At 70.1% G+C, this 57,041-nt stretch carries 50 protein-coding genes and 2 pseudogenes (1 of these 52 running past the window's edge); 31 read left to right on the forward strand and 21 right to left on the reverse strand.

Features of this window, described 5'->3' with window-relative positions; all coding sequences use genetic code 11:
• Positions 1-146: 146 nt before the first annotated feature.
• Complete coding sequence (locus ACFY1E_RS46270; protein ID WP_389088202.1) at positions 147-947, reverse strand: TauD/TfdA family dioxygenase; 801 nt, start codon at positions 945-947, stop codon at positions 147-149.
• 168 nt (positions 948-1,115) lie between these two features.
• On the opposite strand from ACFY1E_RS46270, the gene ACFY1E_RS46275 reads away from it, so the two are divergent.
• From ACFY1E_RS46275 to ACFY1E_RS46285, 3 genes are all read left to right on the forward strand, one after another.
• Positions 1,116-1,535 (forward strand): NUDIX domain-containing protein, encoded by a 420-nt coding sequence (locus ACFY1E_RS46275; protein WP_389088205.1) that lies wholly within the window; start codon positions 1,116-1,118, stop codon positions 1,533-1,535.
• A gap of 6 nt (positions 1,536-1,541) precedes the next feature.
• The gene (locus ACFY1E_RS46280) at positions 1,542-2,705 is read left to right on the forward strand and encodes a helix-turn-helix domain-containing protein (RefSeq protein ID WP_389088207.1); all 1,164 of its coding nucleotides are present in this window, start codon (positions 1,542-1,544) and stop codon (positions 2,703-2,705) included.
• A 206-nt stretch (positions 2,706-2,911) separates the two neighbouring features.
• Complete coding sequence (locus ACFY1E_RS46285) at positions 2,912-4,153, forward strand: helix-turn-helix transcriptional regulator (RefSeq protein ID WP_389088210.1); 1,242 nt, start codon at positions 2,912-2,914, stop codon at positions 4,151-4,153.
• A 67-nt stretch (positions 4,154-4,220) separates the two neighbouring features.
• Here ACFY1E_RS46285 and cutA read toward each other — a convergent pair whose 3' ends face one another.
• Positions 4,221-4,547, reverse strand: coding sequence for a divalent-cation tolerance protein CutA (gene cutA, locus ACFY1E_RS46290; RefSeq protein ID WP_389088212.1), 327 nt, complete (start codon positions 4,545-4,547; stop codon positions 4,221-4,223).
• Between the two features lie 227 nt (positions 4,548-4,774).
• On the opposite strand from cutA, the gene ACFY1E_RS46295 reads away from it, so the two are divergent.
• The 3 genes from ACFY1E_RS46295 (at position 4,775) to ACFY1E_RS46305 (ending at position 7,317) form a co-directional block, all read left to right on the forward strand.
• A complete protein-coding gene (locus ACFY1E_RS46295) occupies positions 4,775-5,314 on the forward strand; it encodes a winged helix-turn-helix domain-containing protein (protein ID WP_389088215.1) in 540 nt (179 codons plus the stop codon).
• Positions 5,230-5,796 (forward strand): transposase, encoded by a 567-nt coding sequence (locus tag ACFY1E_RS46300; RefSeq protein ID WP_389088347.1) that lies wholly within the window; start codon positions 5,230-5,232, stop codon positions 5,794-5,796. Before ACFY1E_RS46295 ends, ACFY1E_RS46300 begins: the two co-directional genes overlap by 85 nt.
• 273 nt (positions 5,797-6,069) lie before the next feature.
• Positions 6,070-7,317, forward strand: a complete 1,248-nt coding sequence (locus ACFY1E_RS46305) for an ISL3 family transposase (protein WP_389088217.1) — start codon at positions 6,070-6,072, stop codon at positions 7,315-7,317.
• On the opposite strand, the pseudogene ACFY1E_RS46310 reads toward ACFY1E_RS46305, so the two are convergent.
• Positions 7,265-7,756, reverse strand: a pseudogene (locus tag ACFY1E_RS46310) (TetR/AcrR family transcriptional regulator); the annotation flags it as partial. The gene ACFY1E_RS46305 and the pseudogene ACFY1E_RS46310 sit on opposite strands and share 53 nt — an antisense overlap.
• A gap of 99 nt (positions 7,757-7,855) precedes the next feature.
• Between ACFY1E_RS46310 and ACFY1E_RS46315 the strand changes: the two are divergent.
• The 5 genes from ACFY1E_RS46315 (at position 7,856) to ACFY1E_RS46335 (ending at position 10,498) form a co-directional block, all read left to right on the forward strand.
• Positions 7,856-8,404 carry a hypothetical protein gene (locus ACFY1E_RS46315; protein WP_389088219.1) on the forward strand — a complete coding sequence of 183 codons (549 nt, stop codon included), beginning with the start codon at positions 7,856-7,858 and terminating at the stop codon, positions 8,402-8,404.
• The gene (locus ACFY1E_RS46320; RefSeq protein ID WP_389088221.1) at positions 8,374-8,847 is read left to right on the forward strand and encodes a hypothetical protein; all 474 of its coding nucleotides are present in this window, start codon (positions 8,374-8,376) and stop codon (positions 8,845-8,847) included. Before ACFY1E_RS46315 ends, ACFY1E_RS46320 begins: the two co-directional genes overlap by 31 nt.
• Before the next feature lie 180 nt (positions 8,848-9,027).
• Complete coding sequence (locus ACFY1E_RS46325) at positions 9,028-9,276, forward strand: XapX domain-containing protein (RefSeq protein WP_389088223.1); 249 nt, start codon at positions 9,028-9,030, stop codon at positions 9,274-9,276.
• A gap of 72 nt (positions 9,277-9,348) precedes the next feature.
• Positions 9,349-9,804, forward strand: coding sequence for a hypothetical protein (locus ACFY1E_RS46330; protein ID WP_389088226.1), 456 nt, complete (start codon positions 9,349-9,351; stop codon positions 9,802-9,804).
• The gene (locus ACFY1E_RS46335; protein ID WP_389088228.1) at positions 9,794-10,498 is read left to right on the forward strand and encodes a TIGR02391 family protein; all 705 of its coding nucleotides are present in this window, start codon (positions 9,794-9,796) and stop codon (positions 10,496-10,498) included. Before ACFY1E_RS46330 ends, ACFY1E_RS46335 begins: the two co-directional genes overlap by 11 nt.
• A 2-nt stretch (positions 10,499-10,500) precedes the next feature.
• Here the strand turns inward: ACFY1E_RS46335 and ACFY1E_RS46340 are convergent.
• Positions 10,501-10,801, reverse strand: a pseudogene (locus ACFY1E_RS46340) (Tn3 family transposase); the annotation flags it as partial.
• A gap of 702 nt (positions 10,802-11,503) precedes the next feature.
• Here ACFY1E_RS46340 and ACFY1E_RS46345 point away from each other — a divergent pair.
• Positions 11,504-11,770 (forward strand): helix-turn-helix transcriptional regulator, encoded by a 267-nt coding sequence (locus tag ACFY1E_RS46345; protein WP_389088230.1) that lies wholly within the window; start codon positions 11,504-11,506, stop codon positions 11,768-11,770.
• A gap of 114 nt (positions 11,771-11,884) precedes the next feature.
• Complete coding sequence (locus tag ACFY1E_RS46350; RefSeq protein WP_389088233.1) at positions 11,885-13,321, forward strand: tyrosine-type recombinase/integrase; 1,437 nt, start codon at positions 11,885-11,887, stop codon at positions 13,319-13,321.
• A gap of 212 nt (positions 13,322-13,533) precedes the next feature.
• On the opposite strand, the gene ACFY1E_RS46355 is transcribed toward ACFY1E_RS46350, so the two are convergent.
• The 7 genes from ACFY1E_RS46355 to ACFY1E_RS46385 all read right to left on the reverse strand — a co-directional run bounded on the left by ACFY1E_RS46355 (position 13,534) and on the right by ACFY1E_RS46385 (position 20,806).
• Positions 13,534-14,538, reverse strand: coding sequence for an aldo/keto reductase (locus ACFY1E_RS46355; protein ID WP_389088235.1), 1,005 nt, complete (start codon positions 14,536-14,538; stop codon positions 13,534-13,536).
• Complete coding sequence (locus ACFY1E_RS46360) at positions 14,535-15,317, reverse strand: SDR family NAD(P)-dependent oxidoreductase (RefSeq protein ID WP_389088238.1); 783 nt, start codon at positions 15,315-15,317, stop codon at positions 14,535-14,537. Before ACFY1E_RS46360 ends, ACFY1E_RS46355 begins: the two co-directional genes overlap by 4 nt.
• Positions 15,318-15,328: 11 nt before the next feature.
• Positions 15,329-16,180, reverse strand: a complete 852-nt coding sequence (locus tag ACFY1E_RS46365; protein WP_389088240.1) for a fumarylacetoacetate hydrolase family protein — start codon at positions 16,178-16,180, stop codon at positions 15,329-15,331.
• Positions 16,181-16,285: 105 nt separating this feature from the next.
• Entirely contained in the window at positions 16,286-17,170 is an 885-nt protein-coding gene (locus ACFY1E_RS46370) for a carbohydrate ABC transporter permease (RefSeq protein WP_389088350.1), read from the reverse strand.
• Between the two features lie 77 nt (positions 17,171-17,247).
• A complete protein-coding gene (locus tag ACFY1E_RS46375; RefSeq protein WP_389088243.1) occupies positions 17,248-18,168 on the reverse strand; it encodes a carbohydrate ABC transporter permease in 921 nt (306 codons plus the stop codon).
• A gap of 12 nt (positions 18,169-18,180) precedes the next feature.
• Entirely contained in the window at positions 18,181-19,548 is a 1,368-nt protein-coding gene (locus ACFY1E_RS46380; RefSeq protein ID WP_389088246.1) for an ABC transporter substrate-binding protein, read from the reverse strand.
• A gap of 142 nt (positions 19,549-19,690) precedes the next feature.
• Positions 19,691-20,806: an enolase C-terminal domain-like protein gene (locus ACFY1E_RS46385; RefSeq protein ID WP_389088248.1), complete on the reverse strand. Its 1,116-nt coding sequence runs from the start codon at positions 20,804-20,806 to the stop codon at positions 19,691-19,693.
• A 124-nt stretch (positions 20,807-20,930) separates the two neighbouring features.
• On the opposite strand from ACFY1E_RS46385, the gene ACFY1E_RS46390 reads away from it, so the two are divergent.
• The 8 genes from ACFY1E_RS46390 (at position 20,931) to ACFY1E_RS46425 (ending at position 32,779) form a co-directional block, all read left to right on the forward strand.
• Positions 20,931-21,704 (forward strand): FadR/GntR family transcriptional regulator, encoded by a 774-nt coding sequence (locus ACFY1E_RS46390; protein ID WP_389088251.1) that lies wholly within the window; start codon positions 20,931-20,933, stop codon positions 21,702-21,704.
• Between the two features lie 223 nt (positions 21,705-21,927).
• Complete coding sequence (locus ACFY1E_RS46395) at positions 21,928-25,086, forward strand: DUF1349 domain-containing protein (RefSeq protein ID WP_389088253.1); 3,159 nt, start codon at positions 21,928-21,930, stop codon at positions 25,084-25,086.
• A gap of 156 nt (positions 25,087-25,242) precedes the next feature.
• Positions 25,243-26,457 (forward strand): 4-hydroxybenzoate 3-monooxygenase, encoded by a 1,215-nt coding sequence (locus ACFY1E_RS46400; protein WP_389088256.1) that lies wholly within the window; start codon positions 25,243-25,245, stop codon positions 26,455-26,457.
• Positions 26,458-26,526: 69 nt separating this feature from the next.
• Positions 26,527-27,069, forward strand: a complete 543-nt coding sequence (locus tag ACFY1E_RS46405; RefSeq protein ID WP_389088258.1) for a hypothetical protein — start codon at positions 26,527-26,529, stop codon at positions 27,067-27,069.
• A 52-nt stretch (positions 27,070-27,121) separates the two neighbouring features.
• The gene (locus ACFY1E_RS46410) at positions 27,122-27,640 is read left to right on the forward strand and encodes a GNAT family N-acetyltransferase (protein WP_389088261.1); all 519 of its coding nucleotides are present in this window, start codon (positions 27,122-27,124) and stop codon (positions 27,638-27,640) included.
• 188 nt (positions 27,641-27,828) lie between these two features.
• Positions 27,829-30,018, forward strand: a complete 2,190-nt coding sequence (helR, locus tag ACFY1E_RS46415) for an RNA polymerase recycling motor ATPase HelR (protein WP_389088263.1) — start codon at positions 27,829-27,831, stop codon at positions 30,016-30,018.
• A 250-nt stretch (positions 30,019-30,268) separates the two neighbouring features.
• Positions 30,269-31,147 (forward strand): potassium channel family protein, encoded by an 879-nt coding sequence (locus ACFY1E_RS46420; RefSeq protein ID WP_389088266.1) that lies wholly within the window; start codon positions 30,269-30,271, stop codon positions 31,145-31,147.
• Positions 31,148-31,261: 114 nt separating this feature from the next.
• Entirely contained in the window at positions 31,262-32,779 is a 1,518-nt protein-coding gene (locus ACFY1E_RS46425) for an alpha-N-arabinofuranosidase (RefSeq protein ID WP_389088268.1), read from the forward strand.
• A 189-nt stretch (positions 32,780-32,968) separates the two neighbouring features.
• Here ACFY1E_RS46425 and ACFY1E_RS46430 read toward each other — a convergent pair whose 3' ends face one another.
• Both ACFY1E_RS46430 and ACFY1E_RS46435 read right to left on the reverse strand, forming a co-directional pair.
• Complete coding sequence (locus tag ACFY1E_RS46430) at positions 32,969-33,421, reverse strand: hypothetical protein (RefSeq protein ID WP_389088352.1); 453 nt, start codon at positions 33,419-33,421, stop codon at positions 32,969-32,971.
• A gap of 122 nt (positions 33,422-33,543) precedes the next feature.
• Positions 33,544-34,419 (reverse strand): ArsR/SmtB family transcription factor, encoded by an 876-nt coding sequence (locus ACFY1E_RS46435; protein WP_389088271.1) that lies wholly within the window; start codon positions 34,417-34,419, stop codon positions 33,544-33,546.
• A gap of 409 nt (positions 34,420-34,828) precedes the next feature.
• Between ACFY1E_RS46435 and ACFY1E_RS46440 the strand changes: the two genes are divergently transcribed.
• Genes ACFY1E_RS46440 through ACFY1E_RS46450 form a run of 3 tightly spaced genes read left to right on the forward strand, consistent with a single transcriptional unit; the run spans position 34,829 to position 40,662 of the window.
• Positions 34,829-35,809 carry a hypothetical protein gene (locus tag ACFY1E_RS46440; RefSeq protein WP_389088273.1) on the forward strand — a complete coding sequence of 327 codons (981 nt, stop codon included), beginning with the start codon at positions 34,829-34,831 and terminating at the stop codon, positions 35,807-35,809.
• A gap of 48 nt (positions 35,810-35,857) precedes the next feature.
• On the forward strand, positions 35,858-37,705 hold the full coding sequence (locus tag ACFY1E_RS46445; protein ID WP_389088276.1) for an HSP90 family protein: 1,848 nt from the start codon (positions 35,858-35,860) through the stop codon (positions 37,703-37,705).
• 2 nt (positions 37,706-37,707) lie between these two features.
• Positions 37,708-40,662: a hypothetical protein gene (locus ACFY1E_RS46450; RefSeq protein WP_389088278.1), complete on the forward strand. Its 2,955-nt coding sequence runs from the start codon at positions 37,708-37,710 to the stop codon at positions 40,660-40,662.
• On the opposite strand, the gene ACFY1E_RS46455 is transcribed toward ACFY1E_RS46450, so the two are convergent.
• Both ACFY1E_RS46455 and ACFY1E_RS46460 read right to left on the reverse strand, forming a co-directional pair.
• Positions 40,649-40,969 carry a hypothetical protein gene (locus ACFY1E_RS46455; protein WP_389088281.1) on the reverse strand — a complete coding sequence of 107 codons (321 nt, stop codon included), beginning with the start codon at positions 40,967-40,969 and terminating at the stop codon, positions 40,649-40,651. The genes ACFY1E_RS46450 and ACFY1E_RS46455 overlap by 14 nt on opposite strands.
• Before the next feature lie 236 nt (positions 40,970-41,205).
• Entirely contained in the window at positions 41,206-42,273 is a 1,068-nt protein-coding gene (locus ACFY1E_RS46460; protein WP_389088283.1) for an oxygenase MpaB family protein, read from the reverse strand.
• 92 nt (positions 42,274-42,365) lie between these two features.
• Between ACFY1E_RS46460 and ACFY1E_RS46465 the strand changes: the two genes are divergently transcribed.
• On the forward strand, positions 42,366-43,016 hold the full coding sequence (locus tag ACFY1E_RS46465; RefSeq protein WP_389088286.1) for a TetR/AcrR family transcriptional regulator: 651 nt from the start codon (positions 42,366-42,368) through the stop codon (positions 43,014-43,016).
• 16 nt (positions 43,017-43,032) lie between these two features.
• Here the strand turns inward: ACFY1E_RS46465 and ACFY1E_RS46470 are convergent, their stop codons facing one another.
• From ACFY1E_RS46470 to dhaM, 3 genes are all read right to left on the reverse strand, one after another.
• Positions 43,033-43,485, reverse strand: a complete 453-nt coding sequence (locus ACFY1E_RS46470; protein ID WP_389088288.1) for an ATP-binding protein — start codon at positions 43,483-43,485, stop codon at positions 43,033-43,035.
• 75 nt (positions 43,486-43,560) lie between these two features.
• Complete coding sequence (locus tag ACFY1E_RS46475; protein ID WP_389088291.1) at positions 43,561-43,860, reverse strand: HPr family phosphocarrier protein; 300 nt, start codon at positions 43,858-43,860, stop codon at positions 43,561-43,563.
• Positions 43,844-44,236, reverse strand: a complete 393-nt coding sequence (gene dhaM, locus ACFY1E_RS46480) for a dihydroxyacetone kinase phosphoryl donor subunit DhaM (protein WP_389088293.1) — start codon at positions 44,234-44,236, stop codon at positions 43,844-43,846. The genes ACFY1E_RS46475 and dhaM overlap by 17 nt, the downstream gene beginning before the upstream one ends.
• Before the next feature lie 61 nt (positions 44,237-44,297).
• Between dhaM and ACFY1E_RS46485 the strand changes: the two genes are divergently transcribed.
• The 6 genes from ACFY1E_RS46485 (at position 44,298) to ACFY1E_RS46510 (ending at position 53,104) form a co-directional block, all read left to right on the forward strand.
• Positions 44,298-45,077, forward strand: coding sequence for an IclR family transcriptional regulator (locus ACFY1E_RS46485; RefSeq protein ID WP_389088295.1), 780 nt, complete (start codon positions 44,298-44,300; stop codon positions 45,075-45,077).
• Positions 45,078-45,333: 256 nt separating this feature from the next.
• Complete coding sequence (locus ACFY1E_RS46490) at positions 45,334-46,104, forward strand: MIP/aquaporin family protein (RefSeq protein ID WP_389088298.1); 771 nt, start codon at positions 45,334-45,336, stop codon at positions 46,102-46,104.
• Positions 46,101-47,099: a dihydroxyacetone kinase subunit DhaK gene (gene dhaK, locus ACFY1E_RS46495; protein ID WP_389088300.1), complete on the forward strand. Its 999-nt coding sequence runs from the start codon at positions 46,101-46,103 to the stop codon at positions 47,097-47,099. Before ACFY1E_RS46490 ends, dhaK begins: the two co-directional genes overlap by 4 nt.
• A 152-nt stretch (positions 47,100-47,251) precedes the next feature.
• On the forward strand, positions 47,252-47,878 hold the full coding sequence (dhaL, locus tag ACFY1E_RS46500) for a dihydroxyacetone kinase subunit DhaL (protein WP_389088303.1): 627 nt from the start codon (positions 47,252-47,254) through the stop codon (positions 47,876-47,878).
• Complete coding sequence (locus ACFY1E_RS46505; RefSeq protein ID WP_389088305.1) at positions 47,875-49,578, forward strand: phosphoenolpyruvate--protein phosphotransferase; 1,704 nt, start codon at positions 47,875-47,877, stop codon at positions 49,576-49,578. Before dhaL ends, ACFY1E_RS46505 begins: the two co-directional genes overlap by 4 nt.
• 70 nt (positions 49,579-49,648) lie before the next feature.
• Positions 49,649-53,104 carry a BTAD domain-containing putative transcriptional regulator gene (locus tag ACFY1E_RS46510; RefSeq protein ID WP_389088308.1) on the forward strand — a complete coding sequence of 1,152 codons (3,456 nt, stop codon included), beginning with the start codon at positions 49,649-49,651 and terminating at the stop codon, positions 53,102-53,104.
• Here the strand turns inward: ACFY1E_RS46510 and ACFY1E_RS46515 are convergent.
• The 3 genes from ACFY1E_RS46515 to ACFY1E_RS46525 all read right to left on the reverse strand — a co-directional run.
• A complete protein-coding gene (locus ACFY1E_RS46515) occupies positions 52,985-53,653 on the reverse strand; it encodes a hypothetical protein (RefSeq protein WP_389088311.1) in 669 nt (222 codons plus the stop codon). The genes ACFY1E_RS46510 and ACFY1E_RS46515 overlap by 120 nt on opposite strands.
• Complete coding sequence (locus ACFY1E_RS46520; protein ID WP_389088313.1) at positions 53,650-55,434, reverse strand: serine/threonine-protein kinase; 1,785 nt, start codon at positions 55,432-55,434, stop codon at positions 53,650-53,652. Before ACFY1E_RS46520 ends, ACFY1E_RS46515 begins: the two co-directional genes overlap by 4 nt.
• Positions 55,435-55,615: 181 nt before the next feature.
• Positions 55,616-57,041: the 3' end of a BTAD domain-containing putative transcriptional regulator gene (locus tag ACFY1E_RS46525; RefSeq protein WP_389088354.1), read on the reverse strand. The gene runs 1,829 nt beyond the window's last position; 1,426 of the gene's 3,255 nt are visible here — the last part of the coding sequence; its start codon lies beyond the right edge, outside the window — the gene reads right to left on this strand; its stop codon occupies positions 55,616-55,618.

Raw genomic sequence — 57,041 nt, forward strand, 5'->3', positions numbered from 1 at the left:
GGCTCCGGCAGATTCAGTACCGCAGCAACCTCATCGACGGCTGCCTCAAGGAAACCGGCCTCACCCCCACGACATCACGGCAACAACGTCAGTAGCTGTGATGGTCGTCAATGACGTGACGGGGACCGTCACGGTTCGTCCGGTCGTCATCCCGCCTCCGAGAGCATGGGGGGAAGGACCGTCTCCGGGGCAGGCTCGAATCCTTGCGGCATGGGGAAGCGGGGATGTCCCAGGGCACGCCAGCAGAGCCGATCACCGGCGAAGGCGCGGCGCCCGTGCAGCCAGCGTTCGTTATCGAGCAGATAGCCCTGGCCGGGCGCCAATGGCAGAGGGATCTGATGGCGTATGGCTGCGGTCCTCAGCTGAGGGACGTAGGGCTGAACGATCGGGCTCCAGCGTGAGAGTCCGTCAAACCGCACACGAACCGATACACGCTGATCACGATGGACGGTGAACACCTGTGTGGCGTGACCGTCTCCGGCTCCGAAGAACGCTGTCCGGGGCTGTGACAGTGTCAGCCCGGCCTCCCACCCACCGATGAACAGGCCGGCGTGAACGGCCCGCCCGTCGGTGAGCAGGGGCTCCCCGCCTGTCACCGCAACTTGTCCGCACACGAGAAGCATCAGACGGGGTGGTGCGGGTGTGCCAGAACGTTCGGTGTGTGGATCGAGATCACCGTTGCCAAATCCAGCGAAACCCGCTCGGTTGATGTGTCGGCGGGTGTCACGGATGGTCGTGAGGCCGTCCGAGTCGCTGTCGCGGTGCGGTACGAGGTTCATGATCCGGTTGGCGAAGGCGATCACGGCGTTGCGCGAGGTGAGGCCATCGAGCGTGACCAGGCCCGTGTCCCGCAGCTGTGCCGCGAGCATCGAATCGGCCCCCGGCGCAGCGAGGTCGATGTGGTGGTGCGCGAAAGCGTCGGCGTACAGCTGAGGGGCTCGGCGCATCACGGATCTCCTTCGCCACGGTTGGGTGCTCCCACTGTTCGGAGTCACGGAGCATGAGGTAAAGCGACAGATTGTCGACTCGGGCAATTCGCCCATGAAGGACGGCGGTTGCGGCAAGCGTGGTACGTTCCGAGCGCCCCCGGCCATCCGCGTAATCCGAGGAGAGCGATGGCGAACACGCCCCCCACCTGGCCCGTCTCCGTCAAGGGCGTGGCTTTGGACAGCCGTCGACGCGTACTGCTGCTGAAGAACGAACGCGAGGAATGGGAACTGCCCGGCGGCCGCCTCGAAGCAGGCGACCCCACACCGGAGTTGACGGTGGAAAGGGAGATCGAGGAGGAGACCGGCTGGGCGGTGAAAGCGGGCCATCTCCTCGACGTGTGGATCTACCAGCCCTTGCCCGAGACTCTGCCGGACCGGCGGGTGGTGATCGTCACCTACGGCTGCACTGTGCTCAGCCCGGACAGGGAGCCCGTGGTGAGTAACGAGCACAAGGAGATCGGCCTGTTCGCCGCGGAGGATGTGCCCGGCCTGACCATGCCGGACGGGTACAAGCAGTCCATCGCCACGTGGTACGAGCGGATGTAACCGGCCGTGGCCAGAGGGGAGGTGGCGCGCCGGGCGCAGCACGTCCTGTGGCGCTGGGCCACGCCCCAGGCGGAGGCGATCCTCGCCACGCGCGACCTCGGTGCCATGCTGCGCTTCCACCGCAGCGTGCACGGCATGAACCAGACCGAACTCGGACTGGTGCTCGGGTACGACAAGACGTACATCTCCCATCTCGAACTCGGCAAGCGCAGCCTGGACGACATCGGCTCGCGCCGGCACATCGCCGAATCCCTGAGGCTTCCCCCGCACGTCCTTGGCGTCACGGACCCGGCCGACACCGACCACCGCGCCATGCTGCAGTTCGGCGAGTCCACCGTCCGCCTGGCCGAGATCGCGCGACAGTCCGGCCACGCCTCTGAAGCCGTCGCTGAACTGTGGCCGCTGGTCGCCCGGTTGGAGGCCCGAGTGGAGGACGGACACACGGAGCGGGATGTTCTTCGCCTCCTCGCCCGCGCCCGCGTCGGCCTCGGCGTCGCCCTGGGGAACGTCCTGCCGGAGGAGCGGCTGAGCACCGCTGCCCGCTGGACCGCCAAGAGCATCGACGTCGCCCAATATTTCGACGACGCTGCCTTCACCTCCTACGTCCTGCGCATGCACGGCAACGAACTGCGCAAAGCCCGCATCCACGGCGCCGCCGTCGACCGTCTGCAGCGCGCCGTCGCCTTGGCACCCGATCCAGAGGCCCGCGCCGCTGCTCTTCCCCTGCTCGCCCGCGCTGCTGGCGCCATCGGCAATCGACCGCTGTTCGACCGCGTGATGCGGGAGACGGGCCAGCTCCTCGACCAGACCGAACACACGTCGCTGTTCAATCCGTATGCCCTGCACGAGATCCGGCTGCGGGGTCTGATCTCCACCGGCCGGGCGGAAGTCGCCGTGGGCCTGGTCGAGAAGGGAAGTCCGGTGCCGACAAGCACGGTCGCCCCGCAATGGCGCGTCATCGAGCTCATCACAGGGGCGCGAGTACGGCTGGCCGCCGACGACTGCGGCGGCGCTGCTGAGTCCCTCAACACAGCGATCGACGAAGCTGTCCGCCAGCGTCTTCCCCACCAGTTGCAGCGCATCGTGCGCGCGGCGGACCCTTGGCTGCCGGAGATCAAGGAAGTCGCGGAGCATGCCCTCAACCGGATCCGGCAGGAGATAGCGGCCTAACTCGATCTCGTCCCAGAGCAGCACCGGCTGGCCTCGGTCACCCGACTTCAGGAACGTCGTCATGCCCCCATCGCATCGCGCGACGAAGTCGTCTACCAGGGGAATCCAGAGGGGGAAAAATCTGTCAAGGGGGAAACCCCAAGGGGAAAACCCCAAGGGGGAGTTGGGGCCATGATTGGATTCCATCCACGACAGAGGTCACACTCATGCCGGATCCGTTCGCCGAACTGTTGCTCCAGCTCCGGAAGGACGCAGGCCGGACGCAAGAGCAGCAGGCAGACGCGATCAACGCCGTCTCTGGCCGGGACACCATGACCCGCCGAGAGATCAGCCGCTATGAGAAGTTTGAGAACGTCCCTACGAACCACACACTCGCCCACATCGCGGTGGCCTGCGGCGTCCCCTACGAAGAATTACTGCGGGAGGCCAAGGCCGCCCGCGCCCGACGGAGGAGGGGGACTGCTCGTGAAGAGGAGGACCAGGACGACGTGAAGCGCCGCAAGCTGCTGGGTAGCGCCGCCATTGGCGTAAGCGCGGCTGCCGAGCCCTGGGGGCGGCTTGCCTTCGCTCTCAGCAAGAGCTCCCGCATCGACACGCCCGCTGCAGTCGCGCTCATCAACCGAGCTGCTGACCTGCACGTCCAGGAACTCAACCTCAGTGCCCGCCGCCTGCAAAACACCGTTGAGTCGCACGTCGACGCCATCACCGCAGCCCTGCCTCACGCCGGCGAGCACGAACGGGCTCTCACCATCGCCGCCGGGGAAACCGCCGCCCTTGCCGGATGGGTGGCCTGGGACCTGGGCGAGTACGGCAAGGCTGGCGCCTACTACAAAGTCACCACTGAGTGCGCGGCAAAGGCCGGGCATCCTCCCCTCAGGGCATTGGCCCTCACCTACGCCAGCTACGGTGCTCCGACACCGAAGAGGAAACTGGAACTCCTGTCCCAGGCCTCCCAGGATGTGCGCGGCCACGGCAACGCCACGGCCGCAGCCTGGGTCCTCGGAAGACACGCGGAGGAAGCTGCTGCGGTCGGCGACGAGACAGGGGCGCTGCGTGCGCTTGACCGAGCACGCTTCGCCTACGACTTCGCGGATCACGCCAGCGAGCAGGCATGGGTCCGCTTCGTGACGCCGTACCGGATGGATTCGTTGGCTCTTTCCGTGTACGGGCAGCTGGGGCGCTCCGAACTCACCGCTGCCGCCGACACCGCAGTCGGCCGCCTCGGGGGCGACCTACCGGACGGCGGCGTCGTAGTCCTCGGCGATCTCGCCTCGGCTTTGCTACGAGGAGGCGACGTCGAACAAGGCGTCTACGTATCGCGCCAGTTCACGGCCGCCTCACAAGCCAAGCCCAACACGATGGGCAAGGAACGCGCCGCGACAATCGCGGAGTGGCTCCCTGACAGCGAGCGGGAGCTCGCCCATCACTTGCGGCAGTTCGCGTCCTGAACCGATCCCCTCACTCGGGACACGGACAAGCTGAGAACACGGACGCGGTCGCGCAGGACCTCGCTCGTCAGTCCCGCGTTGTCTCCTCAACAACCCACGACAGGTAAGCCTCCGACCCGCCGGTCACAGGCAGTGTGATCCACTGAGGGACGTCGTACGGGTGCTTCTCGGACAGCCACGCCTCCAGCTGCGGGAGACGGTCTGTCGTCGTCATGTACGAGACACGCCACTCCCGGGCGGTCTCGACCTCGTTCTTCCACCAGTAGACGGCAGTGATCGGCCCGTCGATGTGAACACCGGCTGCCAACTTACTCTCAACCGCGCCCCGTGCCAGCGCCCTTGCCTGGCCCTCGTCGTCGATGGTCGTCTGCGCGATCACAATCTCGTTGGCCATGCAACTACCTCTCCAGCTCGGTGTACCACGACCCTACCCAGCCGCCTCTGAACACCGCCTCAGGCACAATCCAAGGCGTCCTGCCGCACCGACTACTGATCTCGGCTCGTTAGGGTGATGTTTGCCGAACGTCCTGATGTGGGTGTGGAGTTGCCGGTAGTCCGTGGTGCGTGAGATATACGGATGGGGGCGGGCTGTCGCCTGTAGCACGGCGGCGCCGGGAAGCGGTGCGGATGCAGGCGGCGGAGCTGTTCGCGCAGCAGGTCAAACCGCCCGAGGTGGCCCGGCAGCTGCGTGTGAGTGTGAAGTCGGCTTACCAGTGGCAGCAGTTGTGGCGGCAAGGTGGTGCCGACGCGCTGCTTTCCCGAGGGCCGAGCGGGGGCCGGTGTCGCCTCTCGCCACGCTGTCTGGAGAAGCTCGCCGGGTATCTCGAGCAGGGACCGGCCGCGCACGGCTGGATTGAGGACCAGGTGTGGACGGCTGCACGCGTGGCCACGCTGATCGGCAGGAAGTTCCACGTCTCCTACAGCGTCTCGGGCGCGACGAGGCTGATGCGCCGACTCGGCTTCACTCCGCAGATGCCCGCACGCAGGGTGGCCGAGCGCGACGAAGAGGCCGTGACCGGCTGGAAGGAGGCGACCTGGGCGGAGGTAAAAGGGCCCGGGCGGCCTGCGGGGGCTACATCTGCTTCGAGGACGAGGCGGGCTTCACCCGTCGGCCGCCCAAAGGACGCACCTGGGGCCGGCGGGGCCGCACCCCGGTCGTGACGGTGAGCGGGCGGCGCTCGGGGCGCCTGTCGGTGGCCGGGCTGATCGCGTGGCGCCCGGGCTCCCGCACCCGGCTGTGTCACCGTCTGCGCACCCATCCCGCGGGCAAAGGCAAGCGCCGCAGCATGGGCGAGCGTGACTTCATCGCACTGATCGACGGCGTCCACCAGCTCGTCAAGGCGCCGATCGTGCTGGTGTGGGACCGGCTCAACACCCACGTCTCCCACGCCATGCGTGAGCTGATCGCCGAGCGTGAATGGCTGACGGTGTTCCTGCTGCCCGCGTACTCACCCGACCTCAATCCCGTCGAGGGCGTGTGGGCACACGTCAAACGCAGCCTGGCCAACCTCGCCGTCGTCGCCCTCGACCGCCTGGAAGCGCTCGTCCGCAACCGGCTCAAACGCCTCCAGTACCGGGCCGACACCCTCGACGGCTTCATAGCGGGCACCGGCCTGACTCTCGACGAGCCAGCATCACCTTGACGAGCCGAAGTCAGTAATAGCCCACACGCGAGCAACGGGTCGTTGGCCTGAAGCGGGAAGGTTTCCGCCTCTGCGATGGGGGTGTCGGCGACGGCCGAACGCTGGCTCTGTCAAGATTTCCGTGAAGCCGATCATGCTTCCGTGCGCCGGTGACGCTCCGTTACAGACGGCGTGACACTCGTCGAGTGTGGGGAGCTTCTGCAGGCGGTGTTACCGCACGTGGGCGGGGTGCTCGTGGAGCAAGTGAACCCCGAGCGCGGGGTGTTACGCATCGTGGCCAGAACCTCCGAGTCGGTACCGGTGGCGTGCCCAGACTGCGGGACACCGTCGAGGCGGCGCCACAGCGGCTACCAGCGCCGCCTCGGCGACGGTGCGGTCGGCGGCCGCCAGGTGTGCATCGAGCTGACGGTGCGCCGTCTGTTCTGCGATGCCTCCGGGTGCGCACGGGTGACGTTCGCCGAGCAGGTGGGTGGACTGACCGTGCGCTACGGGCGGCGGACACCGCAGCTGGGGAACCTGCTGGGCGCGATCGCGGTGGCCCTGGCCGGCCGGTCCGGTGAACGCCTGGCGGCCCGGCTGCCCGCGCCGGTCAGCCGGACCACTCTGCTGTCCTTGGTGATGGCGCTGCCGGATCCGCCCGCTGCCACGCCCCGGGTGCTCGGGGCCGACGAGTTCGCCTGGCGCAAGGGCCGCCACAATTGCGGCACGGTGCTGGTCGACGGCGAGACCCGCGCTCCCGTCGACCTGCTGCCCGAGCGGGAGGCGGCCACGTTCGCTGCCTGGCTCACCGCGCATCCCGGCGTTGAGATCATCTGCCGCGACCGGGGCGGCGCCTACGCCGAGGGTGGCCGCACCGGCGCCCCCGGCGCCGTCCAGATCGCTGATCTGTGGCATGTCTGGCACAACCTCTCCGAGGCCATCAAACGCCTGGTCAGCAAGCACAGTATGTGCCTGTGCGGCCCCGAAGCCGCTCCGGGCATGGCGCCCGAGGTCCTGCACCCGTCCGCCTCACAGGGCGGTCGTCTGACCGTCAGGGTCGAGCAGCATCACACGGCCGTGCACGCCCTCCTCGACGAGGGCCTGAGCATGCGGGCCATCGGCCGTCGACTGGGGCTGGCCCGCAACACCGTCCGACGCTACGCCCGGGCCGACACCTGGCAGGAACTGGCCACCGGCCGGTGGCAGAACCTCCCTAGCATCCTCGACCCCTACAAGCCCTACTTGCACCGGCGTTGGAACGAAGGTCACACCGACGCCTCCAAACTCCACGCCGAACTACGCGAGCAGGGCTTCACCGGCTCCTACTCCGTAGTGCGCGACCTTCTTCCCGCGGTGGTGCGTGTGTGGAGCCGAGAAGCATCTGGATATCGTCGGCGATTCCTGCCGTGTTGGTCAGGCCGAAGCCCACGCGCTGTAGCAGGCACCCGTGCAGCAGGGCCATCACCGCCCTTGCTCCGCGCTCGGGATCCACGGCGACGGGGACGGCGCCGGCGGCCTGGCCGCGGCGAAGGGCGTCGGTGATGCTGGCCAGCATCCCTTGGAAGCCCTCGACGGCGCGGGTGCGCACCGTCTCGTTGCGCAGCAGTTCTGACCAGCTCTGTACCCCACAGCGCAGCAGTTCCTCGACCGGCACCTCAGCCCCGGCGGGATCGATGATGGTTTCGGTGCTCAACGCGTCGAGGGAGGCGGCCACCAACTCCGCCGGGGAGGCGTGGTCGGTTGTCGCCGCCAGCTGCTGGACCGGGGCGAAGACGAGGCGGAAGGCGTCTTCCGCGATGGTGAGGATGATCTCTTCCTTGTTCGCGAAGTACCGGTAGGCCGCCCCGGCGGACACACCGGCCTCCGTGGCGATGTCGGGCATGGAGGTCTGGTGGAAACCGTCACGCGAGAAGCAGCGACGCGCGGCCGCCACGATCTGTGCCCGTCTGGCCTCGCGACGCTCAGGGGTGATGCGTGGCATGATCCACCTCCAACGTAAATGGCCATTCACCTTGACAGTCCCGGCTCGCCGACCCCACTCTAAACGTGAAAGGTCATTCACGGAAGTGAGAGGTCCCTGATGAGTACACCCCTGCGCGTCGCCGCCTACACCTACGAGCACACGGAGGCGCTGTTCGACGGCCGCGTTTCGATCGACGGGGTTGACGCCACCTACGAGACGGCCTCGCTGGTGTCGGACATCTTCCAGCGCACGATCGAGGGCCGTTACGACGTGGCCGAGTTCGGCCTGACCTACTTCCTGCGCACCTTCGACCTCGAGGACTCGCGGTTCCTCGCGCTGCCCATCTTCCCGAACCGCAACTTCCGGCACTCGGCCGTCTTCGTGAACACCGCGGCGGGGATCGAGAAGCCGCAGGACCTCGCGGGCAAGACGATCGGCGAGTTCGCGATGTTCGGGCACGACCCCGGCGTGTGGATGAAGGGCATCTTCTCCGACGAGTATGGCCTGACGCCTGATCAGTCCCGCTGGGTCATCGGGGGCACCGATCACCCCATCCCCTCCTTCGACTGGGTACCACAGCCGGTGCCGGAGGGGGGGATGTGCGGCACGCGGCGGAGGGGGAGACCCTGGGCGCGATGCTGGAGTCCGGCGAGATCGACGCGCTGATCTCGGTCGACGTCCCCCAGGCCCTGCTCAATGGCTCGACGAAGATCGCCCGGCTGTTCCCGGAGTACGAGAGCGTGGAGCGCGACTACTACCGGCGCACCGGGATCTTCCCCGCCATGCACATCGTCGCGGTTCCCCGGGAGCTGGCGACGCAGAACGACCTGATGATCTCGATCTACCGCGCCTTTTGCGAGGCTAAGGAACTCACCCAGCAGAAGTACCGCAACGGTGCCCTGAAGCAACACATGGGCGTCATCACTCCGTGGTTCAGCAAGCACTTCGAGGAGAACCGGCAGCTCCTCGGTGAGGACTGGTGGCCCTACGGCCTCGAAGCGAACCGCAAGGTCGTCGACACGTTCCTGCGCTACCACCACGAACAGGGCCTCTCCAAGCGCCTGCTCACCAGCGAGGACATCATCGTCCCGGCGCTGCTCGGCACCTGAGCGGCACGGACACCCAGTCGGCGGGAGAGGACACCCTTATGGCCTACGCCGAGATGGCCGCGGTCGGCCTGCTCGTCGGGGCGCTCCACGCGCTCGCTCGCATCAAGTCGCCCGCGCTCCGTTGATCGCCATGGTGGGCCTCGGCGGCATGCTCATCACCGCAACCTGGTGGAGCACCTTGTGACGGCACGCGCCCGCCAGACCGTCGGCTACCTGCTGTCACTGATCGCGGGAATCCTCGCAGGAGCGGTGTTCGCACTGTTGCACACGCCGATCCCGGTGCCGCCGCTGATCGGCCTGACGGGACTGCTCGGGATCGCCGTCGGCGAGAGCGGCATGGCCCGGGTCCTTGCGTCCGTGCGATCCACGAGCGCGAACGGCCGACAGAGCAACCGGGCCGACCGGGCTGCGCGTCCCGGCGATGGCTAACGGCAGCGAATTGTCCTGGCGCCAAGGGCCGCACGCTCCGAGCCATGGACGCGACCAATTACCAATCCCAAGGTGAGGCAACGGCATGAGAATCATCGGCTTGGAGGAACACTTCGTCATCGAGGAGGTCCTCGACGCCTCGCGGGCCCGGCTGCTGAGGAACTGCTGGCCAGCCGGATCGGCGAGGACACCCTGAACTGGCTCAAGACCAACTTCTTCAAGACCGAACTCGAACTCGGCCACTGCCTGCGGGCGCCCGCCGAAGGCCCCTGCGAGTGCGACCTCTACCTCCGCTGCTCGAAGTTCCTCACCACCAGCGAGTACGCACCGCGACTGCGGTCCAGGCTCGCCCGTGAACAGCAGCTCGCCCAGGATGCAGTTGAACGCGGCTGGCCGCGCGAGGTCGAACGACACAACGCCATCGCCTCCCGGATCGGGCAGCTTCTCACTGACCTCGGCGAATCTCAGGACACAGAAACCACTCCGGATAGCGCGGCAGGTCACCTACCATGCGGCAGTGGATCGTGACTGGATGCGGCAACAGCTCGAAGCTTTTGACAACCTGGCCATGCGCTACGAAAACAGCGCCAGGCCCGGCGACTACATCGGGGACGAGGCTCTCCTGGAGCAACTGCATCGATCTGAACCCACGATCAAGCAGATTCTGCGACGCCTTGACCCTCAACTCGCGCAAGAAATAAACGTCGACGCGATGGCGGGAGAGTCACACGCCCGGAGCCAAGTGCAGCGAGGGCTGGGCATCCTCACTGACATGGACGAATGGGCAGCCAGGCTGGCGCCCGACGCTCCGTCCCTTCCGGCCGACCAGTTCCACCCGTGGGTCTGGGACGCAGCCCGCACCTTCTGGGACTCTCAGCACTACCGCGCAGCCGTGCACGCAGCCGCCAGCGCGATCAACGCTCACCTCCAGGCGAAGCTCGGGCGCCGAGACGTTGCTGACGACAAGCTCGTGCAAGAGGCATTCAGCGACAAACCAGCCGAGCCCGGCAAGCCTCGGCTCCGTGTCCCCGGCGACGCGACGAGTCCTACCGTCCAGAGTCGGCAACGCGGTGCCCTGCAACTCGGGCTCGGATCGTTCTTCGCGATCCGCAACCCCGCCGCACACGAGACGGGCGAGTGGACAGAGCAGGAATCACTGGAACAACTGGCCACCCTCAGCGTCCTTGCCCGCCTCATCGACAGCTGCCAAGTGTCCAGATAAAAGTTGATGTGCCGGTCCTTGAGCGGAGAGAGGCGGGCGACGTCCTCGTCCTTGATCTTGTGGCCCTCGGCGCGGAGCTGGGCGACGGCGGCGTCCAGGTAGCGGGTGTTCCAAAGGACGACGGCGTTTGAGGACGAGGCCGAAGGCGGCGAGCTGGTCCTCCTGGCCCTCGCGGTACGCCTAGCGGATCTGGCCGCGACTGCCGTGGCAGATCGCGCGGGCCAGACGGTGGCGGGACTCCTGCACGGTCAGCTGCCGGTTCATCAGCCGGCGGTAGGTGTCGTCGACCGGGTCGACCAGAGCGCTGGGTCCCCTGCAACCTACTGACGCACGGTCACCGACCGGCGGGTGCCTCCAGCCACGCCGATCACGACGGCGATAGCTCGCCGCTACTCCCGGGCGAGCGCCGTTCGTCCCCGGATCCGCATCGCCGCGGTGGCCGGACTGCACAGACCTGAAATGACTTCGGTCACTTCGCCGGGGTTCACAGATTGCAGTACCGCAGGACCACGGGCCTTCACTCGATCAAGAACAGTGTCCCGTCTACATCCATGCACACGAGAGTTACGGGGGCTCCCGGAACGGTCGACCTACAGCCATGCGGCGGGAGCAGTGGCTACAGCCAGCACCAGTTCGTAGCAGCAGCCGTAGGCGATGCCTGCAACCCGCGCTTCGGTCACCGCCGATGGACCGCTAGCGCTGGGGCGGTGGGGAGCACTCTGCTTGTCAAGCACTCTCAGTAGACCTACTCGGATCACCGCCACGTCTGCGGGGGTGATCCGTCTCGCCACGGTCGGCACCACGACCCGTGGGGCGCCCCCGCCGACACAGGGGTCCGTGGGCGCCTGCCTCCGCCGAGTACTTGCGCGACGCGTCCTCACCGACGCGGTTCCGACGCGAGCACCCACCGGCGTCACCGGATATCAGAAATTCCCGGCCCGACCAAGTTGCCCTTTCTCCGGATTCTCATCCTGTCGCAGCCGCACCGAAGGCAGGAGCACAGTCATGTCGCAGCCGAATCACATAGTCGAGGCCGCCTTCCTGAACCTCCCGAAGGCCGCTGAGTATCTCGGCATCTCCCCCAACACCCTTTATGTCTGGCGCCATCGCCGCCAAGGCCCGCCGAGCTTTCGGATGGGGCGCCGCGTGATGTACCGCATCGCCGCTCTCGACGCGTGGGTGCAAGCCCAGGAACAGGCCGACTCCCGGTCCAACTCTGCTCTCAACCCTCTTGCGCAGAAGCCTCAACGCCGCGCCAAGCCCCGCGAGTAGCCGCCTTTCGAAAAGACCAGGAAAAGAGCATCCGCGACCGGGATAAGCACCGGATGCGAAGTGCGTTGCCACCGACCACTACGCAACGCACGCAAGCATGGAGAACCACACTGAATGGCCGGTTACATAGAAGACCGCTGGCTCAAGAAGCGGCCCAACAAGAAGACCGGAAAACGCGAGCGCACCGCCCTGTACGGCAAGGGAAAGCGCTACCGGGTCAAGGGAATTCCCGGCGTCCAGGACCGCTCCTTCGAAACGAGCGAGGACGCCAAGCAGTGGCTCGCCACCTCCCAGACTGACTCCAGCCGTGGCGATTTCGTCGACGCACGCAGGGGCGAGATCCCGCTCACCGAGTACATCGTGGATCACTGGTGGCCAGGCCGAGCCGACGAGCCCTCAACCGCAGGGCCCTTGGGCAGCCGTATCTGGAACCACATCATCCCGCTGGTGGGCGACCTCCCTCTGCGTGACATCGACGCAGCGGCCCTGCGCTCTTTCAAAGCCTCGCTGCTCTCCCGTGTCGAGGAGACAACGGCGGAGGTGATCTGGGGGCATCTGTCGTCGATCCTCAGCAGCGCAGTGGACGACCAGCGCCTGGTACGCAACCCCATGAAGGCCAAGAACAGCGTCAAACCCCCGCGCCCCACCGAGAAGAAGGCCAAGGCCTGGGCTCGTGAGGTTGTCGACGCCGTTCGGGCGGGCCTCCAGGAGCGCTACCGGTTCGCTGTCGATCTGGGCATCGGGCTGGGGCTCCGTCAAGGGGAGGCCTTCGGTCTCGCCCAGGAGGACTTCGACTTCAATGCGAGTGTCGTCTACGTGCGACGCCAGCTGAAGTGGGACATCAAGGGACGTCCCTACTTTTCGCTCCCCAAGGGGCGTAAGACCCGCGACGTACCTCTTCCGCCCAACCTCGCCATGCGGGCACGCGAGCACTTTCGGCGCTTTCCTTCGACGCCCTGCACACTGCCCTGGCGCAACCCCGAGCCACCGGCCACCGCCCTGGAGGAGCGTCAGCGGAAGCCGATCACGGTGAATCTGGTCCTTACCACCTCGCACGGCAACCGGATCTACTACCGCACTTGGAACGACCGCAGCTGGAAGCCTGCCCTCGTCGATGCCGGCATCATCAAGCCTGTCGGGGAAAAGGTGCGGCGCGACGGAGGCCGCATACGTCGCGTCCCTATCTACGCCGCCCCGCGAGAGGACATGTTCCACGTCCTTCGGCACACCTACGCGAGCGTACAGCTGGAAGCCGGCGAGTCGATCGTCAGCCTGTCGAAGTGGCTCGGGCACTCGACCTCGAAGGTCACCCTCGACCACTACGCTCACTTCATGCCCGGCGCAGGTCAGCGCGGTCTCGTCGCCATGGACTCCTGGCTGGAGGACCACTCCCAGCCGAAAGTCCCTGAGAAGTCCCTACTCGCTGAGTGGGTCAAGAATATTCCCACGAACTTGCAGGTCAAGGGACCAGTCGAACAGGGCGCCCCCTTGTCGGTCAAGTACAAGGAGACGGCACGGGGCGGGCTGGCGGTCAACGTCATCGAGTGCTGAGGGAACAGGCCCTGACCTGCGCGTTCGCTTCTTTCGATGTGGACGGATGAGAACACGCGGGGGAGGCCCGCAGTTGGTTGCGAGCCTGACAGCGGGTACGGCCCTGGTACTGGGCGGCTGGCAAGCGGAACATCTGGCGGGACAAGGACGCAGCCGCATTCCTCCGCCCCGTCGCGGAGGGGAATGAGACGGTGTGCTCGTCTCCAAAGCGGTCACCCCCACGACTCCGGTACGGCGGCGGGGACGGGGACGTGCGGGGGCAGCCCCTCGGTACCTAGTTCGTCCCAGAGCGCGGCCGGTATCGTGCGCCGCATCTGGTCCACCGTGTCGCGGACCTCCTCGGCGCAACGCGCGCCGGACAGTACGCTCGCGACCGCCGGATGGCCGAGCGGGAAGCGCAGAGCGGCTGCGCGCAGCGGTACGGCGTGGCGGTCGGCGACCGCCTTCATGCGCAGCGCCCGGTCCAGTACATGGGGCGGGGTGGGCGCGTAGTCGTACATGGCCCCGGGTTTGGGGTCGGTGAGCAGACCCGAGTTGAACACCCCGCCGACGATGACACTCCTGCCACGGGCAGCGGCCTGAGGCAGTACCTCCGCCAGTCCCTCCTGCTCCAGGAGGGTGTAGCGGCCGGCGAGCAGCACGACGTCGATGTCGGTCTCGCGCAGGAAGCGGGCGGGGAGCGCGCACTGGTTCACTCCGATACCGATCGCCCTGACGACGCCTTCACCGCGCAGCCGTTCCAGCGCCGGGTAGGCCTCGGTGAGGGCCTGCTCGGCGTGGTCGTCAGGGTCGTGGAGCAGGGCGATGTCCACACGGTCCAGGCCGAGGCGATCCAGGCTTGCTTCCAGGGAGCGCAGGACGCCGTCGCAGCTGAAGTCCCAGACGCGACGGTGAGTGTCGGGCACGGCGAAGCCCTGGGCGAGATCATCGCCACGGCCGCCCTCCGGGCGGGGTTCGAGCAGCCGACCGACCTTGGTGGACACGGTGTAGGCGGCGCGGTCCCGGCCGCGCAGCGCGGCGCCCAGGCGGCGCTCGGACAACCCGAGTCCGTAGTGCGGGGCGGTGTCGAAGGTGCGGACGCCCGCGTCCCAGGCCGCCTCCACCGCGGCGGACGCGGCCTCGTCGGTGACCGGGCGGAAGAGGTTGCCGATGCCGGCGGCCCCGAACGACAGCTCGGTGACCCTGACGTCGGTGGTGCCCAGCGTGGTCGTTCTCATGACCGGCCCTCGGGGCGCAGCCGTAGTCCCTGCATGCCGCCGTCGACCGCGAGCGAGGTGCCGGTGACGGATGCCGCGGCGGGACTCGCGAGGTAGACGATGGCGGCTGCCACCTCGTCGGCGGTGACCAGACGGCCCATGGGCTGGCGGGCGTTGAGCGCGGCACGCTCGGCCTCGGGGTCGTCCGCCGCGTCGAGGAGCCGGGAGACCCACGGGGTGTCGGCGGTGCCGGGGTTGACGCAGTTGACGCGGATGCCCTCGCGGACGTGGTCGGCGGCCATGGCGAGGGTCAGTGACAGGACCGCGCCCTTGCTGGCGCAGTACAGGGCGCGCTGCGGGAGGCCCGCGGTGGCGCCGATCGAGCAGATGTTGACGACCGCCGCGTGCGATGAGAGCCGCAGATACGGCATCGCGGCACGGGTGGTGCGGACCAGTCCGAGGACGTTGACGTCGAGGACCCGGTGCCAGTCTTCGTCCGGGTTGTCTTCGATCGTGCCGATGGCGCCGATGCCCGCGTTGTTCACGAGGATGTCCAGGCCGCCGAGCCGGTCGGCGGCCTGTTCAACGGCGGCGCGTACCGAGGCGTCGTCTCTGACGTCGGCCCGAAGACCGATCAGCGGTGCGGGGAGTTGGTCCGGGTCGAGGTCGAGGTCGAGGACGGCCACCATGGCGCCGTGCTCGGCCAGCATCCGGGACGTGGCCAGCCCGATGCCGGACGCGCCGCCGGTGACGACTGCCTTCAGCCCTGACAGGTCGCTGAAGCTCGGCACGCTGCTCACTGGGGTGCCTTTCACGCTTGGCCGAAGGTCTGGCGCTGGGAGCCGAGGCCGTCGACGGCGAGCTCGACGGTATCGCCCGGGCGGAGATAGGGGCTGCCCGGGAGGCCGAGGGCCACGCCCGCCGGAGTACCGGTGTTGATCACGTCACCCGGCTCCAGGACCATGTACTGGCTCAGGTACGACACGATGTGGTCGACCGGGAAGATCATGTCGCTGGTGTGGCCCTCCTGCCGCTTCACGCCGTTGACGCTCAGGTGGAGTCCGAGGTCCTGCGGATCGCCCACCTCGTCGGCGGTCACCAGCCACGGTCCGAGCGGGTTGAAGGTCTCGCAGGACTTGCCCAGGTCCCACTGTGGCGAGTACTCCAGCTGGAACTCCCGCTCCGAGACGTCATGGCTGATCGTGTACCCCGCGATCACGTCCTGCGCGGCCTCTGGGCCGTCGAGGTAGCGGGCCCGTCGTCCGATGACGACCGCCAGTTCGACCTCCCAGTCGGTCTTCACGGAGCCGCGGGGGATCAGCACCTCGTCGTAGGGGCCGATCACCGTGCCCGGGTCCTTCATGAACACCACGGGGCGCTCGGGGATCGCAAGGCCGGTCTCGGCGGCGTGGTCGCGGTAGTTCAGGCCGACGCAGACGATCTTGCCGGGGCGGGCGACAGGGGCACCGATCCGCAGACCGTCCGGGTCCAGCTCGGGCAGACTTCCCGCCGCGACCTCCGCCCGGGCCCGGTCGACACCGCCGGAGGCGAGGAAGGTGCCGTCGATGTCGGAGGTCACGGGGGACAGGTCGAGCAGCCGGCCGTCCTCGGTGCGGACTGCGGGGCGCTCCTCGCCGGGCGCGCCGACTCGTAGAAGTTTCACCGGGCGTCTCCTTGCGATGGGTACGGATGCCAGATATCGGTCAGGGCGGACCAGTTGCCCCCGGTGCCGGTGCGGATCGTCCGGGCAACCCTGTTCACCTGTGCCTCACTCCTTGGTCGCGCCGGCGAGCATGCCGGCCACGAGCGCGCGCTGGGAGAAGAGGAAGACGATCAGCACGGGGACGATGGTGACCAGGGTGGCCAGGGCCAGTTCGGGTCGCATGATCTGGTTGCCGGTGCCGCTGGAGGTGTTGAACAGCGGCGAGGCGGCGAGCAGGTTGTTCAGCCCCACTTGCGCCGGATACTGCGAGCTGTCGGGGAGCATCACGAACGGCAGGAAGAAGTTGTTCCAGTTGCCGACGAAGTTGAAGAACCCGACCAGGGCGATCACCGGTTTGGCCAGCGGCATCGCGACGAGACGGAAGACCTGCCACTCCGAGCAGCCGTCGATCCGCGCGGCGGACAGCAGGTCGGCGGGGACGTTGGAGGAGAAGTAGATGTAGGTGAGGTAGACCCCGAACGGGAAGAAGGAGAAGGGCAGGATCACCGACCAGATCGTGCCGTCCAGGTGCACGGCGGTCATCCCCAGGTACAGGGGAAGCACCATCGCGGCCGTCGGCATGAGCATCACGAGCATGGTGATGGTCAGCAGCATCCGGCGCCCGATGAACTGGGTGAGAGCCAGCGCGTACCCGGCGGGGATCGATGTCACCAGCGTGATGACCAGTGCGCCGAACGTGTAGAGCGCCGAGTTCTTCAGCCAGGTGAGGATGGCGCCTTCCTGGAAGGCGTAGAGATGGTGCCAGGCGTCGGCGATCGAGGTGAAGGACCCGAAGGAGAACGGGGTGTCCCGCACGATCTGGCCGTCGGTCTTGGTCGTGGCCAGCAGGAGCCACACCACCGGCACACAGAAGAACAGCACGGCCAGGGTCATGACGATGAGCCAGGCCACCCGGGCGGCCAGCGAGCGTGGGCGGCGCGTCCGGTGCATGGGCTTCCTCGGGCTGGTGCGGGCGCCGGCGGTCCGGGGCGGCGGGGTGCGGCGGGCTGTGGTCGTGGGAGCCGTGGTCATCGTTCGTCCCTGTCGAACAGGCCGGTACGGAAGACGACGAGCGCCGCGCAGGCCAGGCCCAGTACGAGGAGGTCGACGGAGAGCGCCGCCGCGCCGTTGAAGTCACCGGACTGGAAGGCGTACTGGTAGGACAGCTGGTTCGGTGACCAACTGTCCGGGATCATGCCCCAACTGGCGAGGGAGACCAGTTGCGGCTCGACGAAGAGCTGGGTGCCGGCCGCGAAGGCCAGGATCAGCATGTACGCGATCCACTTGGTGATCATGGGGATCTGGATGCGCAGGGCGATCTGGAGTGTGCCGGCGCCGTCGATGCGGGCGGCCTCCAGGATCTCGTCCGGGATGCTGTTGAGCGCGCCGTACATGACCACGATCCAGCCGCCCGCCCCGGTCCAGAAGGCGATGACGGTGAACAGCACCGGCAGGTGGCCGGGGGCGTTGACCTGGGCGAGGGTGTCCCAGCCGAAGGCCTTCAGCAGCCAGCCGACGGGACTGGCGGCCGGGTCGAGGAGGATCAGGAAGAGCAGGACGCTCGCCACTCCGGCGAGGGCGCCCGGCAGGTAGAAAAGGAACCTGAGGGTGGTGGAGGCCCTGCGCATACGGCCGTGCAGCATCAGGGAGAGCAGCACCACCAGGATCATCAGGCTGGCCAGCCAGAACACCAGGTACAGGCCGATGTGGAGGAAGGCCGGCCCGAAGCGGTAGTCGGTGAACGTCCGGGTGAAGTTGCCGATCCCGACGAGCTGGTGGCGGGAGTTGGACAGCGCCAGCCACAGCGCGTAACCGGTGGGCAGGATGCCGAAGGCGAGCAGGAGGAGGAAGTAGCCGGAGACGAAGACGTAACCGGCGCGTCCGGCCGGGTTGCGGGCCGAGCGGCCGCCGCGGCGGCCGCTCCGCTCCGTTGCGAGGTGGGTGGTCATCGGTCCGCTTCGCTAGTTGACGGTGTATCCGAGGGTCTTGGCCTTGTCGGTGATGGCCGTCTGCCAGGTGCCCAGGGTGTCGGTGAGGGTCTTGCCCGAGTTCAGGGCCGGGACCACGGTGGAGGAGTAGATCGCCTCCTGGCTGTACTGGGTGGCGGACCAGCCGGGCCAGACGAGTTCCGCCGCCTCCTGGAAGACCGGGCTGACGTCCTGGGCGAAGTAGCCGGTCTTCTTCTGGCCGGCGAGCCAGGCGACGGCCGCCTGCTTGTACGCGGGGTAGGTGCCCGCGGTGGCCTGGTACGCGTCGGAGGTCGTCATCCAGGTGACCAGGTCGGCGGACGCCTTGAGGTTCTTGCTGTGGGAGGAGACGAACCACAGTCCGCCGCCGACGTTGCCGGTGTAGTTCTTGGCGTCGCCCTCGAACTTCAGCGGCGAGGCGGCGGCGATCTGCCCCTTGGGGATCTTGAAGGTGGAGTTGAAGAGCACCTGCCCGTACCAGGAGGGGCCGGGGAGCAGGAGGACCTTGCTCGCCTCCTTCTTGATGAAGCCGGCGCTGAAGACGGTGTCCTTGGACACCGAGCCCTTGGCGATCAGCCCGTCGAGCAGCTTCGCCATCCGGGTGCACTTGGCGTCCTGCAGGTCGACCTTGACCTTGTTGGCGTCGGTCACCGAGCTGGCAGGGCACTGGCTCGCCCAGAAGTACACCTCGGGGCTCCAGGCGTCCCCGGCGGTTCCGACCAGGTAGCCGGGGTGCTCCTTGGCGACCTTCTTGCCGAGTGCTTCGTACTCCTCCCAGGTGGTCGGGACGGAGTAGCCGAACTTGTCCAGGAGCTTCTTGTTGTACCAGAGCACGTTCTGGGCCAGGTCGTTGCGCAGGCAGTAGGTGGCGCCGTTGACCTTGCAGGGGTTCAGCGCGCCGTCCGCGAAGCCGTCCAGGGTGGACCGGGGGATCAGGCCCTTGTCGAGCGGGGCGGCAAAGGGGGTCTTGCCCTGAGCGGTCCAACTGCCGTCGTTGACGTTGGCGCTGAAGGCGACGTCCGGCCAGCCGCTGCCGCTCCGGTCGAACAGCCGGACCTTGGTCTGCAGGTCATTGGCGCCGTTGGCGTCCCCGCTGTACGTGACGATCTTGATCTTCACGTCCGGGTGAGCCTTCTGGTAGGCCTGCACGCCGGGGACTCGGGCGGCGTCCGCCCAGACCGTGATCTGGCTGCCCGCATCCTGCTGCGCAGGCTTGAAGTCCGTGGGGGAGGAGGACGCCCCGCCGGCTGCGGGATCCGCACTGCCGCAGGCGGCGAGCGCGAGAAGGGAGACGGCGCCCAGGGCCCCGCCGGCAACGCGTCTGATCTGCCGGCGGGAGGTGACGGGAACGTCGTTGTTCATGACTGACCTCATGTCTGCGTTCTGCGGAGATCCGCGGGATGTCGGCGCAAGCACCGGAGAGGGGAGGCGTGGAGGGATCAGGTACCGAAGGCGTGGAGGGTCGGCTGAGGGGTGATGGGGAGAGTGGGGTGGACTGGGCGGATCAGGCCTTCGGCGGTGTCAATGTCTCCTTGTCGACAAACCGCTGGAGGACGGGAGGGTAGTCGAGGCCGGCGGGCAGCGCCACGCCCGGCCCGGTGGGGGCGTGGACGAGTCCCTGGGCGTCGATGCCGCTCTCGCGGCTGATCGGGTTGCCCATGACCAGGGACTCGTAGTAGGTGGTGTTCGAGATGGCCATGCACAGGTGCCGGTTGGGGATCTCCGGCCCGTGCACCTCGGCGCGCAGTCGGTAGGCGTCGGCGAGGTGGGCGGTGCGCATGGCTCCGGTGAAGCCGCCGCGCAGTTGGGTGGAGGCGCGGACGCCGAAGGTGGCGGCGCCGGCCTGGATGAAGTCGGCCGAGTTCATGTGGGCCCCGTCGGAGGTCTCGGCCACCAGCAGGGGCACCGCCACCGCGTCGGCGAGGCGCTTGTAGGCGGTGATGCTGAATTCCCGGATCGGCTCCTCGTACCAGAGGTAATCCGCGTCGGACAGGGCGTGTCCGAGGTAGATCGCGTCGGGGAGGTCGAATCCGGCGGACCCGTCGAACATCAGGGGGATCGCGTCCCCCACGTGTTCCCGCAGGGCCACCGACAGCCGGGCGTCGCGGCGTGCGTCGCCCCAGGCGTGGAGCTTGATGGCGGGGTATCCGAGCTCCAGGGCCTGGTCCGCGATGTCCAGGTACTCCTCCACCGATGAGTAGGTGACGGTCGAGGCGTAGGCGGGGATCGAGGTGCGGAAACCGCCCAGCATCTGCCAGGTGGGCCGGTCCGCGAGCCTGCCGGCCAGGTCCCACAGCGCGGTGTCGACGAGGCCGAGCAGGTAGAGGGGCAGCTCCTCGGTGCGGTCCAGCTCCCACATGCGGTGCCACAGCCACTCGCGCTGCAGCGGGTCCTGGCCCACGAGCTCCTTGCGCAGGAAGCGGTCCAGTACGTCCGCCAGGATGACGGCGCTGCCCCGGCGGGGGGCCATCGCGATGCCTTCGACCCCTTCGTCGGTGCAGATGCGCAGCACCGCGGCCTCGCCGTCCGGCGGGCTGCCCAGCAACCCGTCACGCCAGACGAACGGCGGACTGGCGCCCGGAACCCGGACCGGATAGCTCTCCACGTCCGCAATGCGCACGGTCGTTCCCCCTTGCAGTGGCAGCTGGCGCTGCGAAATTTTCGCGTAACGTAAGTCGTCATACGAATGCTGTCAAGGGTTGTGGCGGAGTAAGCTCAGTCATCCGCATCGGCAAGGGGGCTACATGGCAAAGAGCGGCAAGGGCAGTGTCGGGGATCCGCCGGTTCTCACGCCTTGGCCGAAACGGCCGACCCGTCTGGCTCACGCGGTCGTCGAGTCCCTGACCGACAGCATCGTCTCGGGTGCCATCCCGCCCGGCTCCACCTTGCCGGTCGAACCCGAACTGTGCGAGACGTTCGGCGTCAGCCGGATCACGATCCGTGAGGCGGTCAAGTCGCTGGAGGCCAAGGGGCTGGTTCGGGCCCGGCAGGGTTCCGGCACCACGGTCACCCCGTCCGAGGAGTGGAATCTCCTGGATCCCGTCGTGCTGGCGGCCACCGTCCAGTACGACGACGAACTCGTCGTACTGGATCACCTGGTCGGCGTGCGTTCGGCCCTTGAGGCGCAGATGGCGGCCCAGGCCGCCGAGCTCGCCACCGATGACGATCTCCGGGAGGTGGGGCGGCTGCTCGACCGTCTCGACGAGGAGATCGCCACTCCTGCCCGGTTCATCGAGACCGATGTGCTCTTCCATGACCGGATCATGCAGGCGTCCCGGAACAGGCTGGGTCGTTCCATCATCCGGACCGTCCACACCCAGGCCCGCAGTACGTTCCTGTACACCGGCACTCCTGACGGCCACGCGTGCGAGCAGGCGAACGCCGAGCACCGCCGGATCGTCGAGCGGCTCCTGGCCCGCGACGCCCAGGGTGCGGCGCAGGCCATGACGGCCCATATCGAAGCGGCCTGGAGCCGCCGTCGTATCCCGCACCCCCCGCAGCCCGGTCTCACCGGTTGAGTGCATCCCGGCCCTTCCCTGCGCCGGAAGTCGCCCCCGGGCCACAAGGTCCGGGGGCGGGTTTCTTTTGGGGCGCAGATCTATTTCTGCGGCGCATATTGACAGCATTCGTATGACGACTAACGTTACGTCGCCGTATCACCTCCGCAATCACCGCAGGGCCGCACCCCCTGAGGGGGAGGCCGCCCCGCGCGTGCCACCTTGCACAATCGGAAGGTGCCAGATGCGCCCAACCCGCTTCCGCCCCGCACTGCGTGACCGGCTCAGACCATGTCTGGCCGCACTCGCGCTCCTAGCCGCCTCTGCCGGGGCCGTCGTCGCGCAGGCCGTGCCCGCGTCCGCCGCCACTGCCGCGACGCTCTATGTGTCCCCCAACGGCACGGGTACGGCTTGCTCGACCAGCCAGCCGTGCTCCCTCACCCAGGCCAAGACCAATGTCCGGGCCATGAACAGCTCCATGACGGGCGACATCGTCGTGGAGGTCGCCGACGGCACGTACCGGCTGACGGCCCCCCTCACCTTCACCGCGGCGGACTCCGGCACCGGCGGTTTCTCGGTGATCTGGAAGGCCGCGCCGGGCGCCCGCCCGGTCATCACCGGCGCGCAGCGGGCCACGGGCTGGACGCTGCAGGACTCGGCGAAGAACATCTGGAAGGCCAACGTCGGGACCGGGTTCGACACCCGGCAGCTGTACGTCGACGGCGTCCTGGCGACCAGGGCCCGCTCCTCGATCAACCGCGCCGACCTGACCGCGACCAGCAGCGGCTACACCTTCACCAGCAGCGCGCTGAGCTACCTCAACAGCCTTGCGAACGCCGGCCGGACCGAGATCCACGGCATCGGCTCCTTCACCGACCGCTACTCCCCGGTGTCCGGCATCAGCAACGGCACCATCACCATGGATCAGCCGGCCTGGGACGACAACACCTTCGGCTACGACACCCTGACCAAGCCCTTCCGGGCGGCACCGCTCTACATCGAGAACGCCTACGAGTTCCTCGACGCAGCCGGCGAGTGGTACCTCGACACCGGCACCGGCACCCTCTACTACAAGCCGCTTGCCGGGCAGAACATGAGCACCGCGGACGTCGAGGTGCCGAAGCTCCAGTCACTCATCGACGTCGGGGGAAGCTATGCCTCCCCTGCCACCCACATCACGTTCTCGGGTCTGCAGTTCTCTGGCACCAGCTGGCTGGACCCCAGCACCAAGGGCTACGCCAGCCAGCAGACCGGCGCGTACCTCACCGGTACCTGGAACCGTCCCTCCGACGCGCTGACCTCCTGCCAGAGCGGCTGCCAGCTGTTCGAGGCGACGCGTCCGCACTGGGACCAGATGCCGGGCGCCGTCCAGGTCTCGGCCGCCGACCACATCACCTTCACCGGCGACCGGTTCACCCAGCTCGGGCAGCTCGCCCTCGGCATCGGCCAGGACGCCAACGCCCACGCCGCCGGGGTCGGCCTCGGTGCCGACACCATCACCGCCACCGGCAACGTCTTCACCCAGGACGCGGGCGGCGGCATCGTCGTCGGCGGGCTCCAGGCGGACGCGCACCACCCGAGTGACAGTCGGATGACCAACAAGAACATCACCCTGAGCAACAACCTCATCCACGACGTGGCGATCGACTACCGGGACATGTCGGCCATCCTGACCACCTACGTCAACGGCGCGACCGTCTCGCACAACGAGGTGTACAACCTGCCCTACTCGGGGCTGACCATCGGTTACGGCTGGGGCGTCAACGACCCGGGCGGCAGCCAGGACTACGTGAACCGCGGCCTGTACAACTACCAGCCCGTCTACCAGACCGCCACCACCGCCGCGAACAACCACGTCACCGACAACTACCTCCACGACATCATGCAGCAGATGAACGACGGCGGCTGTCTGTACACCCTGTCGGATTCGCCCGGCAGCACCTTCGAACGCAACTACTGCCACACCAACAACAACTACTTCGGCTTCTACCACGACGAGGGATCCCGGCACTTCACGGACACCAACAACGTCTTCCGCAACGTGGGCGAGTGGGCCCACGAGAACGCCAACTCCACCAACAACACCGGTGCCCTGACCGTCCAGAACAACTGGACGAGCAACTCCTCGACCGACATATCCGACGGTAGCCGCGGCAATGTCGTGAGCGGCACGGTGGTCGTCTCCGACGGCAACTGGCCCTCCGGCGCCCGCACGGTCATGAACAACGCGGGCATCCAGCCGCAGTACCGGCCCCTGACCACAGACCCCGTCACAGCCCCTTACAGCGGCTATTCCTCCACTCCCGCCCTGACCGGCCAGAGCGGCGGCTACTTCACCGTCACCGATGCGGGAGCCGACATCTGGGGCGCCGGCGGCCAGCACGACGACACCTACGGCACCGTCTACCAGTCAGGCGCCGCCGTCAACGGCACCTCCGTGACCGCCCGGGTCGACAACGTCGACAACACCAACGCCTGGGCCAAGGCCGGTGTCGTGCTGCGCAACAACCTCACCGGCAGCGGCTCCTCACCCGGCTACGCGACCGTGGTGGCGACCCCGGCCAACGGCGTCAGCTTCCAGTGGGACTCCAACGGCGACGGCTACCTCGACCAGCTGACCTCCACGGCCACCTCGGTCAAGGCACCGATCTGGGTGCGGCTGACCCGCACCGCGACCCAGGTGTCCGGCTACTACTCCACCGACGGATCCACCTTCACCCAGATCGGCTCGACGGTGACCCTGCCGTCCATGGCCGCCACCCAGGACGCCGGTGTCATCCACACCGCCCACAGCACCACAGCCGGCAGCGCGACCTTCAGCAACCTGCGGATCGTCACCTCGCCCTTCAAGGCCTACGGCTCCGTCCCGGCCGCGGTGAGCCAGAGCCAGGGAGTGACCTCCCTGACCAACGCGGGCATCGACGTCTGGGCCACGAGCGCGCAACACGACGACGAGTACTCCGCCGCCTACCAGTCGGGCGTGGCGGGAACGTCGTCGACCGTCACCGTCCATGTCGACAGCCAGGACAACACCAACACCTGGGGCAAGGCCGGCCTGATGCTGCGCAACGACATCACCGGCACCGGCTCCTCCACCGGGTACGTCGTCCTCGTCGCCACGCCGGGCCAGGGCGTCTCCTTGTCGTCGGACTCCAACAGTGACGGCTACCTCGACTCCAACATCACCAATACCGGCGCAACCGCCGTCGCCCCCGTCTGGCTCCGCCTGGTCAGGAGCGGCAACTCGGTCACCGGCTCCTACTCCGCCAACGGCACCACCTGGACCACGGTGGGCACCGCGACGGTGACCGGTGCCAACAGCACCGAGGACGCGGGGGTGTTCTTCACGGCTCACGGCGGAGCACCCGGCACCGCGAAGTTCAGCCAGTTCTCCGTGAACTGACGAAGCGGCTGAGTGACCGTTGGCGGATCTCGCCAGCGGTCACTCAGTTCTTTCCGAGGAGACTGCTCGTGCCGGGCAGACTCCCACGACATGTCCCTGACGCTACCGCCTCGGGGATCGGAACCACTCCGCTAGTCTGACGGCGGAGGTGGTCAAGTGGCGGAAAACGCAGGGGAGTTGACGGACCCACCGGAATCCACGACCGTCGTCGTGATCGGCGCAGGCCCGGCCGGTCTGACGGTCGCCAATCTGCTGCGGCACAGCGGAATCGACTGCATCGTCCTGGAACGCCGCAGCCGCGCGTACGTGGCGCAGCGCCAGCGGGCCGGCATCGTCGAAACCCGCGCGGTGCGGATGTTCGACTCCTGGGGGCTGGCCGACCGCGTCCTCGGGGGGATCCCGTACGACGGCATCCTGGAGCTCCGGGTGGACGGCGAGAGCCACCTGGTGTCGGACAACGACGGCTCCGAAGGGCCCCGGGCCCGCCTCTGCCCCCAGCAGGTACTGGTCCAGAAGCTGACCGCCGCATACCTCGACGACGGCGGCGATCTGCGCTTCGAGGCCGCCGACGTCTCCCTGCACGACCTGACCGGCGACCGCCCGACCGTCCGCTACCGCACCGCCGACGGCACCCTCCGCAGCATCACCTGCGTCTTCGTCGCCGGCTGCGACGGTGACCACGGCATCAGCCGCGCCGCCGTCCCCGTCGGCGCCCTCACCGCGTACTCCCAGGACCACGGCATCGGCTGGCTCACCGTCCTCGCCGACGCCCCGCCCCCGGCCCATCCGCTCCTCGCCGTCAGCCCGCACGGCTTCGCCGCCCACTTCCCCCGCGGACCGCAGACCAGCCGCTACTACCTCCAGTGCCCGCCCGACGACCACCCCGACGCCTGGCCCGACACCCGCATCTGGGACGCTCTGCGCACCCGGCTCGCCGACCCCGCCCTCCCCGCAGGCCCGATCACCGACCGCGAGATCTTCCGCCTCCGCAGCCTCGTCCACGACCCCATGCAGTACGGCCGCCTCCACCTCGTCGGCGACGCCGCCCACATCGTCTCGCCCATGGGCGGCAAGGGCATGAACCTCGCCCTCTACGACGCCGACGTCTTCGCCCGAGCCGTCCGGGACTCCGTCCGCGACCACGACGAGACAGCCTTGCGGAGCTACTCGCAGCGATGCCTGCGCCGGGTCTGGAACGACCAGGAGTTCTCCCACTGGCTCACCCGCACCCTCCACGACGCGGGCGACTCCACCGACTCCGGCCCCTTCCACCGCAACCTGGCCCGCGCCCGCCTGGACCGCCTGCTCACCTCACCCACCGCGGCCCGCGCGTTCGCGGAACTGATGACGGGGCTGGACCCGGCCGAGTGACCGGAGAGCCCTGGAGAGCCATGGATACCGGATGGCATGAGCCGACCGGGAACTGGCACGCTGCGTCCCATGGATCGCGCCGAGGTGCTGCTCATCGGAGGACGGGCCGGGGTCGGCAAGACGACGGTCGGGTGGGAGGTGTCGGCGCTGCTGCGGTCCGCGGCGGTCGCTCACGCGATCATCGACGGTGACTTCATGGGGCAGGTGCACCCGGCCCCGGACGGCGATCCGCATCGCGCGGAGATCACCGAGAGCAATCTGACCGCGGTATGGGCGAACTTCGCCCGGCGCGGATATCGCCGTCTGATCTACACGAACACGGGGAGTGTGCTCCCCGAGGCGGCGGGCATGTTCGAGCGCGCCATGGGAGCGGAGGTGCGGGCCGTACGGGTCCTGCTCACCGCCTCCGACGCCACCGCCCGAGAGCGGCTCGTCCGGCGGGAAATCGGCTCGGAACTGCAAAGGGAACTCGAGGGCAGCGCACGCAAGGCCCGGCTCCTGGACCGGCGGGCCCCCGCGGAGGCGGTGCGTGTCATGACGGACGGACGCACCGTCGGCGACATCGCGCGCGAGGTCGTCGCCCTCACCGGCTGGGCCGAGCAAGGAAGTTGACGCTCTCCATGGAGCGCCGACAACCGCCGAGTCGCGCCGTAGGGTGGCGGACATGAGCATCGACGGTGTTGCGCTGCGCCCGGTGGCCGAGCCCGACCTGCCTGTCATGGAACGCTTCCTCATCGATCCGCAGACCGTTGTGCCGTTCCAGTGGTGGGGCTGGTCGGACACCGGGCGCTGGCGGCGCCAGTGGGCGGAGAACGGCCTGCTGGGCGACGACGGAGGGTATCTGATGGTGGTGCGCGGCGCGGAGCGGCTGGGGTTCGTCGCCTGGCGCCAGGTCAGGCTCACCCGGACCACCACCTACTGGAACATGGGCATCAACCTGCTCCCGGAGGCCCGCGGACAGGGCGTCGGAACCGAGGCGCAACGGCAGTTGGTCCAGTACCTCTTCGCGCACACCACGGTCGTACGCATCGAGGCGGACACCGAAGCGGACAACCTCGCCGAACAACGAGCCCTGGAAAAGGCCGGGTTCACCCGCGAGGGCGTCCTGCGCAGCATCGCCTTCCGCGACGGACAGTGGCGTGACGGAGTGCGCTACAGCATCCTGCGCGGCGAACTGGCCTGAGCACCGGCCTCAAAAGCCTGAGCAGCCCCGCAACCCTGAGCAGCCCCGCTCAAAAAACAAAGGCAAGGAGGTCAGTCACTCCTTGCCACTCTCAACTTATAGCGCACCGGGGGGCTTGCGGCAAGGCCCCGGTCGTGCCGCACAATCGCACGCCGAGGCCACAAGCTGCGGAAACGGGAGTTCTCGACGTGCATGTTCTGTCCGGTGACACGACCCCCCTGACCACCCGTGCGTTCGACCTTCCCGACCGACTCGCCCACAAGGCCGACCCGACCCTGATCGCCGGCGACGAGCAGCACTTCGCCGCGATCGCGGAGAGCCTCGAGCAGACGATCGCCGAACTGTCCGCCCGCCTCGAGACCGAGCTCAAGGGACCCGGTGGCCTCGGACGGCAGGCGATGGACCGGGACATGGAGGTGCACCGGCTGACCGGCCGACTGCGCGCCCTGCGCCGCTTCGGCCTGGACCTGTGCCTCGGACACATCGTCAGCGCGGACGACCCTGAGCCCGTCTACATCGGACGACTCGGACTGACCGACAGCACAGGCCGTCGCCTGCTCCTCGACTGGCGCTCGCCCGCGGCCGAGCCGTTCTTCGCGGCCACCCACGCCAACCCGATGGGCCTCGCCAGCCGCCGACGCTATCGCTGGACCCGCGGCCGGATCAGCGACTACTGGGACGAGGTGTTCACCGCCGACGGCCTGGAAGGGCGCGCCGCGCTCGACGACCAGTCCGCGTTCATCGCCAGCCTGGGCAGCAACCGTTCGGCCCGCATGCGGGACGTGCTCGCCACCATCCAGGCCGACCAGGACGCCATCATCCGGGCGGGTTCCCGCGGTGCTCTCGTCGTCGACGGCGGCCCCGGCACCGGCAAGACCGTGGTCGCCCTGCACCGCTCCGCCCACCTCCTCTACTCCGACCCCCGTCTCGGTCACCGTCGGGGCGGCGTACTGTTCGTCGGCCCGCACCGGCCCTACCTGGACTATGTCGCCGACGTCCTGCCGAGCCTGGGCGAGGAGGGCGTGCAGACCTGCATCCTGCGGGACCTCGTCGACGAGGGAGCCGACGCGGGCGTCGAGACCGACCCCGAGGTGGCCCGACTGAAGTCGTCCGCGCAGATGGTGAAGGCGATCGAGAAGGCCGTTCGGTTCTACGAGGAGCCGCCCACCGGGGCGATGACGGTCACCGTCGACTGGACCGACATCCGGCTGACCGCCGACGACTGGGCCGAGGCGTTCGACGCACCGGAACCCGGCACCCCGCACAACGAAGCGCGTGAGCAGATCTGGGACAAGCTGGTCACGATCCTGGAGGACCGATACGACGGCGACGACCTGCCGCCGGAGCAGTTCCGCAGGGCGCTGCGGCAGGACAAGGAGCTCGTCGGGACCCTCAACCGGGCATGGCCGCTGCTCGAAGCGGCCGACCTGGTCTCGGACCTCTGGACGGTGCCGGCCTATCTGCGGATGTGCGCGCCCTGGCTGAGCCGCGAGGACGTCCACAGGCTGCAGCGGGCGGATGCCCAGGCCTGGACGGTGTCCGACCTGCCGCTGCTGGACGCCGCCCGGCAGCGGCTCGGCGACCCGCAGACCGCCCTGCGCAAGCGCCGGCACGCGGCCGTCCTGGCCGCCCAGCGCGAGCGCATGGCGCAGGTCGTGGACAACCTCATCGACGCGGCGGCCGATTCCGGCGCCGACGGTGACGACGGCGAAGGCCTGGTGAGGATGTTGCGCGGCCAGGACGCCAAGGTCAGCCTGGTCGACGAAGCCGAACTGACCGTCGTCGAACCGGATCTGCTGGCCGGCCCGTTCGCGCACATCGTCGTGGACGAGGCCCAGGAACTCACCGACGCGGAATGGCAGATGCTCCTGCTGCGCTGCCCGTCCCGCAGCTTCACCATCGTCGGTGACCGCGCCCAGGCCCGGCACGGATTCACGGAGACATGGCAGGAACGGCTCGAACGGATCGGGCTCGACCGGGTCGAGGTGGCCTCCCTGAGCATCAACTACCGCACCCCGCAGGAGGTGATGACGGAAGCCGAGCCGGTCATCCGGGCCGTACTCCCGGATGCCAACGTGCCGACCTCCATCCGCAGCAGCGGCATCCCGGTCGTACACGGCGCCGTCTCGGAGCTGGACTCGATCCTGGACACCTGGCTGGCCGCGCATGCCGAGGGGATCGCCTGTGTCATCGGCGATCCCACATTCCCGGCCACATCCCGGGTCCGGTCGCTGACCCCGGAACTGTCCAAGGGGCTCGAGTTCGACCTGGTCGTCCTCGTCGACCCGGAGGCGTACGGCACGGGCATCGAAGGAGCCGTCGACCGCTATGTCGCCATGACCCGAGCGACGCAGCAACTCGCCATCCTCACCGGCTGAGACCTTCGGCAGGCCGTCGGAGATCCCGTCGAAGAGGAGAAGCTCTGCTCGCGGCGGCCCGGACAGCGAGCGGGCCGTATGCGGCGAGGCGGACGCACTGGCCTCAGTCACCCTTGGCATAGCGGTAGAAACCAGGGCAAAATCGGGCGGGAAGTGCAAGGCTCCCCGGCGTCCGGGGTCGTCGAGGCGCTTCACGCCGCGACCCCGCCGGGCGCGAACGGCGTCCGGAACAGGCCCGTGGGAGACGTGGATGGAGTGGCTGGTCTCGCTGGTCGGCGTCGGACTGGTCCTGGCTGTCCTGCGGGATCTCTTCCATACGCTCTGGCATCCCACCCGTCACGGAGGCATCAGCCGATTCGTCATGACGAGTATGTGGCGACTGGCCCGCCGCTCCCGGCTCCGTACCCGTATGGTCGGCCTCGTCGGGCCGCTGGCCATGGTGACGGTGGTGGGACTCTGGGCCGTCATCATCATCCTGGGCTGGGCGATCATCTACTGGCCCCATATGCCGGGCGCCTTCACGATCACGCCTGGTTCCAGAGCGGCACAGCAGCCCGCGCTGCTCGACTCGGTCTACCTGTCCCTGGTCACCGTCGCCACCCTCGGGCTGGGGGACATCACGCCCGGCGAAGGCTGGCTCCGTCTGGCCTCGCCGTTGGAGGCCCTCGTCGGCTTCGCCCTCCTGACGGCGACGGTCTCCTGGGTCCTGGAGATCTACCCCGCGCTGACCCGCAGAAGGGTCCTGGCCATCCGGCTGGCGCTGCTGCACCGCTCGGCTCCGGCGACCGAGCACATCGACACCGTGGCCGGAGCGGCGCTGCTGGACAGCCTCGCCACCGAGGTCGTACGAGTCCGTATCGACTTCACCCAGTACGCCGAGGCCTACTACTTCCACGACGGCGAGGACCATTCCTCCCTTGCGGCCGTCCTCGGCTATGCCGTCGCCCTTGCCCGGCAGGGGCAGGCGGCCCGGCGACCGGACGTGCGACTGACCGGGGACCTGTTCGCCGGCGCCCTTGACGACCTCGCCACCATTCTCGACCAGCGCTTCCTGCACCTGGACGGCACCACGACGGAGGTCTTCGCCGCGTACGCAGCCGACCACGACCGCGAAGTCACGCAGCCCTGAGCGCTGCGGGCATGGCCGAGGCAGGGCCACGGCAAGTACGTTTGCATCGCTACGAGAAAGCGGTTGCTGTGTAGCGATCAGCCCACGTCCTCGACCCGACACAGGAGTACGTCCGTGCCCGACGCCACCGCGGTCATCAACCTCGACATCGAGGGCCCGAGGATCAGCCGTCACCTCTACGGTCACTTCGCCGAGCATCTCGGCCGCTGCATCTACGGCGGTTTCTGGGTCGGGGAGGACTCGCCGATCCCGAACGAGGGCGGTATCCGCCTCGACGTCGTCCAGGCCTTGCGTGCCCTGGACATCCCCAACCTGCGCTGGCCGGGCGGCTGTTTCGCCGACGAGTACCACTGGCGTGACGGCATCGGCCCTCGCGAGCAGCGGCCGAGCATGGTCAACACGCACTGGGGCGACGTCGAGGAGAACAACCACTTCGGCACCCACGAGTTCATGGCGCTGTGCGAGCTGCTCGGCGCCGAGCCGTACATCAGCGGCAACGTCGGCTCCGGCACCGTGCGCGAGATGAGCGAGTGGGTGGAGTACCTCACCCGTGACGGCGACAGCCCCATGGTGCGGCTGCGCAAGGCCAACGGCCGCGAGGAGCCCTGGCGGGTGAAGTTCTGGGGCATCGGCAACGAGACCTGGGGCTGCGGCGGCAACATGCGCGCCGAGTACTCCGCCGACCTGGCACGCCAGTACGCCACGTACTGCCGTGACCACGGCGACAACAAGCTCTACCGCATCGCGTCGGGCGCCTCGGACGCCGACTACAAGTGGACCGAGACGCTGATGCAGCAGATCAGCTGCTTCGGCTGCGAGGCCACCCCGAAGAACTTCTTCCAGGGCCTGTCCGTGCACTACTACACGCTGGCCGGCCCGTGGGAGGCGAAGGGCAGTGCGACCGTCTTCGACACCGACGACTACTACCGCACCATGGTCGCGGCCCGCCGCATCGACCGCATCCTGACCGGGCACTCCACCGTGATGGACGTCTACGACCCGGGCCGCACGGTCGGGCTGGTCCTGGACGAGTGGGGCACCTGGTGGGACGTCGAGCCGGGCACCAACCCGGGCTTCCTGTTCCAGCAGAACACCCTGCGGGACGCGCTGGTGGCCGCCACCCACTTCGACGTCTTCCACCGGCACGCCGCCCGTCTGTACATGGCCAACATCGCGCAGACGGTCAACGTCCTGCAGGCCATGCTCCTCACCGACGGCGACAGCCTGGTACTGACCCCGACCTACCACGTCTTCGAGATGAACAAGGGCCACCAGGACGCCACTTCACTCGCCGTCCATCTGCGCGGCGACGCCCTGCGGCGCACGGTCGGCGACACGGAGCTGGAGACCCTGTCCGCCTCGGCCAGCGTCAAGGACGGGGCGGTGCTGATCTCGCTGTCCAACCTGGACGCGGAGGAACCCGCGGAGGTGACGCTCGACCTGCGCGGCCGTGCCGTCGGCGAGCCGAACGCCCGCATCCTGACGGCCGACCGGCCGCAGGACCACAACACGCCCGGCATGCCTCAGACGGTCGCCCCGCGCCCCTTCGACGGCCTCAAAGCCACCGACCAGGGGCTCGCTCTGACACTGCCGCCGCACTCGTTCGTCACGGTCAGCGCCCCGCTGGCCTGACACAACGGCTGCGGCCGCCTTCCCGGTCGCACTCCGTCACCGTCCTCGGCGGTCGGGTGCGGCTCGGCATGCCGTGATCCGGGAGTCGACGGGCGGCTGACCGCCGACGGTGCCGCCGACCCGGTCGCCGTACGGGACCGGCCGGACGGCGACCGCCCCCGGACCTACCGGAGCACCCTCATCGGCCGTTCAGCCGGCGTAGACCCTGCCCTGCTTGACGACGTAGTGCGCCGGCTGGGAGCAGCCGATGGACGGGGTGATCATCAGGCTGACGGCGAGGGGTGCGGGCTCCGTGCTCGCGGTCGAGAACTCGCAGACGGCGTGGCTGCCCGTGAGCGGGTACCAGAACCATCCGTCGACCTCGCCCACCGTGACCCGGTCGGACTCCTTCCACTTGCCGCTGTCGTGCGTGTAGACCTGCAGCCGCACCGAGGCGGCGTACTCGTCCTGAGTCGATCGCAGCGCGGTGAGCGTGATCTTGTAGTCGCTGCCGAGGACGGACGAGGCGATCTGCTGGGTCTGGGGTGCCGCGGTCCGGGCGTTGGAGGCGGTGGCTCCGGCGGTCCCGAGGACGCCCGCCAGCAGAAGGGTGACGCCCGCGGTCGCGGCGCGACGGGTGCGGTGATTGCGCAGCAGTTCCATGATTCCCCCGTTGGGTCGAGTGGTGCGGTGCGGGCGGTCGTCGCGGTGCTTAGCGGCCACGCCCCGCCGAGGATGTTCGCCCCTGCGCGGGGTGGCCGGGAAGCATTTCGAAGGTGGTCGAATCATGGGTGGTTCGACCGACCCGTCTGCTGCAATTGTCCCTCCTCTCCGTCGAGGAGCCGGTGGCCCATGAGCGTCACCGAGTGCCGTACGTACTGCCCCTCCCGTCTGCTCGCCACCAGTCCTCCGTCCCGGAGGACGGCGAGCTGGTAGCTGGCGCTGGGCAGGGCGATGCCGACAGCCGTCGCCACTTCGGAGGTGGTCCGGGGGCCGCCGCGGGCCACCTCGGTGAGGACCGAGGCCCTGGTGCGGCCCAGTAGACGGTCGAGTCCCTTGCCGTTGAGGGTGATCGAGTCGAGCGGCCGTGCGCTGACCGGGTAGACCAGGACCGGGCCGAGGGCGGGATCGGCAAGGGCGGTGGGCCTGCGCCAGCAGAAGTAGGACGGGAGCAGCAGCAGCCCGCGGCCCTCCAGATGGAGGTCGCGGTGCGTCGGATACTCCACTTCCAGGACGGGTGCCCGCCACCGGGCGAGCGGTCGCAGGCTCTCCAGCAGGGCCAGGACGCCGCCGTCGAGGAGGACACGAGAACGCAGGTCGACCTCGTCACGGACGGCTCTGCGGGCGTGGGCCCAGCGCGGTTCGAGCAGTGTCGTGGCGGAGATTTCCAGGGCCTTCGCCAGAGATCGCATGCCGCGGTCCCCGGGCCGGCCGAGTGCCGTGGTCCAGGCGGGCAGGGGCCGCGCGGCAGCGAGCCTGCCCAGCTCGTGCCGCAGCCGGCCGGGAGGAGTGGCCTGTATCTCCTGCAGTGCCGCGGGCAGACCGCCTTCGAGGACGGTCGGGGTGAGGAAGTCGGGGATGTACCCGACGGGCGGGACGAGGGTCTGCAGCGTGTGCAGGGCACGTCCGGCCACCGGGTCCGTGGCGAGCCGCTCGCGCACGGAGCGACGCCATGACCCGAACTCGAGCGGCCCCTGGTGTGTGACCAAGCGGCAGGTGGCGCAGACGAGTTCCCACAGGGGGTCGGGCCGACGTGAGATTCGGATGTTCTGTAAGTCCTGGGTGGTGAAATGGATACGGAGCATGCGGCCTCATTCGCGGACAGTGGGGGGTTGGCCGAGGGCGAAGAGCGCTGAGCGTCATCATGGGGGACGACTGACAAGTACGGTGCTTGGTTGCGGCGTTGAGACAGACGCTCGGGGAGATCGGCTGGATGCCGCCGTGGGCTGCCCAGCACCGAACACGCCGCCGCGCACCGTGAAGTGCCCGTGAAAACCCTGTGGAAGCGGTGTCAGTGGTGCCGTTTATGCTGCACCGGACGATCACGCGGGGACCAGGGGAGGGTGCGGCATGTTGGGGAGGCTGTTCGGCAGGGGTGCGGAGAGACCGGTGGCGGATCCGCACGCCCTTCCGCGCCGGAAGAAGAACGGGATGTACACGCTGCACGCGCTGGGGGACGCGCGGGTGCTGGCCCTGGTCGAGGCCGCGAAGACGGCCGACTGGGAGGCGGTCAAGGCGGCGCTTGCCCCCTTCGATCTCGGACGTGACCACCAAGTCCTGGGCGAGCTCGCCGACTTGGACGGTGTGCAGGACTGGATCGGCCGGGCCGTCGAGCAGGACAAGGAGCACCGGGCGACGGCCCTGCTGATATCGGGAGCGCGCCACATCATCTGGGGCTGGGAGGCGCGCACCTCCGCCCGTGCCGTGAACGTGAGCCAGGAGCAGTGGCGGGTCTTCTACGAGCGGCTGCACGTCGCCGAGGAACAGCTGCTGGAGGCCGCCGAGTTGCGGCCCGACTGGCTCACGCCGTGGCGCCGCCTGCTCACCTCCGGCCGCGGGATGTCACTGGACCGTGCCGTCAACGAGACCCGGCTCGACGCCGCCCTGCGCCGCGACCCGTTGGACCTGGAGACCCACATCGAGTGGGTCTCGCAGCTCCAGCCCCGGTGGAGCGGCGAGGCGGGCGAGGCCCTGGAGTTCGCCCGTGAGGCGTTCGCCGGCGCGCCCGAGGGCCACCGCATCGGCTGTGTCGTCGCCATGGCGCACATCGAGGACTGGGTCGAGTCCGACGACAAGAACTGCCTCGTCACCCCGGAGATCCAGGACGAGCTGCTGGAGGCGGCCGAGCACAGCATCCTGCACCCCGCCCACGAGCGACGCCCGGGCTGGCAGGAGGACTTCAACATCTTCGCCATGGCTCTGTCGCTGGCCTCCGAACGCATCGCGCTGCCGCGCGTCTTCCGCGAGCTGGACGGCGCCTACACCCCGTGGCCCTGGAAGTACATGGCGAAGCCGGAAGAGATGTACGCCCGCGCCCGGCGCAACGCCTGACCCCCACCCCGCCCACTGCTCGTCGCTCACCACACCCCGGACTGCCTGATGACTCTGCCCGACACCACCGTCGAACCGGCCGGCGCCGACCGCACCTTCCAGGTGGATCTGCGCGGCCTCGTCGACCTCCTTTCCCATCACCTCTACTCCAGCCCCCGCGTCTACCTGCGTGAGCTCCTGCAGAACGCGGTGGACGCGCTGACCGCGCGGCACGGCCTTGCACCGGGCGCCCCCGCCGACGCCTTCGGCATCCGCCTGTACGCCGACGGTTCCGTGGTACGCGTCGAGGACGACGGTGTCGGGCTCACCGAGGCCGACGTGCACACCTTCCTCGCCACCATCGGCCGCAGCAGCAAGCGCGCGGAGCGCATTGCCGAGCAACGTGCGGACTTCATCGGCCAGTTCGGCATCGGCCTGCTCTCCTGCTTCCTGGTCGCGGACGAGATCCACGTCCTGAGCCGCTCCGCCCGCACCCCCGACGCGCCCGCCGTGGAGTGGCGGGGACGCGGCGACGGCAGCTACACCGTCCGCACCCTGCCCGCCTCGGCCCGTCCCCGGCCCGGCACCACCGTCACCCTGACCCCGCGCGCCGACGCCGGCGAGTGGACCCGCCCGGCCCAGGTGCACGCCCTGGCCCGGCACTTCGGCTCGCTGCTGCGCCATCCGGTGACCTTCGACGACGGCACGGGCGGCCCCGGCGCACCCGTCAATCCCGAGCCCGCGCCCTGGTCGCGCACCCACCCCACACCGGGAGCCCGTTCGCGTGCGCTGGCCGCGTACGGTGAGGAGGTCTTCGGCTTCAAGCCGCTGGACACCATCGAGCTGGACCTGCCGGCCGTGGGCCTCAAGGGCATCGCGTGCATCCTGCCCGAGGCGGTGCCCGCCGGACGCCGTCACGGCCACCGGGTGCACGTCAAGGGCATGCTGCTGTCCGAGCAGGCCGAGGAGATCCTGCCCGAGTGGGCGTTCTTCGTCCGCTGCGTCGTCGACGCGGAGAGCCTGCGCCCGACGGCGTCCCGCGAGTCCCTGTACGAGGACGACACCCTCGCCGCGGTCCGCGACGCCCTCGCCGAGCGGCTGCGCGCCTGGATCGCCCGCGCCGCCGCCAGCGACCCGGACCTGCTCGGCCGCTTCCTGCAGGTGCACCACCTGGCCGTGAAGTCGCTCGCGGTGCACGACGACGAGATCCTGCGGATGCTGCTGCTCTGGCTGCCGTTCGAGACCACCGACGGGCACGCCACGCTGGACGAGTTCGCGCGCAGCCACCGCACCGTGCTCGTGACGTCCAGCGTGGAGGAGTTCCGGCAGGTCGCGGCGATCGCCTCGGCCGCCGGGCTCGGTGTCGTCAACGGCGGCTACACCTACGACCGTGAACTGGTCCACCGGCTGCCGGAGATCAGGCCCGAGGTCAGCGTCGCCGACCTCGACCCGGCGACCCTGACCGCCCACCTCGACCCCGTCGACCGGGAGACGGAACTGGCCGCCGCGGCCTACCTCGCCCAGGCCCGCGACGCCCTCGCCGTCTTCGACTGCGACGTGGCGCTGCGCACCTTCCAGCCCGCCTCCGCGCCCGCCCTCCTCCTCGACAGCCGCGAGGCCCGGCACGAGCGCACCCGCTCCCAGCTCGCCCGCGAGCAGCAGGGCGGCATCTGGGGCGACATCCTCGGCGCCCTGCGCCAGGAGGCCCCGCGCGCCCAGCTGATCCTCAACCAGCTCAATCCGCTGGTGCGCACCGCTGTCACCATCGACGAGCCCGAACTGGCCCGCACCAGCGCCGAAGCCCTCTACGGGCAGGCCGCGATGCTGTCGAGGCGCCCGCTCAGGCCCGCCGAGTCGAGCCTCATCAACCGCTCCTTCCTCGACCTTCTCGCCCACGCCCTCCGCAAGGACAGCTGACGATGCCGACCGCACCCCAGAACACCGACGAGCTGTACCAGGCGCTCCAGGAGAACGACCAGCGCCCCTACGGCCGCACCCGCACCGTCACCGCCGAGGAACTCGTCGACGCCGCCGAGCAGTTCGCGGAGCCGCTCCCGCTGGTCCACGCACTCCTCGAACTGCAGGAGGCGTACACCTACGGCTCCGAACCCCGTAAGTCGCCCGTCGTCTTCGCCCGTCTGCTCACCCTCTTCGACGAGCAGCCCGACCTCTTCGACGACCGCCTGCGCCACCAGCTGTTCTGGCGGTTCAAGTGGGTGGCCCACGCCCTGCGTCAGCTGCCCGAGGTACCGCTGGCCAGCCTGCGCCAGTGGCTGACGGAGATGCGCGACCGGTACGAGAAGGCCGGCCTCGGCCTCCAGCCGTACTACGGACAGGCGTACCAGCTCGCCGCCCACGTGGGCGAGGACACCAGCCTCGCCTACGAGCTGTGGGCGGGCCGCACCCGCACCAGGCTCAGCGACTGCGAGGCCTGCGAGATCTGCCAGCGCGCCCTGCACCACCTCGGGGCCGGCGACGACGAGCGGGCCCTGCGCGCCTGGGAGCCCGTCCTGGCCGGTAAGGAGTCCTGCAAGGAGGAACCGGCCCGCTCCGCCTCGTACGCGCTGCTGCCCCTGCTGCGCACCGGCCGCGCCGACCGGGCCCGCGAACTGCACCTCGCCGGCTACCGCAGCTGTCGCCGCAACCCCTCGATGTCCGAAGAGGTCGGCCGGCACCTGGAGTTCTGCGCGCTGACCGGCAACGAGGCACGCGGACTGGAACTGCTCGCCGAGAACCGGAACCTGTTCGACGAGGTCGACTCGCCGCTGGACCAGCTCGGCTTCCTCACCGGCGTGGAGGTCCTCCTCCAGCGCGTCGAGCTCCTCGGCCACGGCGAACAGCCCGCCGCCGGGTACCCGGGCCGCACCTGGACGGTGGCCGGCCTGCGCGCCGAGGTGCGCGGCCGCGCCGACGACCTCGCCGCCCGCTTCGACGCCCGCAACGGCACCACGGCCCACACCGACCGCCGCCGCGCCCGCCTCGACCGTGCCCCGCTCCTGGACGCACTGGAACTGACCCTGCGTCCCCGCAGCCTCGACGACACGGCCCCGGCCGTCCCGGTCGCCGCACCCGCCGCCCGTACGGCCGCCGTCCCCGACTCGCTGCCCGAACTCATCGCCCGGGCAAGGAAGTTGGACGAGCAGGGACACCCCGACGCACAGGCCTGCTGGGCGCGGCTGCGCACGCTCGTCGCCGCCGGCGACTACACCCACCCGGAAGACCCGGCCGTGGGCCCGCCGGCCCGACTGCGCGCCGATCTGCTGGCCGACGAGGCGAACCGGGCGGGCAACAAGGACGAGTTCGCCGCGGCCGCCGAGCTCCACGAGGAGGCCGCGGCCCTGTACGACGCCGTGGGACAGCCGGGTGACGCGGCGCTGGCCCGTGCCTGCGCTCTGCTGGCCACCGCAGAGATCCCCGCGGACGACGCCACGGACCAAGCAGACGACACCGGTGCGAAGGCCGCCGCGCTGACCGCCGCCCACACGGCCATGGTCCGCCTGCACGAGGAGACGTCCGGACTGGCGCCGTACCAGGAGGCCCGCCTGCTGCGACTGCGGGCGACCGCGCTCGCCCTGCGCCTGCAGACGTCACGGAGCGACGAGCACGTCGCGCCGGTCCTCGCCGAGGTGGAGCTGCTGCACGACTTCGCCACCCGGCACGACATCGTCGGGCAGATCTCCGGCGCCCTGCAGCTGCGGGCCAGCACGTACGCCATCTCCGGCCATCTGCCCGCCGCGGTCGCCCAGACCGACGCTCTCCTCGAGCAGCTGAAGGCCCACGGCCCCGCCTGGCACCTGCCCCGCGCGCTCGGCCTGCGCGGCCGCCTCCAGCTCGGCCTGCGGGACGCGAAGGCCGCGCACGCGGACCTCAGCGAGGGCCTGCGCCTGGCCGCCGAGTGGCCGGCCGACGCCGTCGACACCACCCGCCTCCACGGTGACCTGGCCGAGGCCTGCATGCACCTGGGCCGCCCCGACGAGGCGCTGCGGCACCTGACGCGCTCCGCGGAGCTGGACCTGCGCCACGGCAGCCGCACGGACGCGTACTGCACCTACAGCAACGCGGCCCGGCTCAGCCTCGACCTGGGTCGTGTCGAGGACTGCATCGCCCTCCTCGACTCCCTGCTGGCCGAACCCGACATCGCCGCCGGGGAGGTGGACGACCGGCTCGTCGCCCAGCTGCGCCTGACCCGCGCCCGCGCGCTGCACGAGGGGGAGGACCTCAAGGCCGCCACAGCGGAGTTCGTCGCCCTCGCGGCCGAGTCGGCCGGCTGGGACGACGACCCGGGAAGCCATGCCATGATCGCCGCCGAGACGGCCGTGCTCCTGGGTGAAGCCGGCGAGTTCGGCCGGGCCCGCGAGGCCGCGGACCAGGCACTCGCCGCCCACGCCCGGGCCCCGCGCTACGAGCAGCTCAGCAACTGCCTTCGCGAACTCGCCCGTCTCCAGGCCCAGCAGCAGGGCCCCGACGGCCTGACCGAGGCCCTCGCCTTCCTCGCCGACGCCGGCCGGATCGCCGACGAGGCCCGCACCGCCGAATACGAGGCCCACGGCCGCTCCCTGGACACCGCCCTGGCCTACGAACACGGAAGGGTCAACGCCTACGCCGGCGAGTACGAGGACGCCCTGACCGCCCTGGACAAGGCCCTGGCGCTGCTCGGCGAACCGGGAACGGACAACGACCGCGCCGGCGAGTGGGCCGAGTGCACCCGCCTCGCGGCTGCCGTCGAGGGCCTCTACCTGGAACGCCCGGCCCCCGCCCTCACCCGCCTCGACGCGGCGATCTCCCAGCTGACCGCACTGGGCCACACGGAGGAGACCGAGCCGCTGACGTCCCTGGCGGGCCGGCTGCGCGACGAGGAGGTCAGGCCCGGTTGAGCCGTGCGGCGATTCCGTGACCGATCAGCAAATACAGAACCGCCGGAAGACCGTAATTGAGGATGATGCGCAGACCCTCGGTGTCCATCGTGAAAATGTCCTGCGACCATCCGGCAAGCCAGTCCGCCATTCCGTGCACGAACTTGACGAACACATTCGCCTGGTTCGCGTCGAGCAGGAACAGCAGAATCCACAGGACCAGCAGTCCGGCCGCCGTGTCGGCGATCGTGCAGATCGTCAGTGCCGCCCGTCGGCCGGCGGCCTGGCGTTGCGCGGAGCGGTCCGGCCCCGGGGGCTGGTTGTACATCTGGTATCCGGAAACCGGGTCTGTGTTGCTCACGAGAATTTCCGATCTGACGAGTTGTCGTGGTGGCACGGTCGCCCGGGGCGTCTGAATTCAGTCCGAGGTTTTCCCACGCCTCTGCTCTTCAGCGCCCTGCCGACGTCGCCGCGTTACACCTCCATCCGCGATGTCCCAAATATGGTTCCCTGTTCGGTCACTTACCCAAATGTTCAGCTGGCGCAGTACATTTGAGGACGGCGTCACGACAGCGGTCCGAGGATTTCCTGGGACTCGATGAGCCCTTGGTCGCTGGGTGCCTTGCCGTCGTCGAAGACGCGGGCGGCCTGCCGGGCCCGGAATTCGAGATGGGCCTCGGCGGGCTTGGCGTAGCCGTGGCGGGCGCGGGCCTCCGCGGGCGTCAGCACTTCCTCCTTGCGGGGCGGGATGCCGAGCTTGACCGGCGCGACCACCGGGACCGTGGAGGGTGAGATCAGACCCAGCAGGCGCAGTTCGGCCCTGGGACTGAGGTGCGCGAGCGCGAAGGCCGTTCTCATGACGGGCACGATGAGTGCGTCGAGGAGGCGTGTCTGCCGGATCCCGGCCAGCTCGCGCATCCAGCGCGGCATGGTGGCGATCGTGGCGATCCGCTGTGCCCTCGCGACAGCCAGGCTCGCCGGCTTCGCCCACCACGGCGTCGGCGGCAGCACGAGCTCGCTCCTGAGCAGGTGGTTCATGGCCTGCCGGGCGATCGGGCTGGCGGACAGCCGCGGGCGCATGTGCTCGAAGTACGCCCGGACGCCTTCACGGCTGCGGGGGATGTCTTCGGGGGAGCAGGTCTGCAGTTCCGCGGCGACCGCGCAGGCCTCCCAGTACTCCTGCTCCTCCTGCGCGGTGAGCTTGCCGGGGCCGTACCTCTCGTATGCGTAGAGGATCGAGTGCCAGCCCGTGAGCTGGATCCACAGCTGCGAGTCAGGGTCGTTGGCGTCGTAGGTCCCGCCGCCGTAGGGCAGTTCGCCGATCGCCTTGGAGTGGACCTTGACCAGGACGTCCGCGGCCTTGCACACCTCCCGCGAGCCGGCGAACGCCACCATCGCGAAGTAGCGCAGGGTGCGGTCGTAACGGGTTCGGGAGCGCCGGTAGATGCCCTGGGTCGCGTGGACGGCGGCCACCAGCGGCGGGTCGAGTTCCTCCACCACCACGGCCCGCTGGAAACCGACCGTCGGCGCCGTCGGATGGCTCCAGACCTTCCACACCACCGAACCCGGACCGAAGAAGCCGTAGTCCTCGTGCGGCTCGACCTCACTCCACTTCGATTTCGACTTCGCCATGGAGCCGCTCCTCATGCGTCCGCGGCGTACGCCGCCCGTCGATTACGACACTACTGTCTTAAATTAAGACACGGATGTCGTAAGATGCCAAGGTGTCAGCAGCCGCACCCTCGGACGACAGGCCCCGCAAGCGACGTCCCTACGCGCCGCGCGTGCCGATCGCGGAGCGCCGCGAGCAGCTGCTCGACGCGGCCCTCGCCGTGATCGTGAGCGACGGCTACGACCGGGTCTCCATCGACGCCATCGCCAAGAAGGCCGATGTCGCCCGGTCGGTGGTCTACGGCGCCTTCGAGAACCTGGACGCCCTCCTGACCGCACTGCTGGACCGGCAGCAGGCACGCGCTTTCGGGCGGCTCCTCGAGTCGATCCCCAGCACGCAGGACCTGCGCGACCCCGCCGCGTTCGCCGCCGAAGCGGTGCGCCGGATGTCCGCGATGCTCCGCGAGGATCCGGACACCTGGCGGCTGATCCTGCTGACTCCGGGCAACATGCCCACCGTCGTCCGCGACCGCATCGAGGCGGACCGCGAACGGTTCCGGCTCCAGGTCGAGGAGTGGATCTCCATCGTCCTGGCCGACAGGAGTGGCCCGGCACTCGACCCGCAGGTCCTCGCCCACGCCCTCGTCGCCTGCGCGGAGCACTTCGGTCGCATCGCGCTCACGGATCCCGGCAGATTCGACCTTCCGCACCTCATCGACCAGGTGCAGGTGATCCTCGGCGCCCTGTGGCCGCCGTCGCGTTGACGGCATGCCGGTCAGTTCAAGCAGTGACGTGCAGAACGGCCCATCTGGTGGTCCTCCCGGGGTGACGGGAGATTCCGTGCCGGGTGGAGAGGGCTGCGACGATGCCGGTCCCGCGGCCGTTCTCATGGTGATCGGCCGGGTGGGGGCCGGGGTGCGAGGGCCGTCGTCGACATACGGGCCCCGCGTCGGTGACCTCGATACGGAGCCCGCCGCGGTGCCCGTCCTCCGGCATGGACAGCCGCAGCACAGCCGGCGGCTGCGCATGGACGATCGCGTTGGTGGTCAGCTCCGAGATCACCAGGAGGGCGTCGTCGGCCGTCGACGGGGGCACCAGCCACCGGGTGAGAACGGTGCGTGCCCGTCGCCGTACGGCGGAAACGGCCTCGGGGATGTGCGGCACCCGGAGGTCCTCGATCCGCGAGGGCGGCTCTGTCTCGGCGTCGGGCGGGTGCGTGGCGGGGGTGCTCACCTCGGTCGCCTCCACTGGTCTCTGCTTCTCGTTGCGCCGGGCGGCAGCGGGCTCGTGCCGCCGGTGGCGTTCGGGTCACTCGGCGGTGGCGAGGATCTGGGCCAAGGTCGTGACGGCCTGTTCGGCGTCGGGGCCTTCGGCGTGGACGGTCACGGTGGTTCCGAGGGTGGCCCCCAGGCCCATGACCGCGAGCACGCCGGTCGGATTCACCGTCCGGTCGCCGTACTCCAGCCGTATGGCACTGGTGAAGGTGGCCGCGGCCCGGGCGAGTTGACCCGCGGGACGGGCGTGGAGATGGGCGGGCAGGACCACGGCCGCCTCATGCCTGGACGGGGTCGTCGCGGTCGTGGTGGTGGACTCAGAGCTTGTGGACATGACGGGCCTCCTTGGCGGCGTCGGCGACGGTCTTCAGGTCGGCGCCGGATGCGGCGGTGACGACGGCTGCGACGGCTCCTTCGACGAAGGGGGCGTCGACGATCAGCACGTCGGGGTGCGGATGGTCTTCCAGGACGGTGCGGGCGGTCAGCACGGAGCTGCCGAGGTCGGGCAGGACGACGACACCCTGACCGCGGTCGACACCGCGGATGGCGTCGAGGACGAGGTCGTAACTGGTGCCGATCCGGCCGTCGTCGGTGCCTCCGGCCGTCGCGAGGGGGACCGTGTCGGAGCCGATCTGCTCCACCAGCAGGCGAAGGCCCGCGGCGAGCTCGGCGCTGTGGGACACGAGTACGATGCCGACAGATGCGCTCATGAACAGCTAACGTAGATGCCGGAACAGCGTTCAGCAATAGTGAACCGAGGAGAATTTTTCGATGGTGCAGGCGGTGCAGCGAGCGGTGCAGATACTGCGGGAGCTCGCGTCCACCGGTCCGCGGCTCGGGGTGACCGAGCTGGCCGACCGCCTGGGCGTGGCCAAGCCGACCGTGCACGCGCTGCTGCGCACGCTGGAGGCCGAGGGTCTTGTGGTGCAGGACCGGGACAGTTCGAAGTACCAGCTCGGGCCGGAACTGGTGCAGCTGGGCAACGCCTACCTGGACACCCAGGAGCTGCGGACCCGCTCGTTGGCCTGGGCGGACCAGCTCGCGAACCGGACGAACGAGGCGGTCTGGGTGGCCGTGCTCACCGGTGATCACGTCCTGGTGGTGCACCATGCCTTCCGGCCTGAGGGCGCCGTGCAGATCCTCGAGGTGGGCGCCAGCATCCCGTGGAACACGTGCGCCCTGGGCAAGGCGATCGTGGCGTTCCTGCCGGCCGGCGAGCGTGAGCGGCTGCTCGCGGGTGAGCCGGCGGTGCTCACCGGTGCCAGCATCACCGCCCCCGAGGAACTGGCCGGGCAGTTGAAGGAGGTCCTCAGGACGGGCTATGCGATCGAGGACCAGGAGTCCGCCATCGGGGACGCCGGTATCGCCTCTCCCGTCTTCGACCGCTCCGGCGAGGTGGTCGGCTCTCTCGGCATCGTCGGCCCCGTCGAGCGGATTCTCGCCGAATCCGCGCGTCAGGAGCTTGCGGTCGCCGTCAGGGAGACCGCCCGCAACCTCTCCCGCGACCTGGGCGCCCCCCGCGGCGCGGCCGCCCGCACCACGTTGAGCTGACCCCCGCCTGATCCAGGCCCCACGGCGCGCCGCCGTGGGGCCTTTTCCGTATCGGTCTGCCCGTCAATGAACGCGAGGGTTGTCGAACCTCTTGACAGGCCGGAAACGTGGGCTTAATTTCCGGAACAACGTTCATCCATGGTGAACGATCTGCAGTCGGAGGCTTCAAGCCGCCCGGCTTCCCCCTCCCTTCACAGCCCGCTCCCCGCGGAGGAGGTGAGACGCCCGAGCCGCCGTTCGGCGCTGGGCGCCTTTCATGGAAGAAAACACCTACCCACAGAAGCTGCTGGCCGAGGTTCTGGGCACCGCGATGCTGGTGTTCATCGGCGTCGGCTCGGTTCCCGCAACGCTCATCGTCAACGGCAAGGCCCCGTTCACCTTCGCCGACCTCGGCATGATCTCGCTGGCGTTCGCCACGGTCGTCATCGCGATGATCTACGCGATCGGCCACATCTCCGGCTGTCAGATCAACCCGGCCATCACCCTCGCGCTCGCCGCGACGGGGAAGATGCCCTGGCGGGACGTCCCCGGTTACATAGCCGCCCAGGTCGCAGGCGCGGTACTGGGAGCCCTCGCGATCATCGGGGTGCTCGGCCACAAGGCCGTCACCGTCGGCCTGGGCATCGCCTCCTACGGCCCTCAAGTCGGCGCCGGCCAGGCTTTCTTCGCCGAAGCCGTCGGCACGGCCGTCCTCGCCTTCGTCGTCTTCGGCGCCATCGACCGCCGCTCGGCCGGCGGTTTCGCCGGACTCGCCATCGGCCTGGCCGTGTTCGCCGTCATCATGGTGGTCGCGCCCGCCACCAGCGCTTCCATCAACCCCGCCCGCACGATCGGGCCCATGCTGATCGGCCAGTTGTTCAACGGCACGGTCCACTGGAACCAGCTGCCCGTCTACCTGATCGCCGAGGTCGTGGGCGCGGTCGCCGCCGGTTTCCTCTACGTCGCCCTGAACGCCCGCCGAGGTATCACCACCGCCACCGAGCCGGCCCCCGAGCCCGTTGCAGCCGCCGAAGGAGCCCTGTCATGAAGAAGTTGATCAACGCACCTGAAGCGGTACTGGCCGACGCCCTGTCCGGGATCGCCGCCGCGCACCCCGCACTGAAGGTCGACGCGGAGAACAGGGTGGTCGCCCGGGCCTCGGGCACCAGGCCGGGCAAGGTCGCCCTCGTATCCGGCGGCGGTTCGGGGCACGAGCCCCTGCACGGCGGCTTCGTGGGACGGGGCATGCTGGACGCGGCCTGCGCCGGTGAGGTGTTCACCTCGCCCGTGCCCGGTCAGATGCTCACCGCGGCCCAGGCCGTCGACGGCGGCGCGGGCGTGGTGTTCATCGTGAAGAACTACACGGGCGACGTCCTCAACTTCCAGATGGCCGCCGAACTGGCCGTCGAGGAAGGCATCGCCGTGGAGACCGTGCTGGTCGACGACGACGTCGCGGTCCAGGACTCCACCTATACGGCCGGCCGCCGGGGCACCGGGGCCACCGTTTTCGTCGAGAAGATCGCCGGGGCGCTCGCCGAGCAGGGCGCCGACCTCGCCGCCGTCGCCGAGATGGCCAAGCGGGTCAACGCCTCCTCCCGGTCCTTCGCCGTGGCACTGACCGCGTGCACCACGCCCGCCTCCGGCAAGCCCGGCTTCGAACTGCCCGAGGACGAGATGGAGGTCGGCGTCGGCATCCACGGTGAACCCGGACGGCGTCGCGAGAAGCTCCGACCGGCCAGGGAGATCGTGGCCACCGGCCTGGACGCCATCCTCGGCGACCAGCCTCTCGACGCGGGCGACGAGACCATCGTCATGGTCAACGGTCTCGGCGGCACCCCGCTCATCGAGTTGTACGTGGTCTTCAACGAGGTCGCCGCCGCACTCGCGGACAAGGGCGTGGTCATCGCCCGTAACCTCGTCGGCAACTACGTCACCAGCCTGGACATGGCGGGTGTTTCCCTCACCGTGTGCAAGGCCGATGCCGACATGCTGTCCCTGTGGGACGCACCCGTGAACACCCCGGCTCTGCGCTGGGGCGTCTGAGCCGAGCCGGGGGCGGGCCGCGCCATCCGCGCGGGCCGGGCCGGTGCCTTCCCGCTGCCGACGCGCCCGGACCGCACCCCGCGCGCCGCCGCCCCCGCCCCCGGCTCACCACAGCACCCGCCAACCCCGTACCGACCCCGATCGGAGACCCCGTGGACACCGACCTCGCCCGCACCTGGGTGCAGGCCATCGCAGCCGCCGTGGACCAGCACAAGGACCACCTCACCCAACTCGACTCGGCCATCGGCGACGCCGACCACGGCACCAACATGCACCGCGGCTTCTCCGCCGCCGTCACGGCCCTGGCCGACTACGAGCCGGACACCGTGGGGGCCGTACTGGTCAAAACCGGCACCACCCTCATCTCCACCGTCGGCGGCGCCTCCGGACCGCTCTACGGCGGGGCCTTCCGCGCCATCGGCAAGGCCCTGGACACCGCCACCGCCGACCCGCAGCAGCTCGCCGCAGCACTGGCCGCCGGCCTCGCGAGCATCGAGAAGCTCGGAGCGGCCGCACCCGGCGACAAGACCATGATCGACGCCTACGCCCCCGCACTGGCCGCCTTCCAGCAACAGGCCGACACCGGGGCGGACTTGGGCGCCGCGGCCGCGGCCGCCGCCGACGCCGCCGAGGAGGGCATGCGCGCCACCGCCCCGATGCAGGCCCGCAAGGGCCGCGCCTCCTACCTCGGCGCCCGCAGCATCGGACACCAGGACCCGGGGGCCACCTCCACCGCCCTGGTCTTCCGCGCCCTGGCCGAGACACTGGGGGCCCGGTGACCGACCGCCACACCTTCACCGGGCAGACCGCCGCACCCGGCACGGCCCTCGGAGTCCTCCACCGCACCGACCGTCCCTTCACGAGAGGGGCGTTGCCCCATCGCGCCGGCGGCGATCCCACGCAACAGATCACGGAAGCCTTCGACGCCGTAGCCGCCCGCCTGCTCGAACTGTCGACCTCGCTGCGCGCGCAGGGCAAGGACGAACAGGCCGACATCATGGAGGTCAACAGCTACATCGCCCAGGACCAGGATCTACGCGACCAGGCCGTCAAGGGAGCGAAGGACGGCCGGCCGGTACCCGTCGCCGTCCGGCAGGCCGTCGACGCCTACGCCGGAACCATCGCCGCACTGGACGACCCCACCCTCGCCGAACGCGCCGCGGACGTCCGGCAGGTCGGCCGCCGCGTCCTCGCGCACCTGCACGGCGACCCGGGTCCCGCCCCGGACCAGCCCCTCGTCCTGGTCGCCCAGGAAATCGGCGCCGCCGACCTGCTGGAACCCGGCCGGACGGTGACAGCCGCCATCTCCGTGACCGGCGGTCCGAACTCGCATGCCGCCATCGTCGCCCGCTCGCTGGGCATCCCCTTCCTCCTGGCCGTCGACCCGCGGCTGCTCGAACTGCCGGACGGGCAGGAGATCCTGCTCGACGCCGGTCAGGGCACTGCTGTCGCCCACCCCGAAGACGAGGAACGCACCAGGGCGCTACGGGCGATGGAGACCGCCCGGACCCGCAGGCTCGCCCTCGCCGAGGAGCGTGACCTGCCCGCCGAGACACTCGACGGTCACCGCATCGTGCTGCGCGCGAACGTGGCCACCCCGGCCGAGGCCCGCGCCGCGCTGGCCACGGGCGCCGAAGGCGTCGGCCTGCTCCGCACCGAACTCCCCTTCCTCAACCATCGCGCCTGGCCCACCCGCGCTCAGCACGCGGCGACCCTCGTCCCCGTCCTGCGCGCTCTCACCGGGCAGGTGGTCACGGCGCGCACGCTCGACTTCGCCGACGACAAGCTGCCGCCGTTCCTCGCCGAAAGCCGCGAGGACGGGCGGCTCGGGCGCGGTCTGCCCCTCATGCTCGCCCAACCGGACGCCTTCGCCGACCAGTTCCGCAGCCTCCTCGGCGCCGGAGCCGACACCGATCTGCGCATCATGATCCCCATGGTCGCGGGCGTCGACGAACTCCGCGCCTGCCGACGCCTCCTGGAGGCCGCGGCTACCGAAGCCGGCGTTCCCGTGCCACCCCTGGGCATCATGGTGGAACTGCCCGAAGCGGTCGCCGCCGCCGACGACCTCGCCCGCGAAGCCGCCTTCTTCTCCATCGGCAGCAACGACCTCACCTGCCAGATCCTGGGCCTGGACCGGCGCGACCCCGCCGCCACCCCTGCCATGGCGGCACACCCCGCCGTACTCGACGCCATCGCCCGCGTCGTTGCCGCCGCCCACCGCCACGACCGCCAGGTCTCCGTCTGCGGCGACGCCGCCGCACACCCCCTGGTGGCGCCTCTCCTCATCGGCCTCGGCTGCGACGGCCTCTCGGTCGGCCCCGCCGCCCTCGACGAGGTCCGGTCCCGCATCCGCCGCCTGCGCCACGACACCTGCGCCTCCCTGGCCGCCGTCGCCCTCACCCGCGAGACGCCCGAAGAGGTCTGGCGACTTGTCGAGCAGTGTGGTCAGCCGTCGCTGCCCTGGGAAGAACGCGCCTGAACTGTGCGGGGGCGAAGTCGTGTCTTTGTTGTGAGACTGCTGTGGAGCAGTGTGGCGGTGTTCTGGTTTGATGCCCCACGTGTCGCTGCACGAACTGCGCATGACGGTGCTCGGCGAGGTCGGTGCCGGGTTCCGGGGTCGGCCGCTGGAGCTGGGCGGGCGGCGGCAGCGTGCCGTGCTCGCCCTGCTGATCGTCGCCCGCGGCTCGGTCGTCTCCCGTGACCGGCTGGTCGAACGGGTCTGGGGCGGCACACCGCCGCCCAGTGCCGCCGCCTCGCTGCACGCCCACGTCTCCCACCTCAGGCGCTGCCTCGAACCGGAGCGGGAGGCCAGGGCGCGCGCCGGGGTCATCGTCAGCGAGGGGCCGGGCTACGCCTTGCGGCTGCCGGAGGACGCGGTGGACGCCTGGCGGTTCGAGGCGGCGCTGCGGTCCGCCGCCGTGCACTCCGACCAGGACCGGCTCTCTCAGGCGGTGTCCGTCCTGGAATCCGGGCTCGCCCTGTGGCGGGGCCCCGCCTACGCGGAGTACGCCGCCGAGTCCTGGGCCCGCCCGGAGGCGGTGCGCCTCACCGAACTGCGCGAGCTGGCCCGTGAGCGCCTGCTCGCCGCCCGACTCGCCCGCGGCGAGGACGCCGTTCTTGTCCCCGAGCTCGAATCCCTGGTCGCCGAGGACCCGCTCCGTGAGGAACGCCGCCGTCTTCTCGCCCTGGCCCTGTACCGCTCCCACCGCCAGGCCGACGCCCTGGATACCCTGCGCCGCGGGAGGAAGCTGCTGCCGGCCGGGTCCTGCGCGCCAGGGACGGCCCTGGGCGACCTGGAAGCCAGGATTCTCGCCCAGTCTCCCGCGCTGGATGCCCCTTCGGGGTTCGTCCCACGCCCCGCCCCACGCACCGACGTACTCGTGGAGCGGGATCTGCAGATCGCCGAGCTGCGCGACAGCCTGCGCGCGGCGACGGACGGCAGACCCGGCGTCGTGCTCATCGAGGGCCCGGCCGGCATCGGCAAGAGCCGCCTGCTCGGCGAGGTCGCCGAACTGGCCGCCGGTGAACGGGTCCTGACCCTCACCGCCAGGGGCAGCCAGCGGGAGAAGGACTACGGCTACGGGGTCGTACGCCAGTTGTTCGAGCGGGTGGTGAGCGGCAGTGAGGAGTCCCTCCTCGCCGGGGCCGCCGTCGCGGCGGGCGCGGTCTTCGGAGGGGCACGGGGACAGCAGCCGCAGAGTTTCGCCGTGCTCAACGGTCTGTGCGAACTGACGCGGAAGCTGGGGCAGGACCGTGGGCCGCTGGTGTTCGCCGTGGACGACGTGCAGTGGTGCGACAGCGGTTCGCTGCGGTTCCTGGCGTATCTGGCGGGCCGGCTCGAAGGCCTGCCGGTGCTCCTCGCCCTCACCCTGCGGACGGGGGAGCAGCAACAGGGCGACGAGCTGCCGGGGGCGCTGACGACGGATCCCCCGGTGGTGCGGATCAGGCCCACACCCTTGACGGCGAGTGGGGTCGCCGGACTCGTACGCCGAACGCTCGGTGAGGAGCCCCACGAGGAGTTCACGGCGGCCTGCCATCGCGCCACGGCCGGAAACCCGCTGTTGCTGCGGCAGTTGCTGCGGGCGCTGCACGCGCGCGGGACACGGCCCGACGCCGCGCACAGCGGGGAGGTCGCCGAGACCGGGGCGCGCGCGGTGTCCGGGCTGGTCCTCGGCCGGATCGCGCGGCTGCCCGAAGGCGCACGGGCCGCCGCGCAGGCCGTCGCCGTGCTGGGAGACGGGGCGGCGACCCTCGCCGAGGTCGCCGCGCTCATGGAGCGGCCGGAGACGGAGGTGGCGCAGGCGATCGTGCCGCTCGTGCAGGCGGACATCCTGCGCGACGGCCGGCCCTACGCCTTCGTCCACCCCCTCGTCGGGGACGCCGTCTACCGCGAACTGCCTCCCGGTGAGCGGCAGTTGAGCCATGAGCGGGCGGCCCGTGCGCTGTCCGCCGCGGGCGCACCACCGGAGCGCACGGCGGCCCAGCTGCTGCTCGCCCCGAACCGGGGCGACCCGGCTGTGGTGGACATCCTCTGCGCGGCCGCCCGTGAGGCCGCCGGCCGGGGCGCCCCCGACGCCGCCGCCACCTACCTCACCCGCGTTCTCGACGAACCGCCCGCCCCGGAACGCCGCCCCGAGGTGCTCCTCGAACTCGGGCGCGCCGAGATGCTCGGCAACGGCCCGGCCGCCGTCGACCACCTGCGCCAGGCCTACGACACCCTCACCGACCCGCAGCGCAGAGCGGTCGCCGCCCTGCTGCTCGCCCGGATCCTGGTCTTCGCCGGCGGCCATGGCCAGGCCACCGAGTTCGCCCGCCGGGCGGCGGCTGAACTGCCCGCCGAGCTGAGCGACGAACGGCAGGGGCTGCTGGCGCTGGAGCGCATCAGCGGCTTCATGCACGGCCTGGACCAGCGGCTGTGGCGCACCGTCGAGGACCCCGTCGTTCAGGGCGAGGGCCCCGGCGCCCGGATGCTCGCCGCCAACCTCGCCCGGGAGGCCGCCTCGGACGGCAGCAACCGGACCCGGGCCGTCGAACTGGCTCGCTTCGCCGTCGCCGACGGGGTGCTCCAGGCCGCCGGGGAGGAAATGCTCTGGTACACCGCCGCCGTCGTGCTGCACCTCGCCGACGAGGAGGTCGGCGAGCTGTGGGAGGCGGCGGTGGCCCGCGCCGTCGAGCGTGGCTCACTGTTCTCCGTGCTCGCCACCCACCTCTGGCGCGGCTTCACCCAGTGGCACCACGGAGACCTGAACGCGGCACGGAAGTCGCTGGAGACCGCGGTCGGACAGTCGGAGATCTGGGGTCTCGCGCCGGGCGCCCCGCAGGGCCGCACCTTCCTGACCGCCGTCCTGCTGGACCTCGGCGACACCGCGGGGGCCCGCGCCTGTCTGGAGCGGATGCGCGGCTGGATCCGGGGAACGGAAGGGCAGCGGCTGCTGGGGGAGAGCGAAGCAGGCGTGCTGCACGCGGAAGGCCGCTACGAGGAGGCGCTGGCCGCCCTCGACGGCGTGCGGCACCTCCAGCCCGCGATGGCCAACCCGGCCTGGTGGCCGTGGTCGTTGCTGCGGGTGCGCGCGCTCGCGGGCCTCGGCCGCCGGGCCGAGGCGCTGGCCCTGGCCGAGGAGCAGCTGACGGTCGCCCGCGGGTGGGGAGCCCCCAGCACGCTGGGGCGGGTGCTGCGGATCGTCGGACAGCTGCGCGGGCCCGAGGGCGAGCCCCAACTACGCGAGGCGGTCACCCTCTTGGAGCACGGCCCGGCACGCCTGGAGTACGCCCGCGCACTGCTTGCGCTGACCGCACTCGCCCCGGAGGACGAGTCCCGCTCCTTGCTGAGCCGGGGGCGGGGCATCGCGCGGGAGTGCGGGGCCGTGGGGCTCGCGGAGCACGGCCTAACAGGCGTAGGTGAAGCTGGTCGAGGCCGTCACCCGCTCCGGCGCGAGCACTTCGAGGGTGGCGGTGGCCTTCATGGTGCCGCGGCCGTCGAAGCTCCAGCGCAGCACGACCTTTGAGCTGGTGACGTTCCTGCCGACCTCCTGGTGGAGGACGGCCGACGCCGTGCCGTCGCTGCGCTTCCAGCGATATTCGACGGTGCCGGCACGGCCGTCCGTCTTGAGGACTCCGGTGACGACGACCGTCTTCGCGCAGTGGCCGACCTCGGGCGCCGTGACCGTGGCGTCCAGCACGTTCAGCGGCGGTCCGGCAGCCGTGCAGGAGCGCATGGCCAGTACGACGGCCACCACGACCGCGACCACCACCAGCAGGTACCGCAGTTCGCGTCGCCACCACGGCCGGGGGCGCCGGGCCGTCACGCCGGACGCGACCTCCGGGGTGACCGTGCCCCGCCAGATGCCCGTCGCACGGTTGTCGGCTGTGCCCGGCGCACCGGGCACGCCGGGCCCGAAACGGGTCTCGTCCTCGGCCGCTTCCGAGGGCGGAAGGTGCAGGGTCGCGGCCGGATCCGTCGGCGGGAGGGTGGCGGTGAGGTCGGGGTCGCCGGGCTGGGACGCCGGGTCGGTGCGGGCGAACCGCAGTCGGGGGTCCTCGGAGGGTGCGCTCATCGGGGCGGGTCGCAATCGACGGGAGCCGCAGTGGACTGGAAGGAACCGTTGCCGGAGTCGGCGGCGGGATCGGTGGTGATCCTGACGCCGAGGTAGCTGGAGCGGGTGGGAACGGGGAAGGCGTGGGTGTAGCGGCCCGAGATCTGGGTCTTCCCCTTGGGCAGCGCGACCGGGTCGGTGGCGACGACGGTGCCCACGGCGTCCGCCGAGTCACTGACGTACCAGCTGAGGTAGAGCGTGCCGTCGGCGGCGCCGTCTGTCGTCACACTCACCGAGGCCACGATGGTGCAGGTGGCCGAGGTAGGGCCCACCGCGTTGATCTGCGCCGAGGTGACGTCGAGGGTGGGCGGGGGCGTGGGGGTGCCGCTCCCGCTCGTGGGGCCACCGCTCGTCGTGGCCCCGCCTCCGCTGGTGGAGCCACCGCTGCTCGTGGTCGTACCGCCGCCGGTGGTGGTCCCCCCGCCGCCCGTGCTGCTCGTCCCGCCGCCCGTCGTGGACGTCGTCCCACCTGCGCCCGACGACCCGCCGCCCGTGCCGCCGGCCGTTCCGTCGGCGCTGGGTGAGGCGCCGTCCTGCCCGGACGCCGACGGGGACGGAGAGCCGCTCCCGGACGGCGACGCAGAGCTGTCCGATGCCGAGGGGCTGCCGTCGGGGGAGTCGGCCGACCCACTCGGACCGGTCCCGTCGCCGGAGTCACCGGACCCGGCGCCGTTCGTCGTGCGGTGCCCACCGCCGCCACCCGTGGCGACCGCCGTCACGGCGACCCCGCCCACCACCAGCACGACCCCCGCCGCCAGTCCGGCCAGGATCTTCCCCCTTCTGCCGGGCAGCCGACGGGCGCCCGGCCCGAGGGTGGTCGTGGCCAGGGCGGTCGTGCCCGAGGCCGTACCGTCCGAGAGCGGGAAAAGCAGGAGGAACAGGGCGGCGAGGGCGGCGAGTTCGCGTCGGCCGTTCTCCTCCCAGTCCTCTCCGTACGCGCCCGCTGCGACGGCCTCGAGTTCCTCGACGAACGCCGCCGCGCTCTCCGGGCGCTCCTCGGGCGTCTTGGCGAGGCCCCTGCGGATCAGCGGGCGCACCGGTTCGGGAGCCAGCTCGGCCGGGATCGGTGCCTCGATGTGCTGGACGGCCAGCTCGGCCAGCGTCCGGCCCGGGTAGGGCTTCATCCCGGTCAGGCACTCGAAGAAGGTCGCGGTCGCCGCGTACACGTCGGTGGCCGGTCCGGCCGCACCGCCGGTCCACTGCTCGGGCGCCATATAGGTCGGGGTCCCCGAGGCACTGGCGGCCACCCCGCTCGGCACGGCGATGCCGAAGTCCACCAGTTTGGAGGAACCGTCGGCGGCGACCAGGACGTTGTCCGGCTTGTAGTCGCGGTGCACGACCCCTTCCGCGTGCGCGGCCGCGAGGCCGAGCAGCGACCCCTTGAGCACGACGAGCGCGGCCTCGGGCGTCGTGGCGCCGTGCTCGCGCAGCAGCTTGCGCAGCGGCACGCCGTCCACCAGCTCCATGACGATGGCGGCCCCGCGCGGACTCTCCACGTACTCGTACAGCGCCACGACATGGGGGGAGCGGAGTTCGCCCAGCAGCCGGGCCTCGGCGCGGAAGACCTCACGGAAGGCGGGGTCGTCACAGAGCTGTTCGGCGAGGTACTTGATCGCCACATGGGTGCCGGTGGTGTCGTGCGTGGCCAGGACCACCCGGCCGCTGGCCCCCGAGCCCAGCTCCTTGTTCTGTGTGTAGCCGGGGACCGCCCACGGCCCCCCGCCGCGTATCGCTTCGCTCATGTCCTGTGCATCCGGCCCGTCCCCCGGACCGCCCCCGTTCGTGCTCTTGCGGTGCGTCTGCCTCGTGATGCGTCTGCTTCCTCTGGGACATGGACGATGCACCACCGGTCTTGCGAACCGCTTGCAAGCCGATCGCAAGTCGGGCGTCGGATTCTCCTCCCGACGGCCTGTCGTACGCCGGTCACACAGGGGGGAATCGGCGTACGACGCCGTCCTTGGAGGTGTCCTGGCAGGTCACGGCATGCAGGGACCGCCGGGCACGCATGTGCTCCAGACGAGCCGGGCCGTCGGCCGCAAGGGCGAGCGCCTCCCGGAGTTCGGTCGCGCCGTCGGGCCCGCGCACCTCACCGAGCAGCCGCAGCACCCGGGCGACCGCCCCGGGTGCACCCCACCGGCGGGCCAACGACAACTGCTCCCGTGCGAGCCGTTCGGCCCGGTCCCGCTCACCCAGCCCGGTCAGCGCCCGCACCCGCAGCAGTTCCCCGTCCCACCACACCGGATTCACCACCTGGGGCTGGAGATGCCGTACGCCGTCCAGTGCGGCCAGCGCCTGCGCGTACCGGCCCTCCGCGATCAGCACCCGAGCCTCGCTCTCCCCACGCAACCGCGCCCCTTCGACGCCCGCGCTCCGCTGCCGCATCCGCTCCATACAGGCACGGGCCGCGGCGACGTCCCCGAGGTCGAGCAGCACACCCGTCAGAAACGCCCGGCACTGCGGGGCGCCAGGTGTGACGCCCCACGCGCCGAACTGCTCGAGGGCCGCCTCCAGCGACCGGCGCGCCCGGTCCGACTCGCCGTGCCGCCACCGGGTGAACCCCTGCCACAGATGCGCCGAGAGCGCCCCGACCAGCGACCCCCGCTGCCCGGCGTACGTCAGCGTCTCGTCCCACAGCCGCCTCACGTCCTCGCCGGCCAGATGCAGCACCACGCCCGCGGTGCACCAGGAGAGGATCTCGCCGCTGTGCAGCAGTACCCGTTCGGTCAGCGCGAAGCGGGCGGAGGCGACGGCCGCGGCACGGTCGAGTTCCCGTACGGTGGCCTCCCTCGCCGCCTCGGCGGCGAGCATACGGGCGCCGGGCCCCTCGCCCAGGGGAGGTGGCAGCTGACCGTCCGTGCCGTCGGCGCCCGCGGTCCGGAGCCCGTGCGCGAAGGCGCCGAACCGGGCCACAGCCACCAGTGCCTGCCACTCGTCGGCGGTGCCGTCCGCAGCGGCTCGCCCGGCGGGCGGCAATTGCGCCGCCGCCCGCGCCGCGAACTCGGCCGCCTCACCGGGCCTGCCGGTGTAGATCAGCGTCTGCGCGAGCAGACGAGCGGCCCCCGCGGCCGACGGCGACGCCTCGTACGCCTCCCGCAGATGCCGGGCCGCCGCCGGCCCGTCCACGAGGGCTTCCGCCCGGCCGAGTTCCAGCAGCACCGTGGGCCGGACGTCCCGCGCGGGCGGTTCGAGCAGCGCCCGCGTGAGCAGGGTGGCGGCGGCGTCGTTGGCGCCTCGGGCACGCGCGCGTGCCGCCGCGGTGCGCAGGACGTCGACCACCCAGGGGTCGCCGCGGTAGGGGACCAGGAGCAGATGCGCGGCGATCCGCTCGGGAGCCGCCCCGGCACGGTCG

Source organism: Streptomyces sp. NPDC001604, from assembly GCF_042893475.1.
Classification (GTDB): Bacteria; Actinomycetota; Actinomycetes; order Streptomycetales; family Streptomycetaceae; genus Streptomyces.

Excerpts from the sequence above, each read along its gene's own strand:
- ACFY1E_RS46270 (WP_389088202.1), bottom strand. The coding sequence starts at position 947 with ATGCGCCGAGCCCCTCAGCTGTACGCCGACGCTTTCGCGCACCACCAC.
- ACFY1E_RS46275 (WP_389088205.1), top strand. The coding sequence starts at position 1,116 with ATGGCGAACACGCCCCCCACCTGGCCCGTCTCCGTCAAGGGCGTGGCT.
- ACFY1E_RS46285 (WP_389088210.1), top strand. The coding sequence starts at position 2,912 with ATGCCGGATCCGTTCGCCGAACTGTTGCTCCAGCTCCGGAAGGACGCA.
- cutA (WP_389088212.1), bottom strand. The coding sequence starts at position 4,547 with ATGGCCAACGAGATTGTGATCGCGCAGACGACCATCGACGACGAGGGC.
- ACFY1E_RS46315 (WP_389088219.1), top strand. The coding sequence starts at position 7,856 with ATGAGTACACCCCTGCGCGTCGCCGCCTACACCTACGAGCACACGGAG.
- ACFY1E_RS46320 (WP_389088221.1), top strand. The coding sequence starts at position 8,374 with ATGCTGGAGTCCGGCGAGATCGACGCGCTGATCTCGGTCGACGTCCCC.
- ACFY1E_RS46345 (WP_389088230.1), top strand. The coding sequence starts at position 11,504 with ATGTCGCAGCCGAATCACATAGTCGAGGCCGCCTTCCTGAACCTCCCG.
- ACFY1E_RS46350 (WP_389088233.1), top strand. The coding sequence starts at position 11,885 with ATGGCCGGTTACATAGAAGACCGCTGGCTCAAGAAGCGGCCCAACAAG.
- ACFY1E_RS46355 (WP_389088235.1), bottom strand. The coding sequence starts at position 14,538 with ATGAGAACGACCACGCTGGGCACCACCGACGTCAGGGTCACCGAGCTG.
- ACFY1E_RS46370 (WP_389088350.1), bottom strand. The coding sequence starts at position 17,170 with ATGCACCGGACGCGCCGCCCACGCTCGCTGGCCGCCCGGGTGGCCTGG.
- ACFY1E_RS46375 (WP_389088243.1), bottom strand. The coding sequence starts at position 18,168 with ATGACCACCCACCTCGCAACGGAGCGGAGCGGCCGCCGCGGCGGCCGC.
- ACFY1E_RS46380 (WP_389088246.1), bottom strand. The coding sequence starts at position 19,548 with ATGAACAACGACGTTCCCGTCACCTCCCGCCGGCAGATCAGACGCGTT.
- ACFY1E_RS46390 (WP_389088251.1), top strand. The coding sequence starts at position 20,931 with ATGGCAAAGAGCGGCAAGGGCAGTGTCGGGGATCCGCCGGTTCTCACG.
- ACFY1E_RS46395 (WP_389088253.1), top strand. The coding sequence starts at position 21,928 with ATGCGCCCAACCCGCTTCCGCCCCGCACTGCGTGACCGGCTCAGACCA.
- ACFY1E_RS46405 (WP_389088258.1), top strand. The coding sequence starts at position 26,527 with ATGGATCGCGCCGAGGTGCTGCTCATCGGAGGACGGGCCGGGGTCGGC.
- ACFY1E_RS46410 (WP_389088261.1), top strand. The coding sequence starts at position 27,122 with ATGAGCATCGACGGTGTTGCGCTGCGCCCGGTGGCCGAGCCCGACCTG.
- ACFY1E_RS46420 (WP_389088266.1), top strand. The coding sequence starts at position 30,269 with ATGGAGTGGCTGGTCTCGCTGGTCGGCGTCGGACTGGTCCTGGCTGTC.
- ACFY1E_RS46430 (WP_389088352.1), bottom strand. The coding sequence starts at position 33,421 with ATGGAACTGCTGCGCAATCACCGCACCCGTCGCGCCGCGACCGCGGGC.
- ACFY1E_RS46440 (WP_389088273.1), top strand. The coding sequence starts at position 34,829 with ATGTTGGGGAGGCTGTTCGGCAGGGGTGCGGAGAGACCGGTGGCGGAT.
- ACFY1E_RS46445 (WP_389088276.1), top strand. The coding sequence starts at position 35,858 with ATGACTCTGCCCGACACCACCGTCGAACCGGCCGGCGCCGACCGCACC.
- ACFY1E_RS46450 (WP_389088278.1), top strand. The coding sequence starts at position 37,708 with ATGCCGACCGCACCCCAGAACACCGACGAGCTGTACCAGGCGCTCCAG.
- ACFY1E_RS46455 (WP_389088281.1), bottom strand. The coding sequence starts at position 40,969 with ATGTACAACCAGCCCCCGGGGCCGGACCGCTCCGCGCAACGCCAGGCC.
- ACFY1E_RS46460 (WP_389088283.1), bottom strand. The coding sequence starts at position 42,273 with ATGGCGAAGTCGAAATCGAAGTGGAGTGAGGTCGAGCCGCACGAGGAC.
- ACFY1E_RS46475 (WP_389088291.1), bottom strand. The coding sequence starts at position 43,860 with ATGTCCACAAGCTCTGAGTCCACCACCACGACCGCGACGACCCCGTCC.
- dhaM (WP_389088293.1), bottom strand. The coding sequence starts at position 44,236 with ATGAGCGCATCTGTCGGCATCGTACTCGTGTCCCACAGCGCCGAGCTC.
- ACFY1E_RS46485 (WP_389088295.1), top strand. The coding sequence starts at position 44,298 with ATGGTGCAGGCGGTGCAGCGAGCGGTGCAGATACTGCGGGAGCTCGCG.
- ACFY1E_RS46490 (WP_389088298.1), top strand. The coding sequence starts at position 45,334 with ATGGAAGAAAACACCTACCCACAGAAGCTGCTGGCCGAGGTTCTGGGC.
- dhaK (WP_389088300.1), top strand. The coding sequence starts at position 46,101 with ATGAAGAAGTTGATCAACGCACCTGAAGCGGTACTGGCCGACGCCCTG.
- ACFY1E_RS46510 (WP_389088308.1), top strand. The coding sequence starts at position 49,649 with ATGCCCCACGTGTCGCTGCACGAACTGCGCATGACGGTGCTCGGCGAG.
- ACFY1E_RS46515 (WP_389088311.1), bottom strand. The coding sequence starts at position 53,653 with ATGAGCGCACCCTCCGAGGACCCCCGACTGCGGTTCGCCCGCACCGAC.
- ACFY1E_RS46520 (WP_389088313.1), bottom strand. The coding sequence starts at position 55,434 with ATGAGCGAAGCGATACGCGGCGGGGGGCCGTGGGCGGTCCCCGGCTAC.